33 protein-coding genes (1 of these 33 cut by a window edge) are annotated in these 40,526 nt (G+C 48.7%); 21 read left to right on the forward strand and 12 right to left on the reverse strand.

Annotated elements, in window-relative coordinates; all coding sequences use genetic code 11:
- Nucleotides 1-2,456, reverse strand: the 5' portion of a protein-coding gene (gene putA / locus Q3O60_RS08215; protein WP_305893432.1) for a bifunctional proline dehydrogenase/L-glutamate gamma-semialdehyde dehydrogenase PutA. 1,315 nt of this gene lie to the left of the window's left edge; the window shows 2,456 of its 3,771 coding nt (coding positions 1-2,456); the start codon lies at nucleotides 2,454-2,456; its stop codon lies beyond the left edge, outside the window.
- A 231-nt stretch (nucleotides 2,457-2,687) separates the two neighbouring features.
- On the opposite strand from putA, the gene Q3O60_RS08220 reads away from it, so the two are divergent.
- Nucleotides 2,688-3,140 (forward strand): Lrp/AsnC ligand binding domain-containing protein, encoded by a 453-nt coding sequence (locus Q3O60_RS08220; RefSeq protein ID WP_440132264.1) that lies wholly within the window; start codon nucleotides 2,688-2,690, stop codon nucleotides 3,138-3,140.
- A gap of 57 nt (nucleotides 3,141-3,197) precedes the next feature.
- Here the strand turns inward: Q3O60_RS08220 and Q3O60_RS08225 are convergent, their stop codons facing one another.
- Nucleotides 3,198-3,797 (reverse strand): TIGR04211 family SH3 domain-containing protein, encoded by a 600-nt coding sequence (locus Q3O60_RS08225; protein ID WP_305893434.1) that lies wholly within the window; start codon nucleotides 3,795-3,797, stop codon nucleotides 3,198-3,200.
- Nucleotides 3,798-3,954: 157 nt separating this feature from the next.
- Between Q3O60_RS08225 and Q3O60_RS08230 the strand changes: the two genes are divergently transcribed.
- Together Q3O60_RS08230 and glnE are read left to right on the forward strand one after the other, a co-directional pair.
- A complete protein-coding gene (locus tag Q3O60_RS08230; protein WP_305893435.1) occupies nucleotides 3,955-4,875 on the forward strand; it encodes a CYTH domain-containing protein in 921 nt (306 codons plus the stop codon).
- 10 nt (nucleotides 4,876-4,885) lie between these two features.
- Nucleotides 4,886-7,687 carry a bifunctional [glutamate--ammonia ligase]-adenylyl-L-tyrosine phosphorylase/[glutamate--ammonia-ligase] adenylyltransferase gene (gene glnE, locus Q3O60_RS08235; protein ID WP_305893436.1) on the forward strand — a complete coding sequence of 934 codons (2,802 nt, stop codon included), beginning with the start codon at nucleotides 4,886-4,888 and terminating at the stop codon, nucleotides 7,685-7,687.
- An 11-nt stretch (nucleotides 7,688-7,698) separates the two neighbouring features.
- Here glnE and Q3O60_RS08240 read toward each other — a convergent pair whose 3' ends face one another.
- The 3 genes from Q3O60_RS08240 to tolC all read right to left on the reverse strand — a co-directional run bounded on the left by Q3O60_RS08240 (nucleotide 7,699) and on the right by tolC (nucleotide 10,723).
- A complete protein-coding gene (locus Q3O60_RS08240; RefSeq protein WP_305893437.1) occupies nucleotides 7,699-8,271 on the reverse strand; it encodes a TcpQ domain-containing protein in 573 nt (190 codons plus the stop codon).
- Between the two features lie 74 nt (nucleotides 8,272-8,345).
- The gene (gene lpxL, locus Q3O60_RS08245) at nucleotides 8,346-9,269 is read right to left on the reverse strand and encodes an LpxL/LpxP family Kdo(2)-lipid IV(A) lauroyl/palmitoleoyl acyltransferase (protein ID WP_305893438.1); all 924 of its coding nucleotides are present in this window, start codon (nucleotides 9,267-9,269) and stop codon (nucleotides 8,346-8,348) included.
- A gap of 122 nt (nucleotides 9,270-9,391) precedes the next feature.
- Nucleotides 9,392-10,723 (reverse strand): outer membrane channel protein TolC, encoded by a 1,332-nt coding sequence (gene tolC, locus Q3O60_RS08250; RefSeq protein ID WP_305893439.1) that lies wholly within the window; start codon nucleotides 10,721-10,723, stop codon nucleotides 9,392-9,394.
- A 116-nt stretch (nucleotides 10,724-10,839) separates the two neighbouring features.
- On the opposite strand from tolC, the gene nudF reads away from it, so the two are divergent.
- Genes nudF through Q3O60_RS08290 form a run of 8 tightly spaced genes read left to right on the forward strand, consistent with a single transcriptional unit; the run spans nucleotide 10,840 to nucleotide 19,762 of the window.
- Nucleotides 10,840-11,469, forward strand: a complete 630-nt coding sequence (gene nudF / locus Q3O60_RS08255; protein WP_305893440.1) for an ADP-ribose diphosphatase — start codon at nucleotides 10,840-10,842, stop codon at nucleotides 11,467-11,469.
- 40 nt (nucleotides 11,470-11,509) lie between these two features.
- On the forward strand, nucleotides 11,510-11,941 hold the full coding sequence (locus tag Q3O60_RS08260) for a DUF1249 domain-containing protein (RefSeq protein WP_305893441.1): 432 nt from the start codon (nucleotides 11,510-11,512) through the stop codon (nucleotides 11,939-11,941).
- Between the two features lie 14 nt (nucleotides 11,942-11,955).
- The gene (locus Q3O60_RS08265; RefSeq protein ID WP_305893442.1) at nucleotides 11,956-12,717 is read left to right on the forward strand and encodes a metallophosphoesterase; all 762 of its coding nucleotides are present in this window, start codon (nucleotides 11,956-11,958) and stop codon (nucleotides 12,715-12,717) included.
- Nucleotides 12,714-13,286, forward strand: a complete 573-nt coding sequence (locus Q3O60_RS08270) for a YqiA/YcfP family alpha/beta fold hydrolase (protein WP_305893443.1) — start codon at nucleotides 12,714-12,716, stop codon at nucleotides 13,284-13,286. Before Q3O60_RS08265 ends, Q3O60_RS08270 begins: the two co-directional genes overlap by 4 nt.
- A gap of 43 nt (nucleotides 13,287-13,329) precedes the next feature.
- Nucleotides 13,330-15,222 carry a DNA topoisomerase IV subunit B gene (parE, locus tag Q3O60_RS08275; RefSeq protein ID WP_305893444.1) on the forward strand — a complete coding sequence of 631 codons (1,893 nt, stop codon included), beginning with the start codon at nucleotides 13,330-13,332 and terminating at the stop codon, nucleotides 15,220-15,222.
- A gap of 53 nt (nucleotides 15,223-15,275) precedes the next feature.
- Entirely contained in the window at nucleotides 15,276-16,697 is a 1,422-nt protein-coding gene (locus Q3O60_RS08280) for a tetratricopeptide repeat protein (RefSeq protein WP_305893445.1), read from the forward strand.
- Complete coding sequence (gene parC, locus Q3O60_RS08285; protein WP_305893446.1) at nucleotides 16,694-18,976, forward strand: DNA topoisomerase IV subunit A; 2,283 nt, start codon at nucleotides 16,694-16,696, stop codon at nucleotides 18,974-18,976. The genes Q3O60_RS08280 and parC overlap by 4 nt, the downstream gene beginning before the upstream one ends.
- Before the next feature lie 45 nt (nucleotides 18,977-19,021).
- Entirely contained in the window at nucleotides 19,022-19,762 is a 741-nt protein-coding gene (locus tag Q3O60_RS08290; protein ID WP_305893447.1) for a 1-acylglycerol-3-phosphate O-acyltransferase, read from the forward strand.
- Between the two features lie 94 nt (nucleotides 19,763-19,856).
- On the opposite strand, the gene Q3O60_RS08295 is transcribed toward Q3O60_RS08290, so the two are convergent.
- Both Q3O60_RS08295 and Q3O60_RS08300 read right to left on the reverse strand, forming a co-directional pair.
- A complete protein-coding gene (locus tag Q3O60_RS08295) occupies nucleotides 19,857-20,213 on the reverse strand; it encodes a hypothetical protein (protein ID WP_305893448.1) in 357 nt (118 codons plus the stop codon).
- A gap of 24 nt (nucleotides 20,214-20,237) precedes the next feature.
- Nucleotides 20,238-20,519: a BrnT family toxin gene (locus Q3O60_RS08300; RefSeq protein ID WP_305893449.1), complete on the reverse strand. Its 282-nt coding sequence runs from the start codon at nucleotides 20,517-20,519 to the stop codon at nucleotides 20,238-20,240.
- A gap of 634 nt (nucleotides 20,520-21,153) precedes the next feature.
- On the opposite strand from Q3O60_RS08300, the gene Q3O60_RS08305 reads away from it, so the two are divergent.
- Complete coding sequence (locus Q3O60_RS08305; protein ID WP_305893450.1) at nucleotides 21,154-22,002, forward strand: hypothetical protein; 849 nt, start codon at nucleotides 21,154-21,156, stop codon at nucleotides 22,000-22,002.
- Nucleotides 22,003-22,267: 265 nt separating this feature from the next.
- Nucleotides 22,268-22,654, forward strand: coding sequence for a ribonuclease E inhibitor RraB (gene rraB / locus Q3O60_RS08310; protein WP_305893451.1), 387 nt, complete (start codon nucleotides 22,268-22,270; stop codon nucleotides 22,652-22,654).
- Between the two features lie 112 nt (nucleotides 22,655-22,766).
- Here the strand turns inward: rraB and Q3O60_RS08315 are convergent, their stop codons facing one another.
- The 4 genes from Q3O60_RS08315 to Q3O60_RS08330 all read right to left on the reverse strand — a co-directional run bounded on the left by Q3O60_RS08315 (nucleotide 22,767) and on the right by Q3O60_RS08330 (nucleotide 32,350).
- Entirely contained in the window at nucleotides 22,767-25,715 is a 2,949-nt protein-coding gene (locus Q3O60_RS08315; protein ID WP_305893452.1) for a TonB-dependent receptor, read from the reverse strand.
- Nucleotides 25,716-25,741: 26 nt separating this feature from the next.
- Nucleotides 25,742-28,375, reverse strand: a complete 2,634-nt coding sequence (locus Q3O60_RS08320) for a glycoside hydrolase family 16 protein (RefSeq protein ID WP_305893453.1) — start codon at nucleotides 28,373-28,375, stop codon at nucleotides 25,742-25,744.
- Between the two features lie 144 nt (nucleotides 28,376-28,519).
- Nucleotides 28,520-31,072 carry a glycoside hydrolase family 3 protein gene (locus tag Q3O60_RS08325; protein WP_305893454.1) on the reverse strand — a complete coding sequence of 851 codons (2,553 nt, stop codon included), beginning with the start codon at nucleotides 31,070-31,072 and terminating at the stop codon, nucleotides 28,520-28,522.
- Nucleotides 31,073-31,081: 9 nt separating this feature from the next.
- Entirely contained in the window at nucleotides 31,082-32,350 is a 1,269-nt protein-coding gene (locus Q3O60_RS08330) for a sugar MFS transporter (protein WP_305893455.1), read from the reverse strand.
- Between the two features lie 191 nt (nucleotides 32,351-32,541).
- Here Q3O60_RS08330 and Q3O60_RS08335 point away from each other — a divergent pair, with 191 nt between their 5' ends.
- The 6 genes from Q3O60_RS08335 (at nucleotide 32,542) to Q3O60_RS08360 (ending at nucleotide 37,988) form a co-directional block, all read left to right on the forward strand.
- A complete protein-coding gene (locus tag Q3O60_RS08335) occupies nucleotides 32,542-33,897 on the forward strand; it encodes a GH1 family beta-glucosidase (RefSeq protein WP_305893456.1) in 1,356 nt (451 codons plus the stop codon).
- Between the two features lie 7 nt (nucleotides 33,898-33,904).
- Nucleotides 33,905-35,275, forward strand: a complete 1,371-nt coding sequence (locus Q3O60_RS08340; RefSeq protein WP_305893457.1) for a glycoside-pentoside-hexuronide (GPH):cation symporter — start codon at nucleotides 33,905-33,907, stop codon at nucleotides 35,273-35,275.
- 104 nt (nucleotides 35,276-35,379) lie between these two features.
- A complete protein-coding gene (locus Q3O60_RS08345; RefSeq protein ID WP_305893458.1) occupies nucleotides 35,380-36,393 on the forward strand; it encodes a LacI family DNA-binding transcriptional regulator in 1,014 nt (337 codons plus the stop codon).
- A 134-nt stretch (nucleotides 36,394-36,527) separates the two neighbouring features.
- Nucleotides 36,528-36,797, forward strand: coding sequence for a type II toxin-antitoxin system Phd/YefM family antitoxin (locus Q3O60_RS08350; protein WP_305893459.1), 270 nt, complete (start codon nucleotides 36,528-36,530; stop codon nucleotides 36,795-36,797).
- Nucleotides 36,798-37,097: a type II toxin-antitoxin system RelE/ParE family toxin gene (locus Q3O60_RS08355; RefSeq protein ID WP_305893460.1), complete on the forward strand. Its 300-nt coding sequence runs from the start codon at nucleotides 36,798-36,800 to the stop codon at nucleotides 37,095-37,097. It begins immediately after the preceding gene.
- Nucleotides 37,098-37,409: 312 nt separating this feature from the next.
- Nucleotides 37,410-37,988 (forward strand): HD domain-containing protein, encoded by a 579-nt coding sequence (locus Q3O60_RS08360; protein WP_305893461.1) that lies wholly within the window; start codon nucleotides 37,410-37,412, stop codon nucleotides 37,986-37,988.
- Between the two features lie 475 nt (nucleotides 37,989-38,463).
- Here Q3O60_RS08360 and Q3O60_RS08365 read toward each other — a convergent pair whose 3' ends face one another.
- Entirely contained in the window at nucleotides 38,464-39,507 is a 1,044-nt protein-coding gene (locus Q3O60_RS08365) for an IS110 family RNA-guided transposase (RefSeq protein ID WP_305893462.1), read from the reverse strand.
- 136 nt (nucleotides 39,508-39,643) lie between these two features.
- Here Q3O60_RS08365 and Q3O60_RS08370 point away from each other — a divergent pair, with 136 nt between their 5' ends.
- Both Q3O60_RS08370 and Q3O60_RS08375 read left to right on the forward strand, forming a co-directional pair.
- Complete coding sequence (locus Q3O60_RS08370; RefSeq protein ID WP_305893463.1) at nucleotides 39,644-40,132, forward strand: GNAT family N-acetyltransferase; 489 nt, start codon at nucleotides 39,644-39,646, stop codon at nucleotides 40,130-40,132.
- Nucleotides 40,133-40,232: 100 nt separating this feature from the next.
- The coding region (locus tag Q3O60_RS08375; RefSeq protein WP_305893464.1) for a transposase at nucleotides 40,233-40,526 on the forward strand (294 nt) is incomplete at its 3' end.

Raw genomic sequence — 40,526 nt, forward strand, 5'->3', positions numbered from 1 at the left:
AACAATACGCGTAAGGCCGAACAGCGCTGGCCGGCACTTTGAAAGCCAGAAGCAATGACATCGTCAACCACTTGCTCTGGCAGCGCTGTGGAATCAACAATCATGCAGTTTTGGCCACCAGTCTCGGCAATTAATGGCACTGGCTCGCCTTTACGTTCTGCCAGTTTACGAGCTATCCAGCAGCCGGTTTCAGTAGAGCCGGTAAACATCACGCCCTGTATACGTTCATCGGGCACGATGTGCTCGCCTACCTTACGACCCGGCGCGATCACCAGCTCTACGACACCATCTGGCAGGCCACATTCTTTCATAATATCAAGCGACCACATGGCGATTAAACTGGTTTGCTCGGCTGGTTTAGCGACCACGGTGTTACCCGTGACGATAGCAGCTGCTACCTGGCCTAAGAAGATAGCCAGCGGAAAATTCCATGGGCTGATGCAAAGAATGACCCCCCGGGCTTCGCTATCCTCTGACATTTCTTCCGCTCTGGCAGCATAGTAACGGCAGAAATCAACCGCTTCGCGCACTTCTGCAATGCTGTCGGCCAATGTTTTTCCGGCTTCCTTTATGCAGATGGTGAATAATTCCTCTTGGTGAGCTTCGAGTGCATCACCAATTTTACGCAAAACATTGGCGCGTACACTTACCGGTGTTTGTGACCAATTGGCAAAAGCTGCATCAGCTCGTGCTAGCAGAGCTTGCATGGCCTCTGCATCGGCGTACTGAATGTAGCCAACGATTTCATCCAGATGTGCTGGATTGGTGACGGCGATGCCTTGTTCTGGTTTTTCCTGCTTTTCAATGCGCGCCAGCCAAGACTCCATCGCTTTCTTGACCGGGATCAATTGGTCGCAATCGGTGATGTCAGTGCCTTTTGAGTTGAGTCGCTCGTTGCCATAAAGATCAGCAGGCAATGGAATTTGACGATTGCGTTTATGGCGCCAGTGGCGCACGGTGTCTAAAGGGTCAGCCAGCAAGCTTTCGACCGGAATGCGTTCATCGATGATGTTATTGACAAAGGAACTGTTGGCGCCATTCTCGAGCAAACGACGCACTAAATAAGCCAGCAAATCGGCATGCTCTCCAACCGGTGCGTAGATCCTACAAGGAACTTTATCGGTACGGATCACTTGATCATACAGCGCATCCCCCATGCCATGCAGCCGTTGAAATTCATAGCCCTTCCGATCCGGGGCTAATTCGAGAATGGTGGCAACGGTATAGGCATTGTGGGTGGCAAACTGCGGGTAAATATGCTCGCGCAATTGCAGTAGCTTTTTGGCGCAGGCCTGATAACAGACATCGGTGGATGGCTTGCGGGTGAATACCGGAAAGTCGGCTAAACCATCCACCTGACTGAGCTTGATTTCAGTATCCCAGTACGCCCCTTTGACCAAGCGAACCATCATACGACGGCCCACTTTTTCAGTGAGTTCACCAAGCCAGTCGATGACATGAATGGCTCGTTTCTGATAGGCCTGCACCGCTATACCAAAGCCTTCCCAATCCCCTAGTGCCGGATCGCTGAATACCGCTTCAATAACATCGAGTGATAGATCAAGCCTGTCTGCCTCTTCGGCATCAATGGTAAAGCCAATATCTTGTTGTTTGGCGGCCAAGGCTAACTGCTGTAAGCGTGGGATCAGTTCGTCTTTAATGCGGTCTCGCTGAGCAAACTCATAACGAGGATGAATGGCTGATAATTTGACAGAAATTCCAGCGCTATGATCCGGCCCTGCGCCCTTGGCTGCTTTACCAATAGTTTCAATCGCATGCAAGTAGCTTTGAAAGTAACGCTCTGCATCGACCATGGTACGGGCGGCTTCACCTAACATATCATAAGAATAGGTATAACCACGTTGTTCTTGCTCTTTTGCTCGCTCTATAGCGCTAGCAATGGATGTACCCATGACAAACTGAGTGCCCATAATTTGCATGGCATAGCGCACTGCTTGACGAATAACTGGCTCCCCCAAACGGCCGCAGGTGCGTTTTAATAAGCCGAATTGCTGCGCTTTACGTGCATCACTGTAATTGACCATTTTGCCGGTCATTAATAAACCCCAGGCCGACACATTGACAAAAATAGATGCACTGTTGCCCAAGTGTGCACTCCAGTTGCCTTGCGCTAGTTTATCGCGGATCAGTCGATCCATGGTGAGGTTGTCGGGAACGCGAAGCAGCGCTTCGGCCAGACACATTAATACGATGCCTTCCTCGGTAGATAATGAGAACTCGTTTAGCAGGGCATCGACGCCTCCTTTGCCGGTTTGGGCTTTTCGGATGGTCATAACCATCTGTCGGGCACGCTCCCAGGCCCGGCTTCTGGCATTGCTGCCAATGTCGGCTAAAGGCAATAAATAGTCCAGTACTTGATGTTCATCGGCCCGGTAAAAGTCGCGGATCTGTTGGCGTATTGGGTTACTCACTTCTAGTGAATCACGAAATAGCATCGAACCTCCTTACATGGATAGTTAGCATTAAGACGTACTTTATGGCTAAAAGTTGCCTCTCTTCATCGTCTTCGCCTGACCGTTCAGCTTAAACAAGTGATTGAGAGTCTTATGCATTCGCTCATTGGATCACTTTATTTTACCGTATAACCGGATATAATCCGGTGATACTCCCCAGCTATGATTGTGAGCCAAGCACTAGTGAAAATTCGTACGCTCGACCGAATCGATATGAATATTCTGGAAACACTGCAACGTGAAGGACGCATTTCTAATGTGGAGTTAGCCAGACGAGTAAACCTGAGTGCTAGCCCCTGTATTGATCGAGTGAAGCGATTGGAGCAGGAGGGGTATATTGAGCGCTATGGTGCTTTACTGAATGCCAGTCGACTTGGTTTTGGTACCACTGTGTTTATTCAGATCACTCTCGACAACACCACCAGTGATGTGTTTGATCGCTTTAAAAATGACGTGCTCAATATTCCTCATGTGGTGGAATGCCATATGGTGGCGGGTGGTTTCGATTATTTGTTGAAACTACGTTTACCAAATATGGATGCCTACCGAACTATTCTGGCTCAAATTGTGGATTTACCAGGGGTGATTAAAAATCATACTTACGTGGTGATTGAACAGGTGAAGCAAGACGAAGGCTTGCCATTGAAGGCCAACGAACAATTATAACTGAATAGAACGACCAAACAGCAATGGCCGCTGAACTGGCCATTGCTGTTTTAGGTATTACATCCAGCGCTCACTTTCTTTGCGGCGTGGTATTAATAGTGGTAGCAGCAACCCGAATAGTAGCCCAATCCCCAGAATTGCAGCTCCTAACACCTTAGGGTTTTTCCAGATGCTGCCATGTTCAACATCAAACTGTTGTTGCAGTTGTTCGTAAGAGCGATTTGCTACTTGCAACTGCTCCTGAGCTTTTTGGTACTCTTGTTCGCGTTGCTGCAAAGCTGTATTCAATTGCTGATTGGATTGTTCCAACTGCTGCAACTGGCTGCTCTGTTGCTCCAGCTGTTCAGTCAATTCTGCTAATTGCACGGCCATGCCGGGCGTATTGGTGACATATTGTCCGGGTAGCCAACCTTGACGATTGCCTTCAAATTGAATTTGCACATAGCCGCTTTCTTCATCTTCGGCCAATAACCGTACATTATCGCCTGCATTAACGGTACCCACAATACGGTACTGGTTGCTAGGGCCAGAGTGAATATAGACAAACAAAGCATCGCTAATAAAAGCGGGCTCTGAGGTTTCGCTGCGGCTAAAGCTGGAAAAAAGCAGAGCCAGACTAACAATGAATGCAACAAGATACGAAGTGGTGTTGGACATGGGCCATCCTGTGACGGTAATCAGTTTAAGTTTAATGTGCGTAGTATCTTGGATAATAGGGAGTTGTGGTTGAATTGACAAGTCCGGTAGGAAAAGACTTGTTGCTGACAGTGACATATTTTATGGTACCTCTTCGATGCTAAAGATGGATATGGCCATGGCGATTGAAATTGAACTGAAGTTTTTATTGCAACCTATCAGTAATACCCTGCTGGAAGCAGCTATAACAGAGCATGTTGCCAAGCAGACGCAGGGCGAAACCCTGCACTTACACAATAGCTATTACGATACAGCAGAGCATTGGTTTCAGCGTCATAGCATGGGGCTGCGCAGTCGACAGCAAGGTTCACAGATAGAGCATACTATTAAATTAGCTGGTCAGCAGCATGGTGCCTTGCATGCGCGGCAAGAATACAATGTGGCTGCCACCAAGTTGCTGCCTCAGCTGGCAGGTTTTCCTGCCGATATCTGGCCAGCCGATGCATCGGTGCCACAGTTACAAACGGATTTAACCGAATTATTTCGTACCGATTTCGACCGTCAGCAATGGTGGTTAACCACGAAGAATGGCACCAGCATGGAGTTGGTGTTTGACCAAGGGCAGATTACCGCTCGGGGGCAGCAGCTGCCGATTTGTGAGTTAGAGCTAGAGCTAAAATCAGGCGAGGTGGCTGAGGTATTCGCATTGGCCCGCCACCTGGTGACTGCATTGCCACTTCGCATTGGTGTTCAGTCGAAAGCTGAACGTGGTTACCGCCTCACTGGCTCAGCTCCGTTACAGGTCAAGGCGCTTCCGGCTGAAGCTAGTCCACAGCAATTGCTCCATTTACTGCAACACAATGAGGCGTGCTATATTCAGGATGGCAGTGCCGATGCCATGTTAACGGTGTCGCTGGCATTGAACCGTATTGCGCAGTGGCTAAAAAGCAGCACAAGCTTGCAGCGTTGGCAGCCTATTTGTACTCAGTTGTCGGCAAAAGCCTCATTGAGCAAAGCTGATCAGCAGTTGTTTTTTGGCTCTGACTACAACCTGTTACTGCTAGCGTTATCTGAACACTTTATGTCGACCTCTCAATAGGAGTATTACCTTGTCGTCCGATGCCGAGCAACGAGTGCAGCAGTTTTGTCAGCAACTTCCGGGCTATCAGGCGCTAAGCTCTGCAGAGCAACAGCGAGTCACTGAGCTGGCTTTGATCAGCCCTTTTCTGGCTCGTACCCTGCAACAACAACCGGATCTCCTATCCGTGCTGCTGGATGATAAAGCCTTGGCGGCACCTCTGCCGGCCACTGCATTAGAGATTGCATTGACTGGCAGTGACGAAGTGACCGTATTTAAAACCTTACGGCGCTATAGGAATCGGATGCTTAGTCAGATTCTGGCGGCTGACTTGCTACAGCTAAAATCGATTGCAGATTGCCTGTTTGATGTGTCAGTTTTGGCCAATGACTGTATCAACAGCGCTTATCAATGGGCTTACCGCGAGTTGACTGCGCAGTGGGGTACTCCGCTTGATGACGCTGGCGAGCCGATGCCGATGTTGATTTTGGGCATGGGAAAGCTTGGCGGTGAAGAACTAAACCTGTCTTCTGATATTGATTTAATTTTTACCTACCCAGCCAATGGGGAAACGACAGGGGGGCGCCGCAGCACCGACCATCATCAGTTTTTTTTGCGCTTGGGGCAAAAACTGATAGCTGCTTTGCATCAGGTAACGGCCGATGGTTTTGTGTACCGGGTGGATATGCGCTTGCGCCCCTTTGGTGAAAGCGGCCCTTTGGCGCTTAGTTTTGCCGCGATGGAGGATTACTATCAGGAGCAAGGGCGGGAGTGGGAGCGATACGCCATGCTTAAGGCGCGGGTGATCAACCCTGATGGCAAGCACAGTATCGAGTTGAAACAGATGCTGCGGCCCTTTGTCTATCGACGTTATATTGACTTCTCAGCCATTGAATCACTGCGCCGCATGAAACAGCTGATTGAACAGGAGAACCGGCGACGCAATCGTAGCGATAACATCAAACTGGGCGCCGGGGGCATTCGCGAAGTGGAGTTTATCGTGCAAACGTTGCAATTGATCCGCGGGGGCAGGATCCCGCAGTTGCAACAACCATCCATTTTAGCTGCGTTGCCAATTCTGGTAGAGCACCAACTTTTGACCACTGATCAGCAGCAACAGCTGACCAGTGATTATTTGTTTTTACGCCGGGTCGAGCAATTATTGCAGGGCATGGATGACCAACAAACGCAAACCTTACCCACCGATGCTGAATTGCAGCAGCAACTGATCCGAGGCTTACATTACAGCAGTTGGACTGAATTGCAGCAACAGGTTGAGCAGGCGATGCTGCGGATCCATCGCGAGTTTTTGCAGGTGATTGAGCCGGAGGAGTCGACCGAGCCAGAAGCCTTGTCGGTTGGTAAGTTGTTGTGGGATAGCGATGCCCTGGCTGAAGATCTGGCCGAGCAAATCGACTGGTTGGATGAATCAGCAGCGATCCCTTTGATCCAGCAAATTCAGCAGTTTCGCGATGAATCTCATCGGCGTAGTGTAGGGCCTCGGGGCCGTGATTACTTATCCCGTTTGATCCCACAAGTACTGCATTTGGTGGCTTGCTCACAGGCAGGCTCTCAAGTGGTAGAGCGGATCTTGCTGGTGTTTCGGCGTATTATGACCCGAACGGCTTATCTGGAGTTACTGTTTGAGAATCCACCAGCCTTGCAGCAGCTGGTAACCTTGTGCAGTCAAAGCCAGTGGCTAACGGATCAGCTGGCACGTTATCCAATCTTGTTGGATGAACTGATTGATCCGGCGCAACTGTATCAGGTGCAAGTCAAAGCAGATTATCAGGATCGCATCCGGCAGCGGCTGTTGCGGGTCGCTGATGATGATTTAGAGCTCTTGATGGAAAGTTTGCGCCAGCATAAACAGGCTCAGCAACTTCGTATCGCTGCGGCTGATATCAGCGGCGCCTTACCCTTAATGCAGGTCAGTGATCACCTGACGTGGCTGGCAGAAGCCATGATGGAGCAAGTGGTTGAGCTGGCATGGCAGCAAATGGTGGCTCGCTATGGGTATCCTGCTGGGCTGGATAAAGGCTCTGACAAAGGTTTTGCGGTCATTGCTTATGGCAAAATGGGCGGCATGGAGCTTGGTTATGGTTCGGATCTGGATCTGGTGTTCGTGCATAACTGCGATAGCCTCGCCAGCACCACGGGTGATAAATCGATTGATTCGAAACAATTTTATCTGAAGCTGGTGCAGAGGGTTTTGCACCTATGCACCACGCGCACGGCCAGTGGTGTCTTGTACGACATTGATACCCGCCTGCGGCCATCCGGTAACTCCGGTTTATTGGCTATTCATGTTCAGACCTATGGCGATTATCTGGCGAAAGAAGCCTGGACCTGGGAGCATCAAGCCTTGGTGCGGGCACGGATCGTGTATGGTGATGACACTGTAGCTCAGCAGTTTCAGCAGATCCGTACACAAATATTAAGCTTGCCACGCGAGCTGGTGGCATTGCGACATGATGTATTGGGGATGAGGGATAAGTTACGGCAGCACCATGGTAGCGATAATGAACAACTGAAACATGCCAATGGTGGGGTGATTGATCTGGAGTTTATTAGTCAGTATCTGGTACTGGCGCATGGCGCCTCAACAGCAGCGCTTTTTCGGTACAGTGATAATATTCGGATTCTGGATGCCGCCTGCGATGCGAAGCTGCTTTCTGCTGAACAAGTCAATGAATTACAGCAAGCCTATCGGCTGATGCGAGGCATTCACCACCGGCTGACATTGCAGCCGGTGTTACCGCCTGAACTAGAGGGGTTGGAGCAAGCCAGAGCCGCTGTGCAGGCCATATGGCGACACTTATTCCAGCTTTAGCTTCGCTTCAACTAGTTGCGACTCAGGTGTTGGCAGTGCTCTCGCACATACGCATTGGGTTTATCAGTAATCACCAGTGCTCGCTCTTTGTGGCACAGGTAACTTAACAATGGGTTGGGGAAGTCGGGTTCGATGGCAGCCGTGATTTCAGTGACGGTATCCAGCAAGGGGCCATTGGTCTGAAAGTACTGTTTGACCACATAGTCGCGAGGCAGTGTCCAGTACAGCTCCATGCCTTCAGCGCTAGCGTACTCGGTCAGCTTGGTTTTTACTGTATCGCCTTCGCGAAAACGACGATCGGTATTCTGGCCTTGCCAGTTTTCGGGTAGGGGGTTTACTTGCAAAGCACGTTGCTCTAGCTGTTGGGTCAGCCGGCTACTGGTATCGGGCAACCGGATGACAAAATCACCCAGCTCAATGTCAGCAACGGTGCCTCGGATCCGCTCATAAAAGCTACTCAAACCTTCGGCGGCCCGGTTGCCTTTCTCCCGATCAATGGAAAAAACATCAGGCCGGATCAATAGCAGGTAGATAATGCTACCCAGCACGACCACAATAATCAGACTTCGTACCCAAAACCACATAACAGACCCACCTTTCAATCGAGATAGCTCATTGGAGTATCACTGGCTAGTGCAGTCTGCCAGTGCCACTTACTTTAGTATAACCCGACATCGTCTGGGTTGGGACGGGTTTTAAAGCGTCGATGAAGCCACATGTATTGCTCCGGATGGCGCAGTACCGCTTGTTCGACCCACTGATTAACCCGTCGAACATCGGCTGCATCATCTCCGGATGGAAAGTCTTCAAATGCGGGTAAGCACTCGACCTGATAACCCTGGTTGCCAGGTAAACGGCTGGTGATTACCGGGATGACCTGGCAGTTGGCACCATTGGCAAAGAGTAGGGTTCCGGTGGTAGTGGCTGCATCTGGTACGGCAAAAAAAGGCACAAATTCGGCTTTTTTCCGGCCGTAATCTTGATCAGGTAAATAAAAACACACTTCCTGTTCATTAAGTGCCTGCATCAGCGCTTTGATTTCACGTTTACCGATCATGTACTTGTTGGCTTTAATACGACCACGGTACTGCAACCAATCCATTAAGGGGTTATTGTGAGGTCGATAAAAGCCAACACTGGGCAAGGTTAAACCAAACACTCTACCAGCGGCTTCCAGATGAAGCATATGAGACGCCAGCAATAACACACCTTTGCCTTCATCATGTGCTGCTTGTATGTGTTCAAACCCTTTCAAGTGAGCGAACTTGCGAATACGCCACGCCGGCCACCACCAGGCGATAATCGTATCGAACAGCGCCCGGCCACTTTCTTTAAAGTTGGCTCTGACCAGAGCCTGATGCTCATGAGTACTTTGCTCCGGGAAGCAAAGCTCTATATTACGTAAGGCCACTTTATAGCGTGACTTCAGGGCTTTCAACAATAAAAGGCCAAGGCCATCACCCAGCTTCATCAATGCGCCATAGGGCAACCAGCTAATCAGCCACATCAAGGCACAGCCGAGCCATAGCAGCCAGTATTTAGGATAAAGGAAAGACCATTGAAACCTAGGCGCTTTAACCACCAGAACCCCTCATAAAAATGCAGAAAGGCGGTATTGTAGCGGAAAATGACCAGCAGGCAAAAATAAAGCGGCACGTTCAGTGAGTGACTGAACGTGCCGCAAGTACAAAATGAGGAAGGTTGTTATGAACGGAATAGAGCGCTGTTGATATCCAATAGATCTTGCTCAGTCAAATTACCTGCTGCCAGTTTTAAATCCAGCACCGATAAAATGTAATCGTAACGTGCTCGTGATAGATTTCGGCGCGCATCAAATAAGTTACGGGTGCTTACCAGCACATCCACAATGGTACGGGTACCCACTTCAAAGCCCGCTTCAGTGGCTTGTAATGCACTGTTTGCCGACACCACAGCTTGTTCCAGCGCACGAATGGATGAGGCTAAAGCCCGTACATTATTGAACGAGTTGCGGACCTGACGCACCGTGCTGCGATAGGTTTGCTCCATTTGTTCGCTTGTTTCAACAAAGTTCGCTTGTGCCACATTTACGCCAGCATTGGTGCGGCCACCACTAAAGATTGGTACTCGCAGGGCCACACCGATGGAGCTGCTATCTTCGCGTGGACTGGTAGCAAACTGAGTAAAATTCTGATTGTAGCCCCGTTCTTTACTGCTGCCTATATTGGCTTCAAGGCCGAGAGTGGGAAGATGGCCGGAACGGGCCCGATCGATTTCAAGGCGGGCGATTTCCAGGCCAATACGCTGCGCTTGCAATTCAAAATTGTTTTCTTCGGCAATGTTCAGCCATTGTTGTGGCTCAGCCGGCGATAAGGGGGCCGTACTGAAACGATCAGTATTTAGCGTTGCCAGGTCATCGTGATAACGGCCAGTAATTTCCCTTAATTGTTCCAGCGCGAACTCCAATGCATTTTCAGTGCTGATTTCCCGTGCTAACGCATTGTCATACTGAGCCTGGGCTTCATGCACATCAGTGATAGCAGTTAAGCCAACGGCAAAACGTTGTTTAGTTTGCTCAAGTTGCCGCTCTATCGAGCGTTTTTCTGCCTGAATAAAGGTCAAATCATCTTTGGCCTTTAACACGTTGAAATAGCCATCGGTGACGCGTACGATCAGTGTTTGAGCGGTGCTGTTGTAAATGGTTTGCGCTTGCAATGCCCGCTTTTCTTCAATAGTTAAGCTCTGCCAGTTGCGGCGATCGTAAATGCTCTGCTCTAGGCGAATATCACCACTTAAGATGGTTCTATCGTCGCTAAAAGTCCAGTCACGGCGATCAGCGCGAGTAAGAGAGGTGGTAAAGCCGATACTTGGCAATAGCTCGGCTTTAACGATATCTATCCGGGCTGCAGCGGCATCACGACTGGCCGCTGCTCGTAACACGACTGGATCTTTTTGCGTGGCTAGTTGATAAACCGACTGCAAGTTATCGGCGGACGCAGGTAGACTAAATACACCAAAAGAAGAACATAATAGGGTAGCAAGAAGCTTTTTATTCATGAGCAAGGGATCCTGAGTGAATCGAATTGAGTAAATGATAACCTGATTCGGCTTGAGCAGTGAAATGCTAAACCGTAAAGTTATCCCTTCAAATGTAACAGAATGTGAGTACGCTGATGTCAGAAATCAAGATGCGTCATTATCCATCTTTTTCCAATGAAGATGTAGAGGTAAGCGATAAAAACACGGTTTTTCAGGGTTTTTTCCGTATTGAGCGCTATAAATTACGGCATAAACTTTTTGCCGGTGGTTGGAGCAATTGGATGCAGCGCGAAATTTTTGAGCGGGGCCATGCGGTCGCGGTCTTGCCGTATCACCCTGCCAGCGACCAGTTGGTTTTAGTTGAACAATTTCGGGCCGGTGCTGGTGCGACCTCGAAAAGTCCCTGGTTACTGGAGGTTATTGCAGGCATGGTTGCTGATGGTGAGACCATGCCCGAAGTAGCACGACGCGAAAGCAAAGAGGAAGCGGGGCTTGAGCTTGCTGAATTAACACCCATGCTCAGTTATCTATCGAGCCCCGGCGGCACTACGGAACGTATTCAGTTGTATTTTGCTCAGCTTAAGCAGCTGCCAACAGAAGGTATTTTTGGCTTGAGTGATGAGCATGAGGATATTCGGGTGCATGTTGTGAGCAGGGAACAGGCCCTGCAATGGTTGGCCCAAGGGGTTATAGACAATGCAGCGACAGTGATTGCATTGCAATGGTTGGCGTTGCATTATGAACAGCTTAAAACGCGTTGGTAACCACCAGACATGTTCGGTGCGATAAGGTATATGGATGAGTATGAAGCAAAAATATCGGCCTAAATTGCCTGATTTTCTTAGTTTGTGCGAACGAAACTTCGCTCAGCTGCTTCCACTGTTGCCTGCAAAGCTGGCGGTTGGTCAGCAATTGGTGATTGGTCTTGATGACGATCATTTCTATCGGATTGATGTATTGGAAGTGTGCCCCTTTACCACTGTGGTACAGATCCGGGCATTGCATGAGCAACGGTGGTCAGTGGTGCAACCCACCTTTGATGTGCGCTTGTATCATGATGCCCGGTTGGCTGAGGTGATTGGTTGTCACGGAGTGCGCTATTTTAAAGCGGTGTACGATTATCCGAATACTGACATGCTGCAGCCGGATGAAAAAAGGCAGGTCAATCGCTTGCTGAGTGACTGGCTGCAATTATGCCGTCGGCAAGGGTTTCAGGCTGAGCCTGTGCTCGGCTAGCTGATGGCGCTGACATGATTGGTTACCATTTCAAAACACAACACTCGGTGCGCATCGCCCAATTAACTGATTGTCACTTGCTGGCAGCACCAGAGGGTATGTATCAAGGGGTGCAACCGTATCATACTCTGGCGGCTGTGCTGGAAGCGATAAAGCACTCAAAGCTTGATGCACTCATTCTGACCGGTGATTTGACGCAGGATCACAGTGTGGCGTCTTATCAGCATTATCTGGCTCTGCTGGCCGAGTTTAGTTTGCCGGTGTTTTGGCTGCCGGGCAACCACGATGATAGCCAGTTGATGAGTACTTTATTTCAACAAGCACCGTTTCGACCAGAAAAGCAGTTGTTTGCTGCAGGCTGGCAGTTGCTGTTACTCGATAGTACCGGGCCAACCCCGGCCGGCTACTTCCCGACCACCAGGTTACAGTCATTACAGCATCAATTGCAAAGCGATCTCAGACCATGTTGGTTATTTGCTCATCATCATCCTGCACCGATAGGCAGCTCGATTGATCGTCATGGCTGGCAAGATGCAGAACCGTTCTGGCAACTATTGCATCAGCATACTCAGGTTCAGGGCATTGCACATGGGCATTGTCATCATGCGTATCATCGACAGCTACAGGGCAAAAATGTGGTAGGCTGTCCAGCCACCTCGGTGCAGTTTCAGCAAACCGGGGTGTGGCAAACATTAGCGGTAGGGCCGCAGTGGTGTGAATGGACTTTTACCGATCAGGGGAATTTTTCAGTGGATTTCAAGCGGATTATGCCATGAGTGTTGTGCTGTATTTACATGGCTTTGCCAGCTCTTCGTTGTCTGATAAAGCGCAACTAACCAAGGCTTATTTTCAGCAGCACTACCCTGCAATTGAATTATTGCTGCCCGATCTGCCGTATACGCCGCAAGAGGCAGTAGCAGAAATTGAGCTGCAACTCGCTGGTCGTCAGCCTGTTGCCGTTATCGGCAGTTCTTTAGGGGGCTTTTTAGCCACCTGGCTGGCCGAGCGTTTTGGCTGCAAGGCTTGTTTAATTAACCCGGCCGTCGCCCCTTATCAATTATTGCAGCAGCATCTGGGGCGCTATTTTCACCCGGTGCGACAGTGTTACTATGAGGTTTGTGAGCAAGCGATGCATGGGCTGATGCAGTTAGAGCCAAACAAACTTGCACAACCACAGAATTATCTGGTACTACTGCAAACAGGCGATGAAGTACTGGATTATCGGCAGGCTGTACAGTATTACCAGCATTGCCAACTGGATGTTCAACAGGGCGGTGATCATAGTTACCGCGATTTTCAGCAGCAGTTGCCCGCCATCGCCAGCTTCTGCTTGCATTCGGATTAAATTTTTGTCCACTCAATTTTGCATATATAGGTAGTGTTCGCACATGACAACACAGAGCTATAACGCCGACTCCATTGAAGTACTGACTGGGTTAGAACCGGTTCAGCGCCGCCCAGGCATGTACACCGACACCACCCGGCCCAATCACTTGGCTCAGGAAGTCATCGACAACAGTGTGGATGAAGCGCTGGCTGGGCATGCTGATCAAATTAAGGTGATTTTGTATCCAGATCAATCGCTGGAAGTGGTGGATAACGGCCGCGGTATGCCAGTGGATATTCACCCGGAGGAAGGGGTGAGTGGGGTTGAGTTGATTTTCTGTCGCTTGCATGCCGGTGGTAAGTTTTCCAATAAAAATTATCAATTTTCCGGTGGCTTGCATGGCGTCGGCATCTCGGTGGTAAATGCCCTATCCACCCGGGTGGATGTGAGTATTCGTCGGGATGGTCAAGTGTATGAGATGGCCTTTGCCGATGGAGCTAAAACACAGGAGCTTACGGTCACAGGTACCGTAGGTAAGCGCAATTCTGGCAGCCGGGTGCATTTCTGGCCAGCAGCCAGTTATTTTGATTCGCCAAAGTTTTCTGTGCCACGTTTGCTGCATGTGCTCAAAGCAAAGGCAGTACTGTGCCCGGGATTGAGCATTGAATTTGAAGATAAAGTCGGTGGAGAAAGCTACAGCTGGTGTTATCAGGATGGTATACGCGATTATTTGGCTGAAGCCGTTAAAGACTATGTCGCTCTGCCTGAGCAGCCTTTTGTCGGCGAATTTAAAAGCAGTCAGGAAGCCGTTGAGTGGGCCATGTTGTGGCTGCCTGAAGGCGGTGAGTTGGTGACTGAAAGCTACGTCAACCTGATCCCAACCGCGCAAGGAGGAACGCATGTCAATGGTTTACGCCAAGGGGTGCTCGAAGCATTACGTGATTTTTGTGAGTTTCGCAACTTGTTGCCGCGAGGCATTAAACTGACACCAGAGGATGTCTGGGATCGCTGCAGCTATATCTTATCGTTAAAAATGCAAGACCCACAGTTTGCTGGCCAAACCAAAGAGCGTTTGTCATCTCGCCAGGCGTCGGCTTTTGTCTCTGGCATTGTCAAAGATGCGTTCAGCCTCTGGTTGAATGAGCACACCGAAATTGCCGAAGCACTGGCAGAACTGTGCATTAGCAATGCGCAAAAGCGACTGAAAGCAGCGAAAAAAATTGTCCGTAAAAAAGTCACCTCTGGTCCGGCGTTACCGGGTAAGCTAGCCGATTGTTCGTCGCAGGATATTCAGCGCTCAGAGCTATTTTTTGTCGAAGGAGACTCGGCAGGGGGCTCAGCCAAACAAGCCCGCGATCGGGAGTTCCAGGCGGTGATGCCACTGCGCGGTAAAATCTTAAATACCTGGGAAGTCGACTCCAGCCTGATCCTTGGCTCGCAAGAAGTGCATGATATATCGGTTGCCATCGGTATTGACCCGGACTCGACTGACTTATCAGGGTTACGCTACGGCAAAGTGTGCATTTTGGCCGATGCTGACTCGGATGGTTTGCATATCGCTACTTTGCTGTGCGCCTTATTTATGCGCCACTTCCCAACGGTTGTGGCGGCAGGCCATGTCTATGTTGCCATGCCGCCGCTGTATCGGGTGGATATTGGCAAAGACGTGTATTACGCGCTGGATGAAGATGAAAAAAATGGCATTTTGGATCGTATCGAAGCCGAAAAGAAAAAAGGCAAAGTCAATGTGCAGCGTTTTAAAGGCTTGGGTGAAATGAACCCATTGCAGTTGCGCGAAACTACCATGGATCCCAATACCCGCCGCCTGGTGCAACTGACCATCGATGATCAAGCTCAAACCATGGAGCTGATGGATATGTTGTTGGCAAAAAAACGCGCTTCGGACCGGCGGGTATGGCTGGAGCAAAAAGGCGACAAGGCCATTCTTGCGTAGCTTATGGAACGGGGTATACTGCCAAACGATGTTAACTTTCAGCTAGGGTTGCGATGAAAGCCATACGACAGCTTTTACTGTTGATCTGGGTGGGTCTACTGAGTTTATCACTCAATGCCAGTCAGGATGTGCCTTTAGGTGCTCCACTATGGTTGCAACAAGTGATAGAACAGCACAGGCAACAACCAGAAGCCATGTTACAACTCTTGTTGCAGCATGAGGATGAAATTCCGCAGTTACCGCTGCATGTTCAGCGCAGTGCCCATCAGCAGTTCTCTACTTTGTATGGCATGATGGGTCAGCATGCTGAGCAATCCAGCTATGCGCGTAAAGGGTTAGCGATGGATGATGGCGCCGATGCTCTACGGATAGAGCTACTCTATAACCTTGGCTTTGCGACGGAAATGCAAGGTAACTTGCTATTGGCTCAGCAGTATTATCAACAAGGCACTGAGCTGGCGACTCAGTTAGAAAAGCAATCTTTACTTTTGATGGGGCAGATCAATCAAGCGGCCATTTTATCGGCTCAGGAGCATTATCAAGAGGCGTTAGCTTTACTCAAAGAGGTCTATCAGCAAAGTAAAGAGCTGGCAGATGAAGAGGTAGTCGCTGAAATTAATGCGGAGTTAGGATTGTTGTATGCCACGCTTGGCTTTGAAGAGGAAGCGTTGCAATTTCTGGATACTGCCTACGCCATCTACAAAGCAATGAAATGGCGAAAAAGCAAAATTGCGGTGCTGTACAACCTGGCAAGGACCTATGGTTACATCGAGCAATACGACCAGGCATTCAGTACTTATCAGCGAATGCTAGAGGTGAGTCAGCAGTACAATGATCAGATGAACTTGTATTATGGCTATCTTGGCTTGGCCATTACCAGCCACGAAGCCGGCCGCGCCAATACCGCTCTTAATTACATCAACAAAGCAGAAGAGTATTTGCATTTGATGCAGGCACCAATGACGCATGCTGTTCATTTATATGAGAAAGCTCGTATTTATAATGGTTTGCAGCAAAACACTCTGGCTTTGCAGCAGCTAATTTTGGCGCGTCAGCAGTTGGAGAATATCGAAGATTCAGAACGTGACTCGATCCATTTAAATATTCAATTTATGCAAGCACACCTCTATGCCAAGCAAGGACAATTTGAACAGGCATATGAAACACTGGAATTGTTTTTTTACAACTTCCAGGATCGATTTACGCAGGACAATGAATTGGCCATTACCAGCTTGCAGCTCAATTTTGAACGAGAGCGAGAACAGGCCGAGCGGACTTTGCTGCTTAAAGACAACGAGCTGCAAGCGCTTCGGCTGCAAGAGGTTGAGCGGAAACGTCAGCTCCAGTGGCTCTGGACTGCTTTATTTGCCAGTACTACGCTGGTGCTCATGACCTTGCTATTGTGGCAATGGCAGCGCCGCCGGCGCACCCAGCCGATGCCTTCGACCAACCAAGAGGATACCAAGTCGTTATGACCGACACCATCATTTCAGCTGACGGTGTAGAGCAGCTGTCTCTGCGACGCTTTACGGAAGATGCCTATCTGAATTATTCCATGTACGTCATCATGGATCGGGCTTTACCGCACATAGGTGATGGTTTGAAGCCCGTGCAGCGGCGTATTGTCTATGCCATGTCTGAGCTGGGTTTAAGCCATATTGCCAAATACAAAAAGTCAGCCCGTACCGTGGGTGACGTATTGGGTAAGTTTCATCCGCATGGCGATTCTGCTTGTTACGAAGCCATGGTCTTAATGGCACAGCCATTTTCGTACCGATACCCGCTGGTCGATGGCCAAGGCAACTGGGGGGCGCCGGATGATCCTAAATCCTTCGCCGCCATGCGTTATACCGAAGCGAAGCTGGCCCGTTTTAGTGAAGTGTTGTTGTCTGAGCTTGGCTCCGGTACCGCGGACTGGATCCCCAACTTCGATGGCACCATGGAAGAACCCAAGGTGTTGCCTGCGCGTTTGCCGCATATTTTGCTGAATGGCATTACCGGTATTGCCGTCGGTATGGCCACCGATATTCCTCCGCACAATGTGCGCGAAGTCGCCAATGCTTGTGCCTTGCTACTGGATCAGCCTGATAGCAGCATCAGTGATTTAATGCAGCATATTCAGGGGCCGGATTACCCGACCGATGCGGAGATTATTACCGCCAGAGAAGACATCAGCAGCATTTATCAGACTGGCCGTGGCAGCATTCGGATGCGGGCGCGCTACTTGATGGAAGAGGGTGATGTGGTGATCACCGCATTGCCGCACCAAACGTCTGGTTCCAAAGTTTTGGAGCAAATTGCGGCGCAAATGCAGGCGAAGAAGCTGCCGATGGTGACGGATTTACGCGATGAGTCAGATCATGAGAACCCAACCCGGATCGTCGTGGTGCCGCGATCCAATCGGGTGGATATTGAACAACTGATGCAGCATCTTTTTGCTACCACTGATCTGGAAAAAAGCTATCGGGTTAACCTGAATATGCTGGGGCTGGACAATCGCCCGGGTGTACGGGATTTAAAATCTATTTTGGCCGACTGGCTGGTATTTCGCCGTGATGTGGTGCGTCGTCGTTTGCAGTATCGATTAGATAAGGTACTGGATCGCCTGCATGTACTGGAAGGCTTATTGATAGCCTTCCTCAATATTGATGAAGTCATCGCTATTATTCGTGAGCACGATAAGCCCAAGCCGGTGCTGATGGAACGCTTTGCTTTGAGTGATCGCCAGGCCGAAGCCGTACTGGAATTAAAGTTACGGCACTTAGCCAAGCTCGAAGAAATGAAAATCCGTGGCGAGCAAGATGAGCTGGCGAAAGAGCGTGATAAGTTGCAGGGTATTTTGGGCTCCAAAGCGAAGCTGACCAAGTTGATCCGGACTGAGATTCTGGAAGCAGCTGAAAAATATGGCGATGATCGCCGTAGTCCTATTGTGGCGCGTAGCGAAGCCAAAGCCTTATCGGAAAAAGAACTGTTACCTAGTGAGCCAGTCACGGTAGTGCTGTCGCAAAAAGGCTGGGTCCGTTGTGCCAAAGGCCATGATGTCGACGGCACCAGCCTGAGTTACAAGGCGGGTGACAGCTTTAAATCAGCCGCCAGTGGCAAAAGCAATCAGCATGCTGCTTTTCTGGATAGTTCGGGTCGCAGTTTCTCCGTCGAAGCGCACGAATTACCTTCTGCCCGTGGACAAGGGGAGCCCTTATCAGGGCGTTTTAATCTGGTCGCAGGAGAAAGTTTTGAGCAGGTCTTTATGGCCAAAGACGATCAGTTGCTGTTGTTTGCCTCCGATGCTGGTTATGGCTTCGTCGGTCGCTTTGATGACATGCTAACACGCAACAAATCGGGCAAGGCCTTGTTGTCGTTGCCAACAGGTAGCCAGGTGTTGACGCCGGTGCCAGTGCGTCAGGCTGATAGCGACTTAGTGGTAACTATATCAACTGAAGGCCGGATGTTGGTGTTCCCGGTGCAGGATCTACCGCAATTGAGCAAAGGGAAGGGCAATAAGTTGATGTCCATTCCATCGGCACGTGCGGCCAGTCGTGAAGAGTATGTCAAGCTCATGACCGTGATACCAGCTGATGGTGGAGTGGTGCTAACGGCAGGTAAACGCAAACTTAGCTTGAAAGCTGCAGACATTGAGCATTATCGAGGTGAGCGTGGTCGTCGTGGTAACAAACTGCCTCGGGGCTTGCAACGGATTGATGCCATTGAGGTGTTAACAGGCAGCGTAGAGAGTGATCAAACCAGCCCTGAGTAAGCCTCGGGGTATACTGAGTCTCTTTAGGCTCTGCAGGGGTAAAATGTGTTAGCTGTGGTTCGGTTACTGCTGATGGCGATATTTGTGATCACCAGCACGCTGGTTGGTCTGGTTATTTGTTTATTTCGGCCTTTTCATGCCGATAATGTGGTGTTGTTTGGCCGCTGGTATGCGTGGTGTGGTCGTATCTTTGGGGTTGAAGTTGAAGTACGGCGACACCCGGATGTTCCCTCGGCCCAACCTTGTGTTTTTGCCGCCAATCATCAAAACAATTACGATTTATTTTTGCTGCCCAATGCGCTGTTGCAACGCACGGTGACCATTGGTAAAAAAAGCTTGCGGCTGATCCCGTTTTTTGGCCAGTTGTATTGGCTTAGTGGCAATATCTTGTTGGACAGAGACAACCGTAGCCGTGCCGTCGGAACCATGCAGGGCGCAGTTGAACGGATCCAGCGGGAACAATTGTCGGTATGGATGTTCCCTGAAGGCACCCGCAGCTATGGTCGTGGCTTGCTGCCCTTTAAAACCGGCGCCTTTCATATTGCCCAGCAAGCTAAGGTTCCGGTGGTACCGGTGTGCATGAGCTCGACTCAACATATTCGTCTTAACCGTTGGCGCAACGGCAAGGTGATCATTGAAATGATGGCACCGGTAGAGCTTAGCGAACGTACGCCGATCCGGCCATTGGCAAGACAAGTACGTGAACAAATGCAGGAAAAGCTCGCCGAGCTTGATACCGAGTTAGCCAGCGACTACACTGCCCAAAGTCTCACTGCGCGGAATTAAGAGATAGAGTTCAGTGTTCTAGACTCTAACGTACATGAGTTTTCAAGTGGCCAGAATGAGTCTGGCAACTTCAGTATTAAATGATGTCATTGCTTTAAGCGGTGACCGTTTTCTTGTTGCCATCGTCTGATAACGCAGAGTTTGTGTCCACTTGAATGTTCATGGCACTATTCCTTGCAGCTAAGACTTTTCGCTCGGCTTTTACGAAACGCTTGAGGAGCTGCCTTATCATTGGTTGATATCCAAGGCCATGTATTGCAGCTATCTCTTTTAAATCGTTTATCAGGTCATCTTGTAGTCGTATGGATATGAGAGTCATTGCTGCAGACTTTTCAAATTCAGCCATAAACTCATTGTCTAAATCTGCACGCTTTGCATGTTCTTCGCTAACTCCGTAGGTGCCGTCATCCCACTTGACATCTAATGACTCGTCATAGATAGGTTGTTTCATTTGTAATCTCCTGTTGCCACTACTTCAGGCAAGCTTATTGTATATATCTAATTCTTTACGATTTGCTCGGTAAGCTGTTCGAATAATGATGTTTTCATCTTTGAATATGCAAACTACTTTAAGGAGTTTGCCAAAGTCTGTACTTCCAATGAACCAGTATGTCGGTGGATCACTTTTATGCTCTTCCCGAATATCTTCTAAAAAACCAGCTAGTCTGCCTGATATTGCTTCGTGAACCTCATCAACAGTAATACTATGCTTTTCATGGAGTTTCTTTTTAACTTTTGCTGAGATTAGAATAGCCACCTGACAATCCTTACCCTATTTGTATATACACATTATATATATAAACTCGATTAAATAAAGCTGAAACCAGAAATCCTTAGGTGTGATTCAGCGCTGGAACAGATATGGAATTAGTCATTTTCTAAGATGCATATCAATTAATGAGTGCTGGAGATTTCGCCGAGCTTGATACCGAGCTAGTCAGCGACTACACTGGCCAAAGTATTCCTAAAAAAGAATGAACTTAGAAAGATTAGCTACCGTATAATCCAATATTTATAATATTTAATATAAATAATACCTACCTACTTGCGATCCTCATAACATGCCGGAAAGCTGAAGAGTTGCTGAATGACGGAGTATCCATGCGATTACCTTTAGAGACAATGATGTCAAAAAGTTTGTGCTTGCTCAGTGCAGATGAAACGTTCTGTAAGATTCATTATACTCATTTAAAGATTCCTATGAATTAAGCTTAAGCCACAATCAATTTGTTAGCGTTTGCCTGATTGCTAAGGTACTGTACAACTCTCCAGCTTAAAAGTAGCGTTTCTGAAGCATTTCATTGATTGTATTTTTGTTGTAAGTCTTTTAAATCAATGGATTGGTTTATCTTGGTTTGCTTTAATGAATTAGCTAGTTCGGGTGAATTTTAATGAAAAAGTTTGAACACCGTGCTTGGGTAATAGATCCTCAACTTGGCTTGCATCAACACGCTATCTTCTGGGTACCTGTGATTTTTTTTGTTTTTTTAGCTCTGATCTTAAGTCTTCCGCTCTGGTGTTGGTGTGCTCCTTTATCTTTGGATTACGAACAAATAATGAAAGATGCAACCTACCCAATTTTTGTTGCATCGTTAGCGATTCCAGTCGGGGTGATGGTGGGAAGGTTCCACGGGTCTGCACAGCGTAAGCTTTCGAATGAGTTATCAAACTCTGGTATGAACTTTAATCGTTTTTACGAACACAGGAAGCATTTTTATGATTTTATTACAGAAAATTATAAGCCTAGTGACCAAATAGTTCGCATGGTGTATGTTGCTTACAAAGCGAATTTATACAGAATACTGTTTCCAAAGAACACTCCTGAAAGGAATTACTTTGAAATGGACTGTGCTGAATTCAAGTCAAAAATTTCAGTGATTAGAAATAAAATACAAGACTCAATTACGCGGTTTCAAGTAAAGCACTCTAATAGTGAGTCCGTAACGTTTGAAGAAGCATTAAGTTTTATTGATGATATTTTAAAACATTTCGGCCTAGCTGCCGCAAAAGACTTTCAAGAGGAGCTTTCGAACTCAGACCAAAACTCTGTATTTGGCTTGCTGTTGTTATGTATCAAAGGGTCACTCAAAGAGGCATTTCAGTTTGCGGAGACAGATCTCTTGAGTAAGTTAGGGTGGCATTTTCACCTTTCACTCGAAGAGTGTTTTACTGGGTATAAATCCGATAAGGAGGCACTAGAGTTAAACGAGAAGCTTTTAAGAGCAATTAGTATTTATTGAATACAAAAAGCTCATTAGTAACCAGTCCTTTATAAACCAGCAAAATGAATACCAATGCAGCAAGGGAATTGCACGAGCGAAACTGGTGCATTTTCAAGGTAAATCAATAGAGGTATTGCGGTGGCAAGAATGCAACTTTAAAAATTTAGGTATATGTAATTTAATAAGGCTAAAATCTAAGCAGTTTAAAGCGGCTAACTCTCTATATGTGTGCATATTTGTGTGCATATTGGTTGTGTCCTTGTGAATTTTAGGTGAATATCAAATGAAATCAATAGATAATAGCGAGTGGCAAGAATTTACAGAAGAAACCATCGCGGCTTTGCTGGAAGACGGTAGCGATCCGGATGCGTTGTACACCATTGAGCATCACTTTTACCATGCTGATTTTAATAAGCTGGAAAAACTGGCGGTTGAAGTGTTCAAACTAGGCTTTGAAGTGACCGATGCTGAAGAAATTGAGCTGGATGATGACAGCATGGCTTGGGTGTTTGATGCCATTCGTGAACAATCATTGGATGCAGATGCTATTGTGGCCGACGCACTGCGTTTAGAGAAGCTAGCTGCTTCACATGGCATTGAATACGACGGTTGGGGCACTTATTTTGAAGACGAGAATGGTGCTGAACTGGACGAAGAGGATGACGATTAACCCCTCTTTGTTATAAGCGATGCATTGTCATAAGCGATGCATTTCAAACGAGTCGCCATAAAAAATGCCCGCTGCTGCGGGCATTTTTGCTATAAGAACTTCGCCTTTTGCATTAGAAACGGTAGCGAGCACCGATGGCATAACGAGGACCAAACTGACGAGCAAACAGGAACTGCTCTTCATAACGGCCATAGCCTTGTTCGGTTTCATTCAGCAGGTTAATGCCTTCAAAGAATACCGTGAAATTGTCGGTCAGATCGTAATTGACGCTTAAATCCCACTGGGTATAGGCTCTGGCGAACTGCGGCGGTGCATCCGATGAGCCTTGAGCTTGACCTACGCCGATCAGATAGCTATCACGCCATGCATAGGTTAGCTTCACCGACAAACCGTCCTTCTCATAAAAGGCTTGCAGGTTGGCCGAATCACTTAACCCGGTCAGGGGTGCTTGCTGCTGCAGGCTCTCGGTATCAAACTCTACGTCGCCATTGACGAACGTAGCGTTGGCACCAAAGCCAAAACCGCTATCTCCCAGCAAATGCTGCCAGGCAACCTCAATACCATCGACCGACTTGCTATCGGTATTTTGTGGCTGGCTGATACTCCAGACAATTAATGGATCTTGCGCGGTCGGCTCAATTCGGCCATCGGCATTGCCGTGCCCATTGGCTAGCATTTGCTCAAAAATCGCTGTGCTGGTTGCTTGCTCGCCACGGCCTTCAATGTCGGCGACCGCTTGCAGATAACGTGGACCATTCAGAATATCATGCAGGCCATCAATGGTAATGTCGGTGATGGTGGTTTGAATGAAGTTATCCACACTTTTACGGAAGTAACCAATGGCAGCGTAGCTTCCTTCTGCGTAATAGTATTCCAGTGACAGATCTAAGTTTGTCGACTCAAAGGATTGCAGGTTGGTATTGCCCTGACCTCCACTGCGGGCACCTGGCCGCGGGCTACCACTCAAGCTTCGGCCACCGGCAAGAGCACCCAGTGGAGCTCTGGAAATGGTCTTACCCCATGAGAAACGGCTAATCAGATCATCAGTCAGCTCGACCCGAACATCAAACATAGGCAGCAGCACATCGTGCTTTCCGGTCAAGGTTAAGAAAGTGTCTTCGCCTTGTTCGTATTGCATGATCCACTCAGACGCACTTTCCCAGTTGACTTGGCGCTCGACCCGTTGACGCACGGTACTGGTGACATCCGTTTCTTCATAGCGTAAGCCTGCATTTAATTGCACCGGGTAGGAGCCAATTTCAAATTCCCAGGCTGATTGCAGATAGACACTGTTGGTCACTTCCCGAACCGTACTCTGGCTGGTAATGCCATTTAAATAGGCATCTGGCACAAATACATCATCGCCCATCACATCAGCTGTCAGAAAGGCCGTCTGTCGAGCTACTGCTTCATCAAAATCAAAGGTATAGTAGTAATTGGTCAGCATATCGGCACCACCACCCTGAAATTGATCCAGGAAGTTATTGGTGCTTCTTTTGGTAAACATGCTGTCAGGGAATATTTCAACGAAGCTAGGGTTAAACCCCGGGCCTCCTCGCAAACCACTCCATGCTTCCCAGCCGCCAAAGTTTTGTTCGGTACGTGCTATACCACCCTTGATGTCGTTTAGTGGCAGGTTAAAGCGCGAGTTGTACCAGGTACCATCCAACTGCAATTGCTTGATTTCGGAATCGCCTGGCGAGTGAATAAATTGACCGAAGTTAGAATCTATTTCGCCAGGTTGCAATACGTTGGTGCCATTGCGCCACAAGATACCCATCTGCGGAATATCACCGCTGCGATAGTCATATGTTTTGGTGATCAACTTATCGGAACCAAGAATCACCTGACCTGAGTTGCCACTGCCTTTATCGGCACCATTATCGGTTTTGTTGTTGGAGTCGTGATAATCCAGCGCTAAACGAAAATCGTCGTGGATAAACCAGTCAGCATTAAAACCAATAGAGCGTGCTTTCACTTCCGTGGTATTTTTACTGGCTGTAAATGAACCATCGTTACCGCCAATATCAGCAAAAATCGCCGTGCCACGCTCATCCAACTCATAGGCATTGATGTTGCCACCAAACTCATTCCAGATCCCCCAACCCAAGACCTCTAAGCCAGTTATTGCCCGGCTAGCGGTGTAGTCTAAGGTCAGTGTCAGAGTATCGGTTGGCGCATACTGCAACGTCAGCTGACCGTTAGTGCGCTCGCGTTGCAAATCTTCAATACTGTAGTTCATATCCTTCGGGAAGAAATGGTTGCCGATGCGGTTGCCGTCAGCATCAAGCGGGCGGGGGTCGATAGCCAGACCGTCAGCCAGCTCAGGCAGTGGTACATTGGCCTGCCAACCTTGAATGTTGGCTTGCTGACGCTGGAAATCGCGCCGGTGATGCGAAAATGTAAAGGCTGCGCCGAAGCGATCTTCAAAGAAGGTATTGCTGTAAATCGCTGAGAACTCAGGGGTGATGTTATCACCCTTTTCATTGGAGCTGTCGTGCAATGCCTTACCCATGATGGCAAATTGCTGGCCGGGTCGTGCCAGCGGTTTGGCGGTCACGATGTTGACGGTAGCCCCTAAACCGCCACTGGGGTTTTCAGCGCGCGCTGTTTTGTAGACCTCCAGCGCACTCACACCTTCTGCTGACAGGTTTTCCAAATTGTAAGAACGGGTGAAACCAGTACCAGGCATTTGACGGCCGTTCAAGGTAATCAGGTTAAACTCCGGGCCAAAACCCCGCACCGTGATCTGGCTGCCTTCTCCATTGGCCCGGCTGACAGAGACGCCGGAGATACGTTGCAACGATTCAGCCAGGTTGGTATCTGGGAATTTACCCATTTCTTCAGCAGAAATAGCATCCACAACCCCTGAGCTTTCGCGTTTAAAGTCCATCGAGCGGGCTAAACTGCCGCGAATACCACGAACCTCAATGATCTCAATAGCATCGGCCTGAGTAGTGGCATCATCGTCATCAGCCAACACCGGCTGAAAGATGGCGGTTGACAGCACAACAGAGACTGCGGCTGCGATCCGGCTTTTTGAAAAAACTTGTGATTTCATAATCATCCTACTCTTGTCGTAGTATTCTAGTTATTGGAAATTTCGACGTTTGCCATGCGGTATACGGCACCTTCACCGTCGCCCCAGGCTGGAAATACCATGATTACATTGATGGCGCTGATATCGAGGCCTGCATCAAATAAGCTTTGCAAAGAGAAGCTATAGTGTTGCCATTCACCAGCAACAGGAGCATCCCCACCAGCTGCCAGTGGCAGCTCGACCTCGGTCGATGCCTCGACAGATTCGATTTTAAACAGCCAGGCCGCATCCGGGTTGTTCGGCATATCGACGATTTTCATGTCGAAGCTAACAGCACCATTCGAGAGTATGGCGGTCGCATCAAAGGACACATCTTCATTGGCTAAAAAGCCCATAACGGTGGGTTGGCTGCCAATCACAAACTGTGCGGCCGGGCCTTTGTCGTCGTCCATTTCAACGGTTGGCGTAGAGCCGCCACAGCAGTCCCATATCGTCCAGTCGGCATTCACGTCGTTGCTGAACAGGATAAGGTTGGAGCTATCTCCGGCATTTGGGTTGTAAATACGAACATTGTTCATTCGATAAACAGCACCGTTGCCAGTATCCCAGGCTGGAAACACCATCAGTACGTCGATGGCACTGATATCCAAACCAGCATCCGATAAGCTTTGCAGGCTAAAGGTATAGGTCTGCCATTGTCCAGTGACTGGATCTTGACCAGCGTTACCAGCACTCAGAGGCAGCTCTGCATCTGATGAGGCATTATCCGCTTCAATTTTAAATAGCCAGGTTGAATCGGGGTTGGCTGGTGCATCAACCACTTTTAAATCAAACTGTACCACCCCTTCACTTAGCAAGGCGCTGGCATCAAAAGGCACCCCACTACCCAAAGGTGAGCGGTTGTTAAAGCCCATTACGGTCGGTTCTGCACCGATTGCAAATTCAGCAACAATACCTTGTTCATCATCCATCACTTCAATGGGCACGGAGCCACCACAGCAATCCCACATCGGCCAATCTAAGTTTTGTGCGTTATCGAAGATCACCAGCTCAGGGAAGCTTTGCTCTGGATCTGCAATTTGAACTTGATCCATCAGGTAAACAGCACCATCGCCTGTATCCCAGGCAGGGAAGATCATGATGACATCAATGGCAGACAGATCGAGCCCGGCATCAGCCAGCATCTGCAGAGGGAAGGTGTAGGTTTGCCATACGCCAATGGTCGGTGCTTCACCATTCATGCCCTCGGCCAACGGCAATTCAACTTCAGTCGATCCTTCGTTACTTTCCACCTTAAACAACCAGGTTGAATCCGGGTTTCTTGGTGCAGAAACTATCTTTAAATCAAAACTAATGCTGCCATTGTCGATAATCGGAGAGGCATCAAAAGGCGAAGCACTACCTTCAGGATCATCAATAAACTCTGAACGACTGACAAAGCCATTCACTGTAGGGGCTGGGCCGACGACAAACTCATAGACATTACCACGGTCTGCATCCTCAACCAGTTGCGGAGTGGAGCCACCACAGCAATCCCAGGCTGGCCAGTTTGGATTCGGCGTACCGGCGAAAATAGTTAGGTTTTGTGGCACACCGGTCGATGGTGGTGAAGGAATAGGGGCCTTGCCCTCAACCAGCGTTTCTGCATCTTTGTAACCTGCCCGTACGGTTTCGCAGCCCTTACCGGTTAATGGGTTGGAGGCACACTCATACACACGAACATAGTCAATTTCGAAGACCTGACCATCAACAAAGGCTTCCGCATCAATGCCCAGGTTATTGACATTTTCTGGCCAATTACCACCCACAGCCAGATTCAGCAATAAGTGAAAGCGCTGATCAAAAGGTGCATTGTTGTATTGAATCTCAAGATCACCGGTGATTTGGTTGAAGTACTCTGCAAACCAGCCACGGTGGCGCAGACCGATGACTTCGTCACGGCTGTTTGTGCGAACTTCAGATGCCATTTGGGTTTGATACAGGTAGTCGTCGACGTACCAGCGGATCTCTCCTTCCTGCCATTCAATGGCGTAGGTATGGAAGTCATCTGCAGGGTTCATATCATTCGGTAAGGTATACGCCTTGCCAGAGCTTTCATTGTTGGGCCAATCACGGCCATAGTGCAAGGTACCATGCACCTGAGCTTCAACGTTGCCTTCGCTGTCAACGGTTTTTAAATTGACCGCTTCAACAATATCTATCTCGCCAGACTTAGGCCAGCCACCATAGACGTTGTCGGTTGGCAGCATCCAAATGGCAGGCCAGCTGCCCTGGCCTGAAGGCATTTTGGCGCGTACTTCGATACGGCCATAGGTCCAGTCACCCTGATACTTGGTATTCAGGCGAGCGGAGGTGTACGGCTTGGCTGCCCCTTCTTCTGCCGGCAACGCGACAATTTTTAAGGTCCCATCGGATACAAAAGCATTCTCTGAGCTGTCGGTGTAACATTGTTGCTCATTATTACCGCCGCCACGACAATCGACCTCGAAGGTCCATTTACGGCTATCAATGCTGTTGCCTTCAAACTCATCGCTCCAAACCAGCTCCCAGTCACTGACTGGGGCGGTTGGGTCGACTGCAGTAAAATCGGAATTGGTGTTTACGTCCCCGCCACAACTGACTAAACCGCACACAAAGAGTGCGGCTGACAGTTGTTTCAATCTTATCGTTGTTGTGGTCATAACTTGAGTTCCTGGTTTTTTTGTTGCTTTACCTGTCATAAGCAAAATTGACACAAGTCAAAATGTAAGCGCTTACATTGAGGGTAGTGCAAATTTTATACATCGTCAATGCAGCGCCGGTGAAAAATTTAAAACTAAGCTGCCTTACTGGCAGCTTGCATTTCCAGCAGCCGGATCTCCAGCCACGATCCGCACATCGGCCACACTCAGAGTCAGGGCGCCCTCTGTTTCCAGATACATGGCAGAAAAGACTTGCTGCAGCGATGAGCCCTGTTGCTGAAGACAGTGCAAAGGAACGTCTAAATGAACCCATTCCTCATCGGCCTGAGCTTGCAACTGAGGAGCAATATTCACGGCGCCCTCGCAAGCGTCATTGCAATGCATGCCCAGCCACACTTCATCCGGCACTGTACCTTGTCGTTTTAGCTCGACTACCAAACGGCTATTCGCTTCGCCGTAACCGCGTAAATCGCGTGGAAAGGCACTGATGAAACTAAAGCGAGCCATCTGACCACCAGCAAACACAAAGCGGCGGGCATCTTCTTGCACTAAGCGATCGAAGGTGCGGCTGCTTAAGCCCGGTAGCTCTTGCACGCTACTGGTCACCGCTGTACTTTGTTCGCCACTGTGTAAGAACAGCTGCCATGGGCTACGTGGTGCTCGTTCAAACACCACCATATCGCTAAGTGTTTCATCTTGTGTCATGACGACTGGCAATTCCGCATCAAGCACGTTGGTATCACCATAGCGCAGGCCAAAACCGTACGGCAGCAGCGGCTGGTAGTCACGATCAAACCGGTTGACCACCGCTTGTTGCGGTGTTGCAGGCCACGAGAATGTCAGACTTCCCCGGAAATCGTATTGTATTGTGCCATCCGCATCACGAAGAATGACATCAGCAACGCCTTCACCTTCGCTGCCTGGCAGCCAGATGGCAGCAAAGGCATCGGAGGCATTTAACTCTGGATTGACCCACATCGGCCGGCCACTAATGAAGAGGGACACAACCGGAATGCCCTCGGCTTGCAGTTGTTGCAGCAGCGCTAAATCGGTTTTATTGCCCCGTTGGTACTCCAGATTATCAATATCACCGTTTCCTTCGGCATAAGGTTCTTCGCCAAAGACCACGATGGCAACATCAGGCCGTTGTTGGTAGCTGCCATCTTCGCTCAGCTCCACACTGCCTCCAGCGGCAGCAACTTGGCGCGCAATACCACCGTAGATTGAGGTTCCACCCGGAAAGTCATCATTGGTATTGCCAGTGCCTTGCCAACTGATGGTCCAGCCACCGGATTGCTGACCGATATTATCGGCACCAGGGCCTGTGACTAAAAGATGCTGCGTTGGATCCAGCGGTAACAATTGATCGTTGTTTTTTAATAATACTAAGGATTGGCGAACGGCTTCACGGGCAACTTCTCTGTGTTCAGCAGCACCAATCAGTTCGAGGCGACCTGCTAACGGGCGATTAGCAGGGCTTGGTTTGTCAAATAAACCCGCTCTTTTTTTCACACGCAAAATACGACGCACGGCATCATCAATACGGCTTTCAGGGATCACGCCGCTCTGAACCTGCTCTATAAGATTGTAATACAGTGGTTTCCAGGCATCGGTCGGTACCATGTAGATATCCAAACCGGCTAAGGCCGCTTGTGGACAATCGGCATTGGTACAACCCGGGATCTGGCCGTGACCATTCCAATCACCCACGATAAAACCATCAAAGCCCATCCGCTCTTTGAGTACTTCGGTCATCAGATAATGATCACCATGGATCTTCTTGCCATTCCAGCTGTTAAAGGTCGCCATCACCGTCTGCGCCCCAGCGTTTAATCCGCCAACATAGCCTTGGGCATGGATATCAAACAGTTCTTGCTCGGATACCTGGGCATCGCCTTGATCAATACCGTCGGTGGTGCCGCCATCGCCGACAAAGTGCTTAACTGTACTGATAACACGACGGTCACTCAGGAAATCAGCATCCGCAGCCCCTTGCAAACCAGTGACAATGGCTGCGGCGTATTCACGCACAATTTCTGGGTCTTCTGAATAGCTTTCGTAGGTGCGGCCCCAACGTGGATCGCGCGCCACGGCTACTGTTGGTGCAAATACCCAGTCGATGCCAGTCGCCATTACTTCGCGGGCTGTGACTTCGGCGATGCGTTCAATCAAATCTGGGTTATTGGCGGCGCCAAGTCCGATGTTGTGTGGAAAAATAGTGGCGCCAATCACATTGTTATGGCCATGTACCGCATCGGTTCCCCACATGGTTGGAATGCTAATACCGTTGATAGAGTCATCCATCGACGCCTGATACATCGACTCGGCTAAGGCAATCCAATCAGCGGGTGTGGCGTATTTATCATCGTTTGGGAAAGCGCCGCCACCATTGAGATAAGAACCAAAGCCATAGGTGCGCATGTCTTCCACGGTGATATCACGGATCTCTGGTTGAATCATCTGGGCAATCTTTTGCTCCAGCGTCATTTTGGCCAGCAATTCATCAATCGCTTGCTCCATGGCAGGATCCGCCTGCACCGGGTTATTGAGCACGGGCCAAATGGTCGGATCATTCTGACTCGTTGTGGCCGTATGACTGTCCGATTGGCTACAGCCAGCGATCATCATCAAGCTGGCTGTTGCCGCTAAGGGCAAGCGCCATAAAGAGTGAGAAAATTGGGTGTGTTTAACGATCATGGTTGCTCCTTATACCTGTGCGTTATTGGGCAGAGATGCTGGCTTATGGCCTTTCAGGCCATAAAAGGCAATGTAGACATAGCACAGCAATGGCAGGATAAATGCATTCTGCACACCGAAGTTATCGGCCAGCACGCCTTGCATCAGCGGTATTAATGCACCACCAACGATAGCCAGACATAAAATGCCAGAGCCTTGCCCGGTGAGATGTTTTAAGCCATGAATAGCCAGACTAAAAATGGTAGGGAACATAATAGAATTACACAAACCAACCAAAAGCAACGACCACATGGCCAGTTTACCTTCAGACAGGATAGTCAATGCAATCAGCAACACTGCGCAGATGGCATTAAAAGCCAATGCCTTGCCTGCATCGACTTTCTGCATGGCTGCAGCGCCAATAAAGCGACCCAGCATAGCGCCACCAAAATACCAGGCAATGTAATGAGCTGCTTCGGCTTCTGGCATACCACCAATGTGTGCCATCGATAAGTAGCTGACTAAAAAGCTGCCAATGCCAACTTCAGCGCCAACATAGACAAAAATACCTACCGCACCCAGTACCAGATGACGATGTTGCCAGGCGGAACCTTGCAGCTGTGTTGGGATGCTTTGATCTTTCTTGCCAAGCTTAGGCAATTTAATCCACGCAAAAATAATGGCGAGCAGCACCAGACTGGCGGCAAGAATTAAATAGGGTAGTTGTACGGTTGATTCGGTGACTTCGCCAGGCGCTGGCGCCTCCATGCCAGAGAATATCAACCAAGCGCCAAAAAATGGTGCAACCGTAGTGCCTAAAGAGTTAAACGCTTGCGTCATGGTCAGGCGGGATGATGCCGTTTCAGGTTTGCCAAGCACACTAACATAGGGGTTAGCGGCAACTTGTAAAATCGTAATGCCAGAGGCCAACACAAATAGCGCAAATAAGAACATACCGTACACATGCATGGCAGCCGCCGGGTAAAACAGCAAACAGCCAGCACCAGCAATCAGTAGCCCCGTGACGATACCCGATTGATAACCAATACGGCTGACCAGCATCCCTGCAGGGATAGAGACCACAAAGTAAGCGCCAAAAAAGCAAAACTGGATCAGCATGGCTTGGGTGTAGCTGAGCTCAAACAGCATCTGCAGGTAGGGGATTAGAATGTCATTCAGGCAGGTAATAAAGCCCCAAATGAAGAATAATGATGTAAGTGATGTCAGCGCAAACCGGTAATTTCCCGGCTTTGCTGGCTGAGCCACGTCTTGGACTGGTGCAATAGGTGCTGTCGCCATAGGATCCCCCCTGTATCGTTATTGTAGTTAGTGGCCGCGAGCTTATGACTCATTGATGAAACTATTTGACGCCTTACTCGCTGCATACTAGTATAAATGTAAGCGCTTTCATTTATAGCATAACTCAGACTGATGGCAATGCTTTTATTCAAATTTTAGCCGTTTCAGCAGACAACAAAGACTGAATAACTATGAAAATTAACGTACCAAAGACGTCACAACTGCTTGATAATGAATTTATTTTTGGTGTCGCCACCGCTGCTTTTCAAATCGAAGGGGGCGCTGAAAGTCGTTTACCTTGTATTTGGGATGAGTTTTGTGAACAGCCGGGCCGCATTAAGGATGGCTCCAATGGGCTGGTGGCATGTGACCACATGAATCGTTGGCAAGACGATATTGAATTGATAGCCAGCCTGAATGTTGATGCTTATCGATTTTCAGTGGCTTGGGGGCGGGTGATCAATGCAGATGGCAGTGTCAATCAGGCAGGAATGGACTTTTATGGTGGCTTATTGGATGCGCTAAATGCGAAAGGCATCAAAGCGTTTGTCACACTGTATCACTGGGACCTGCCATGCTACCTACAACAACAAGGTGGCTGGTTAAACCGAAGCATAGTCGATAAGTTTCGTGATTATGCCGATAAAGTCAGTAAGGCGTTTGGGGATCGGGTGTACTCCTATGCCACGTTAAACGAACCCTTTTGCAGTGCCTATCTTGGCTATGAAGCGGGTATTCATGCGCCCGGTGTGCAAGACAGACAAGCGGGCCGTCAGGTGGCTCACCATTTATTACTGGCGCATGGCGCTGCCATGCAGGTGCTGCAACAAAACTGCCCAACGGCTTTAAATGGTATCGTCGTAAACGTCAGCCCTTGCTATGCAGCCTCCGATACGGAAGCCGATAAAAAGGCTGCGCAAATGGCAGATTGCTATCATAATCAATGGTATATTCAACCTTTACTGGACGGACGTTACCCCGATTTATTGCAGCAGCTGCCTGACGCTGAACGACCGGTGATTGAAGAAGGAGACATGGCGCTCATTGCTCAGCCGCTGGATTATCTGGGCATTAACTATTACACCCGTACGGTGTTTGCCGCGACGCCGCAGGGCTGGTTTCGGGATGTCAAACCAACCGTACCGCCACTGACTGAGATGGGCTGGGAAATTTATCCCCAAGGCTTAACGGAAATACTGCTGAGTCTGCATCAGCGGTATCGCTTACCTCCGGTGTATATTACTGAGAATGGCGCAGCGATGCCGGATGAGTGTCTGCACGGACAGGTGGACGATCCCCGTCGAGTGGCTTACTTTGAACAGCATCTATTGGCGGTTCACGCTGCGATTGAGCAAGGTGTGCAGATCGGTGGCTACTTTGCCTGGAGCCTGATGGATAACTTTGAGTGGGCAGAAGGCTATCTAAAACGATTTGGTATTGTCTATGTCGATTATCAGACGCAGCAACGTACCTTGAAAACCAGTGGTTTGGCTCTGCAGCACTTGTTTGCGCAGAAAAAAGCCCATGCATTAAACCCGAGCAGCTGAGGTAGCGATGCCAGCGAACACGATGTCAACTTCAGGCAGGTTGAGCAAAAAAGAAAAAATAGCCTATGGTTTGGGAGATACCGCCAGTAACATCGTGTTCCAGACGGTGATGCTGTTCCTCACTTTTTTTTATACTGATATTTTTGGCATTTCACCGGCCGTGGTCGGCACCATGTTTTTAGTGGTACGTATCATCGATGCAGTGACTGATCCGCTGATGGGTGTGCTGGCCGATAAAACACAAACTCGTTATGGTCAGTACCGACCCTATCTGTTGTGGCTCGCCATTCCTTTTGCTTTTTTCAGCGTGTTGGCTTTCACTACCCCGGATTTATCAGAGCAAGGCAAAGTGATTTATGCCTTTATCAGCTATACCTTTTTGATGCTGGCTTACACCGCTATTAATATCCCGTACTCAGCTTTAGGCGGGGTGCTAACGGCCAACCCGGCCGAGCGGGTGTCGGTGCAATCCTATCGCTTTGTATTTGGCATGTTAGGCGGCTTGCTGGTAACCGCTTTGACCATTCCATTGGTCAGTTTTTTTGGTCAGGGCGATCAAGCCAAGGGCTATCAGTTGACCATTGCAGCCATGAGTGTGCTGGGCATGGTGCTGTTTTTTCTGTGTTTCTTAGGAACCAAAGAGCGCATCAGTACGCCGGTTGATCAGCGTATAAGCTTTGGTAGTAGCCTCCGACAGCTCTGGCTTAATGAGCCATGGCGTATTCTTTGTCTGGCGGCTTTGTTCCTGCTGACAGGCATGGTATTGCGAACTACCTTGGCAATTTATTACGTGAAGTACTACCTGATGCAAGAGGACCTTATTACCTGGTTTGTCACTATCGGTATGATTGGCAACATTCTCGGTTGCGCCTGCGCTCAGTTTGTCAGCAATCGATTGGATAAGGTTCATGCTTACATTGCGCTACAGTGCATCGCCGCGGCTATCTGCGCAGTCAGCTTCTTTATTGGCCCTGAGCAATGGTTGCTGGCCTGTGTGTTGTATTTTTTCTGGGGCTTTTTCTTGCAAATGGCAACGCCGATGCTGTGGGCAAAAATGGCTGATACCGTTGATTATGGACACTGGAAAACCGGTGTGCGCATTACCGGTTTGGTGTATTCATCGATTATTTTCTTTATTAAGCTGGGGCTTGCGTTGGGCGGTGCTTTAGCTGGTTGGCTGCTGGCTTTTTATCAGTATCAACCTGCTGTTGAGCAAACGGCTGAGGCGAAGCAGGGTATTTTGTTGTCTTTCACACTGTACCCGGCAATAGGTTCCGTGTTGGTGGCGATAGTGATGAGCCGTTATATCCTGACACAAAGCCGGGTGCAGTCGATTGCCAATGAACTGGCGGAGCGTGCAGAGGCGACTGGTCGCTAAGCGATGACACATGCTAATCTGGTATCATTAGCTGCCTGACGATACAATCTACTTGATTTTAACAAGCCGCTTGGATTGATTAAAAGGAATAAACGCACTTAGCCATGGCAACCATTTATGAAGTATCTAAATTAGCGGGTGTCTCGTTAGCCACCGTGTCGCGGGTGATGAACAACAACACACCGGTGCGTGAAGCCACCCGATTAAAGGTTTTGGCCGCGATGGAAGAACTTGGTTATCGCCCTAATTCCATCGCACAGTCATTGGCATCGAATCGTTCCAACAGCATCGGTATTTTGGTGTCTGAATTGTACGGCCCTTTTTATGGTGCCATGATCAGCAGCATTGAGGCTGAATTCAGAGCCGCTGGTAAGCATGTTATTATTGCGGCCGGTCACAGTGAAGAGAGTACCGAACAAGATGGTATCGAGTTTTTAATCAATCGAAGCTGTGATGCGTTAATTCTGCATGTCGAAGCGGTCAGCGACGACTACTTGATCAAGTTAAGTCAAAGTGACACACCCATCGTGTTGATCAACCGGCAAATCCCGGCCATTCAATCGCAATGCATCAGTTTGAACAACAAGCTCGGTGGATATCTGGCGAGTCGTTTGTTGTTGGAGAAAGGCCATCGCCAGTTGGCCTATATCTCAGGCCCTTTATGGAAAACCGATGCCAAAGAGCGGTATCGCGGCCACCAGCTCGCTTTGCAAGAGTACGGCCTTCAGCCGGATGAGCGATTGTTTTTTGAAGGCGATTTCCATGAAAGTGGGGGCAGCGATGGCGTCGCCCAGTTTCTGCAACAAGGGCTGCACTTTACCGGCTTGATCTGCGGCAATGACGAGATGGCCTCAGGTGCGATGACCGAAGCCCGCGAGTGCGGTTTAGATATCCCCGGGGACTTGTCGATCGTCGGCTACGATAACGTTATGCTCAGTCACTACACCTACCCGAAACTCAGCACCATCGATTACCCAATCGCTGCTATGGGGCAAATGGCCGCCCGCTGGGTGCTCAAACACATTTATCAGCAAGACAAACTGGATGTGCAGTTGGTGTTTGAACCGAAAGTAATTGAGCGGGATTCCTGTATCAGTCTGGCCCCCACGTTAGGCTAAAGCCAGCCTTTGTCGCATGGTTAGGTACATTAACAGAGTCACTAAGCGGTCTGGATTTATCACGGTTAGAGCTCTTGACTGTACTTGTTAACTGGTGCTATTGATGGTGCTAAATTATTGGCTAGGTCATCGCTATGTACGTCAAGTCTTCCGAAGATGTTATTCCTCTGTCAGACCTTAAAATCAATCCTGGCAAGGTGGTTGGCCGTGCGCAGGACACGCATCGCCCAATCCTGATTACTAGTCGTGGACGCGGCATAGCCGTTGTGCAGGGGCTGGAGGATTATGAGAGAACCGCAGAGGAGTTGCGGTTTGTAAAGGCGGTAGCGCACGGGCTTATGGATGTTCGCGAGGGCAACACTGTATCGTTGGAAGATGCCAAGAAAGCCTTGGGCATCAAGTAAATGCAATTACGCATCGCACAGTCCGCTCTTGAAGATTTACAGGCTATTCAGAGGTATTACAAAGAGCAGGATGTGCCACATATCGGTGATGATTTCGTGACTGCTATTCTAGAGCACAGTCAAATGCTTCAACTCCCCCCTGATGCTGGCCGGGTTGTTCCTGAATTCAACCTGGATCTTATGCGTGAATTGATACATGCGCCATTTCGGGTTGTCTACCTCAGGCAGGCTCAAGAGGTTGTGCTCATTCGAGTCTGGCGAAGTGAAAGGCGGCTCGCGTTACCAGATAACGAAACATAACCCGCCATGCACCGGGTGCCAAATCTTAATTTCTCTTACATCTGGGTAAAAAAGCCGCTTATTTTGCACACATTGCAACTTGCTATCTATTAAAAAGTCTTTTAGTTTAGTGGCTTAGTTAGGTAAAAATCGACAAAATAAGAATCACATCCCGACAAAACAAGCCAGCTCGTTTTGTAGGCACCACAGTCGGAACTTGTTTTCACAAAGCAAGGCTAAACAATAATTTACCAAGTCATGTTTCGAATATGTGGAAATGAGTTTTCGAGCTGGCGCATGAATATAATGTTAAATGGTAGACAGGAGCAAGCCTTGGAAAGTATTGAAAAAATATTGGGATTTCTCGTTGAAGCTGAAAAACTGAAGTCGGTGCTTCGTAAAACCCGTCCGGTTGGGCTTGACCGATACGAAAACTCAGGAGAACACAGCTGGCATGTTTGTCTTGCCGCGTTAATGCTAAAAGATCACGCGAACGATCCAATTGATATTGATCGCGTGATTAAAATGCTTTTGATTCACGATCTGGGGGAAATCGACGCTGGAGATACCATTGTTTATGCTAGTAACTCGGCTGGCGTAAAGGAGAAGGAAGAAGCCGGAGTCAAACGGCTTTTCAGTATGCTTCCTGAGAGGCAGGCGGAGCAATACAAGAGCCTCTGGGACGAATTTGAAGAAGGAATGACAGCTGATGCCGTTTACGCTAGAGCTATCGATCGGCTTCCTCCTTTGCTACACAACCTTCATGGCGGTGGGCATAGTTGGCGTGAACACGATATTCCTTTGGAAAAGATACTAGCCGTGAATAGCAGGATAGGGAAGGGCAGCGACAGGTTGTGGGAGATCATGAGGGGAAAAATCGAATCGGCAGTAAGTGATGGTCTTCTGGAATAATGAATTTAACACATATGAGCCTTCTCGGAGTCAATAGGTAAAACCGCTCTTCTGGCCGCGTTAGCGGCCAGTCTGTTTTTCCATCAGCAAGATAGACTGCTTCATCTGTCATCATGGTTGCCAGGCGATAGCCTGCAACAAACACATATCGGGGCTCTCTTATCTCATGCTCAATGAGCGCCTGCTGATTTCAGCATCCTTGCTGACAGCAGGGGCACCAGACATTCATCGGTTAACCTGTTGCTGGCACTATTCAAGGCGTCGGGCTTAAAGCCAGTTAGTTTCAGGCTCAGCACAGGTGCAAACCATCTTGCTGATGGGTAATGCGCGGCGACAAGGTGTCTAATCAAAGCGCTCTGGCTACGGCAGTGTGCCAGAAGACGGGTGTTCAGCTATTGCTACGGGCTACCCAGCCTTCATTTGAGCATCAGCCATGGTGTTCCAGTTAGACGTTCAGCTCACCTTGTCCCGCGGCTTAACTGGCTAAGAAACGTTTTTCATCGAACACCTTCTGATTCTTCAGCATGTAATAGACACAGCGCCCAATTTTATGCGCCAAGGCAGAGAGTGCCTTGGCTTTGCTCATGCGCTTTTGTAGTTTGAGTAAGTAAGCTTTTGCTTTGTCGTTACCGCGCAGGTAGAGCACGGCAATTTCACCGAAGGCCCACTTCAAATGGGCATTGCCAATTTTATTGCCCTGAGTACCGTAAGTTTTACCGGCTGACTCGGCTTTGCATTTAATCAAGCGGCTGTATGAAGCAAAGTCCTGCACCGTATTAAAACGAGCAATGTCGCCGACTTCATAGAGGATCGTCAGTGCCAGAATTCGGCCAATACCGGGGAAGCTGGTCAATATGTGGTAATCGCTACCGTTATGATGCTTGGCATGCTTTTCAATAAACCATTCGATGGCACTGAGTTCATGGCGGTAAAACGCGATGATGTTTAAATCCAGATCGACATTGCGCTGCACGAACTGATCATCAAAACAATCCCGCATCGCTTCGCGGGCGCAAGGGTATTTCAGATCCAGATTATTGGGGGGTAAGTTGTATTGGCTTACAGTGTTTTTGACGTGTGCTTTTAGATCCGCACCATGGCGAACAATACGGGTTCGACGGCGCAGTAAATCACGGGCAGCGCGCATTGCAGGTGGATAAACATAGGCCATGGGAAAATTGCCACCACGGATCAGGTGCGCGATTTTATAGGAATCAATGCGATCGTTTTTGGCTTTGCCGCCATGAATAGCCTTCATATACAGCGCATGGCCGAGAATAAAATCAATACCGTGTTCAGCGCAAAAATCGCTGACCCAGTACCAGCAGTGCATGCATTCAACACCAACAACAATATTGCCGATGTAAGGTGCTAATAAATCGAGCAAAGGTTCTGGTAATGCTTTGATTTCACGGTGTATGATGGTGTCACCGGCAGCATTCAGAATGCAGACGTACAAAGAGCGGGCATGCAAATCAATTCCACAATAGTACGGATGTTGTGTAGTATAAAATTTCATTGGGTCTTCTCCTTTTTGGTTTGGTCGCCTTCCAGCTTAGCCAATCTGGCTGGGCTGGGGGGAGAAGGCTCAATGATTATCAAAGCAATGCACGCGACGAGCGCGTGATTGCGACGTTATGTGCTGATGGAGCCCCATGATTAGAGAGGCAAAAGTTGACGACTGCTTTAATCTAGCAGCCTTGTCTATTCAAGTATGGCTTGAGACTTACGCGGTTGAAGGTATCCGTTCAGAATATTCTCGATATGCTCTAACAACCTTTACCGTGTCACATTTTGAAGCGCTGCTGCGTTGTCCAGACCATAGGTTGCTGGTTTGCGAGATTGATGGAGTTTTGCAAGGTTTTGCTGTGGTGAATTTGAGTTCACGTTATGACGGCAATTTAACAGCGTATGAAGTAGAAAAGTTATATGTCCATGCTAAGTTCCAAGGACAGGGAATTGGTCGGAGTCTAATTGCCGAGCTTCAAAAAAGATACGGCAGTAATATTTGGCTTTACACATGGGTAGAGAACAAATCAAACCTATTTTATAAACAGCTAGGCTTTCAACATATTGGCAGACTTGACTTCGAGTTTAATGGTCAAGCTATAAAAAACAACGTGTTTGTATTAAATTGCACATAACAAAAAAATTTTATCGCCAGCAAAAAGCGCTGGCTGCGACGTCAATCGATACTTCCCCCAATAAAGTAGACGCCTATCATTACGATGAGGTAGGCAAAAAATGGCAAGAATACTTTGTGACCAGCGGGTTGTGGAATACAGCGTTGAGTTTAAATTAAAGGTTATCGATTTAACTGAAAAGCTTAGTGTTACTACAATACAGATAGCGGATGCTTTAGGGTTACATCCGATAATGGTTTATCGCTGGCGGCAAGAGTACCGGGAGGGTAGATTTGTTGCCCATCCTACGAGAAGGATCAGCATGGCGAAAGAGCCGGCGGATAAGCCCATTAGTGAGAAAGAAAAGTCAGAGCTTAAACGGTTGCGCCAGGAGCTGGCTAAGTTAAAGAAGGAA

Origin of the sequence: Alkalimonas collagenimarina (genome assembly GCF_030717845.1) — a bacterium.
In the GTDB taxonomy this organism is placed as follows: domain Bacteria; phylum Pseudomonadota; class Gammaproteobacteria; order Enterobacterales; family Alteromonadaceae; genus Alkalimonas; species Alkalimonas collagenimarina.

What these genes read in the sequence shown, in the direction of transcription:
- Q3O60_RS08280 (WP_305893445.1), top strand. Translation starts at nt 15,276, where the DNA reads ATGAAAGCCATACGACAGCTTTTACTGTTGATCTGGGTGGGTCTACTG.
- nudF (WP_305893440.1), top strand. Translation starts at nt 10,840, where the DNA reads ATGTCAGAAATCAAGATGCGTCATTATCCATCTTTTTCCAATGAAGAT.
- tolC (WP_305893439.1), bottom strand. Translation starts at nt 10,723, where the DNA reads ATGAATAAAAAGCTTCTTGCTACCCTATTATGTTCTTCTTTTGGTGTA.
- Q3O60_RS08270 (WP_305893443.1), top strand. Translation starts at nt 12,714, where the DNA reads ATGAGTGTTGTGCTGTATTTACATGGCTTTGCCAGCTCTTCGTTGTCT.
- Q3O60_RS08320 (WP_305893453.1), bottom strand. Translation starts at nt 28,375, where the DNA reads ATGACCACAACAACGATAAGATTGAAACAACTGTCAGCCGCACTCTTT.
- Q3O60_RS08335 (WP_305893456.1), top strand. Translation starts at nt 32,542, where the DNA reads ATGAAAATTAACGTACCAAAGACGTCACAACTGCTTGATAATGAATTT.
- Q3O60_RS08330 (WP_305893455.1), bottom strand. Translation starts at nt 32,350, where the DNA reads ATGGCGACAGCACCTATTGCACCAGTCCAAGACGTGGCTCAGCCAGCA.
- Q3O60_RS08260 (WP_305893441.1), top strand. Translation starts at nt 11,510, where the DNA reads ATGAAGCAAAAATATCGGCCTAAATTGCCTGATTTTCTTAGTTTGTGC.
- Q3O60_RS08350 (WP_305893459.1), top strand. Translation starts at nt 36,528, where the DNA reads ATGTACGTCAAGTCTTCCGAAGATGTTATTCCTCTGTCAGACCTTAAA.
- Q3O60_RS08225 (WP_305893434.1), bottom strand. Translation starts at nt 3,797, where the DNA reads ATGTCCAACACCACTTCGTATCTTGTTGCATTCATTGTTAGTCTGGCT.
- Q3O60_RS08370 (WP_305893463.1), top strand. Translation starts at nt 39,644, where the DNA reads ATGATTAGAGAGGCAAAAGTTGACGACTGCTTTAATCTAGCAGCCTTG.
- Q3O60_RS08315 (WP_305893452.1), bottom strand. Translation starts at nt 25,715, where the DNA reads ATGAAATCACAAGTTTTTTCAAAAAGCCGGATCGCAGCCGCAGTCTCT.
- Q3O60_RS08230 (WP_305893435.1), top strand. Translation starts at nt 3,955, where the DNA reads ATGGCGATTGAAATTGAACTGAAGTTTTTATTGCAACCTATCAGTAAT.
- Q3O60_RS08220 (WP_440132264.1), top strand. Translation starts at nt 2,688, where the DNA reads ATGAATATTCTGGAAACACTGCAACGTGAAGGACGCATTTCTAATGTG.
- Q3O60_RS08340 (WP_305893457.1), top strand. Translation starts at nt 33,905, where the DNA reads ATGCCAGCGAACACGATGTCAACTTCAGGCAGGTTGAGCAAAAAAGAA.
- Q3O60_RS08265 (WP_305893442.1), top strand. Translation starts at nt 11,956, where the DNA reads ATGATTGGTTACCATTTCAAAACACAACACTCGGTGCGCATCGCCCAA.
- Q3O60_RS08295 (WP_305893448.1), bottom strand. Translation starts at nt 20,213, where the DNA reads ATGAAACAACCTATCTATGACGAGTCATTAGATGTCAAGTGGGATGAC.
- parC (WP_305893446.1), top strand. Translation starts at nt 16,694, where the DNA reads ATGACCGACACCATCATTTCAGCTGACGGTGTAGAGCAGCTGTCTCTG.
- Q3O60_RS08240 (WP_305893437.1), bottom strand. Translation starts at nt 8,271, where the DNA reads ATGTGGTTTTGGGTACGAAGTCTGATTATTGTGGTCGTGCTGGGTAGC.
- Q3O60_RS08305 (WP_305893450.1), top strand. Translation starts at nt 21,154, where the DNA reads ATGAAAAAGTTTGAACACCGTGCTTGGGTAATAGATCCTCAACTTGGC.
- Q3O60_RS08365 (WP_305893462.1), bottom strand. Translation starts at nt 39,507, where the DNA reads ATGAAATTTTATACTACACAACATCCGTACTATTGTGGAATTGATTTG.
- Q3O60_RS08345 (WP_305893458.1), top strand. Translation starts at nt 35,380, where the DNA reads ATGGCAACCATTTATGAAGTATCTAAATTAGCGGGTGTCTCGTTAGCC.
- Q3O60_RS08325 (WP_305893454.1), bottom strand. Translation starts at nt 31,072, where the DNA reads ATGATCGTTAAACACACCCAATTTTCTCACTCTTTATGGCGCTTGCCC.
- Q3O60_RS08355 (WP_305893460.1), top strand. Translation starts at nt 36,798, where the DNA reads ATGCAATTACGCATCGCACAGTCCGCTCTTGAAGATTTACAGGCTATT.
- rraB (WP_305893451.1), top strand. Translation starts at nt 22,268, where the DNA reads ATGAAATCAATAGATAATAGCGAGTGGCAAGAATTTACAGAAGAAACC.
- parE (WP_305893444.1), top strand. Translation starts at nt 13,330, where the DNA reads ATGACAACACAGAGCTATAACGCCGACTCCATTGAAGTACTGACTGGG.